Here is a 57,671-nt window from a genome sequence, read left to right on the forward strand (position 1 = left end):
CAGGAAGACGATGATGTAGCCCACACCCACCTGGCGCGCCAGCAGGATGTGTTCACGCGTCTGGGGCATCGGGCCGTCAGCGGCCGAGCACACCAGGATGGCGCCGTCCATCTGGGCGGCGCCGGTGATCATGTTCTTGACGTAGTCGGCGTGGCCGGGGCAGTCGACGTGTGCGTAGTGGCGGTTGGCCGTTTCGTACTCGACGTGCGCGGTGTTGATGGTGATGCCGCGTGCCTTTTCTTCGGGCGCCGCGTCGATCTGGTCGTAGGCCTTGGCTTCGCCGCCGAACTTGCTGGACAACACCGTGGCGATGGCCGCCGTCAGCGTGGTCTTGCCATGGTCGACGTGACCGATCGTGCCCACGTTCACGTGGGGCTTGGTGCGGGTGAACTTGCCTTTTGCCATTTTCTCGACTCCGAAAAAAATATCTGGATCAGTACGACTACATGGGGCTGCATGCTCGCTTCGCAACCCGGGGAAAAATGGTGCCCTTTGCGGGAATCGGACCCGCGACCTCTCCCTTACCAAGGGAGTGCTCTACCACTGAGCCAAAAGGGCCAAATCTTTCAAAAACCTGCGCTTTGCGCTTGAAGACCTTGCTGGAGCGGGAGACGGGAATCGAACCCGCGTCATTAGCTTGGAAGGCTAGGGTTCTACCATTGAACTACTCCCGCATCGAAGGCGCCACACGGCACCCCTGAAGCCCGGACCACCCTGAGGTCTGTCGTATTCAAGCGCTCTGCAAAATATCCTTTTTTCGCTGGTGGAGAGGGCTGGATTCGAACCAGCGTACTCGTAAGAGGGCAGATTTACAGTCTGCTGCCATTAACCACTCGGCCACCTCTCCGGCGAACCTCGGAATATAGCACGTTCCGAGGGGTTGGTCGCGTCTTCGGAGCGAGTTCTGTAATTTTTCACAGCACTGGCTCCTCGTCACGATGCGTCATATGCCGCAAAAATCGACCGCCCGAGAGCATAACCGCAGTTTGACCTCGGGTTTACCCTTGAGCACACTTTTTCAATTAGTCCTGGTTAAATCCAAGGCTTGCTCAAGGCGCTGAGGACTGCGCTTCTCGCCAAGCCCGTGCGCGCCCGAAATGCCCGCATCCGATGAACGGAATCGGCGGGCGCAGTGCGGAGAGCGGCGACGGGTGGTTAGCCACCAGCACCTGGTGCCGCGCGGTGTCGATGAGTGCACGCTTGCTTTGCGCGTGGGAGCCCCAGAGCATGAACATGGCTGGCCGCTCGCGCTGCGCGACGTGGCGGATGACCGCATCGGTCAGCACCTCCCAGCCCCGCCCGGAATGGCTGGCCGGCTGGCCCTCCTCCACCGTCAGGCAGGTGTTGAGTAGCAGCACGCCATGGGTCGCCCACTTCACCAGGCTGCCGCCTGGATCGGGAAAGGGCGGCGGCGGCGTGCCAAGGTCGCGTTGCAGTTCCTTGAAGATGTTTCGAAGGGACGGCGGCAAGGCCACGCCCGGAGCTACGGAAAAGGCCAGCCCCTCCGCCTGCCCGCGACCGTGATACGGGTCCTGGCCCAAGATGACGATGCGCACATCTTCTGGCGGCGTCAGTTGCAGGGCTCGCAGGGGCAGCGGCGGGAAGATCACGGCGCCTGCATCGAGGCGCTCTTGCAGGAACGCCAGCAGCCTGCGCCCTACTTCGCCCGCGAAAAACTCGTCGACCAGCGGCTGCCACCCGGGTGCCACCGGCCACTGCGCCGGGTCGGCGCTCGTCAACTGCGTCAGCGCGCTCATCTACTTGAACAGTTCTGCGAGCGCTTCGCCCGGTTCATCGGCGCGCATGAACGCCTCGCCGACCAGAAAAGCGTGAATGCCAGCCGCACGCAAGGCGGCCACGTCCTTGCGCGTCGAGATGCCCGATTCGGTGACCAGCAGGCGATCCGCCGGCACCTTGGGCAACAGCGAAATCGTGTTGTCGATCGACACCTCGAAGGTGCGCAGATTGCGGTTGTTCACGCCGATGAGCGGCGTCTTCAGCTTGAGGGAGCGCTCCAGTTCCGCCTCGTCATGCACCTCCACCAGCACGGCCATGCCGAGCGAGCGGGCAATCGCCTCGAAATCGAGCATCTGCGCGTCGTCCAGGCACGCGGCGATCAGCAGGATCGCGTCGGCGCCGATCGCCCGCGATTCATAGATCTGGTACGCATCGACCATGAAGTCCTTGCGCAGCACCGGCAGGTCGCAGGAGGCGCGGGCCTGTTTCAGGTAGTCGATGCCGCCCTGGAAGAACTGCTTGTCCGTCAGCACGGAAAGGCAGGCCGCGCTGATGGCTCCGTCGCCTTCGGCATAGCTTTGCGCGATGTCCGCGGGAATGAAGTCCTCGCGCAGCACGCCTTTGCTCGGGCTGGCCTTCTTGACCTCGGCGATCACGGCGGCCTGCCCTGCCGAAATCTTGTTGCGCAACGCGCCTTCGAAGTCGCGCGTGAGCACACGGCTTTCGGCGTCGAAGCGCATGGCTTCCAGCGAAATGCGCTTCTTGGCCGCCGCGACCTCTTCGTGCTTGACCGCAACGATCTTGTTCAGGATGTCCGACATGCTGCTCAGGCTCCTTTCTGCGCCGCCGTCGTGGCCTGCACGAACTCCGCCAGCTTGCGCTTGGCAGCGCCGGTGGAGATGGCGGTGCGTGCGCGATCGATGCCCGCGGCCATCGAGTCGACCACGTTGGCGGCGTACAGCGCGGCGCCCGCATTGAGCAGCACGATGTCGTGCGCGGGCCCGGTGTCTCCGTTGAGCACGCCCGTCAGCATCGCCTTCGATTGCTCGGGCGTTTCAACCCGCAGCGAGCGGTTGCTCGACATCGCGAAGCCGAAGTCTTCCGGATGCAATTCGTACTCACGGATCTCGCCGTTCCTCAGTTCACCGACCATCGTCGCCGCGCCGAGCGAGATCTCGTCCATGCCGTCGCGGCCGTAGACCACCAGTGCATGCTCCGCGCCCAAACGCTGCAATGCGCGCACCTGAATGCCGACCAGGTCCGCGTGGAACACACCCATCAGGATGTTCGGCGCGCCCGCCGGATTGGTCAGCGGTCCAAGGATGTTGAAGATCGTGCGCACGCCCAGTTCCTTGCGCACCGGCGCGACGTTCTTCATCGCGGGATGGTGGTTGGGCGCAAACATGAAGCCGATGCCGGTGTCGGCAATGCACTGCGCGATCTCCTCGGGCTTCAGGTTGATGTTCGCGCCCAGCGCTTCGAGCACGTCGGCGCTGCCGGACTTGCTGCTCACGCTGCGTCCGCCGTGCTTGCTGACCTTGGCGCCTGCCGCGGCCGCCACGAACATCGTGCAAGTCGAGATGTTGAAGGTGTGCGAACCATCGCCACCCGTGCCGACGATGTCCACGAGGTTCGTCGTATCGGCCACATTGACCTTGGTCGAAACCTCGCGCATGACCTGCGCCGCCGCCGTGATCTCGCCGATGGTTTCCTTCTTGACGCGCAAGCCGGTGATGAGCGCGGCCATCATGACGGGCGAGCATTCTCCGCTCATGATCATGCGCACGATGTGCAGCATCTCGTCGTGGAACACCTCGCGATGTTCGATGGTGCGCTGAAGCGCTTCCTGCGGGGTGATGGGCATGGTGTCTCCTTGCAAATATTGGATATTCAGCGCGCCGCCGGAGCGTCCGACAGCGCGAGCTTGATGCCGAAGCCGATGAACATGAGGCCTGCGATGCGATCGAGCCAGTGCAGCCCTTTTTGCACCGCGCTGCGTCGTGCCATCCACGCGCCGGCCAGCGCCCAGCCCGAGTTGACGGGAATGGCGTTGAGGTTGAACAGCACGCCCAGCAACACGAAGGCCAGCGTCTTGTTGTCGGCGTCCGGCGAGATGAACTGGGGCACAAAGGCCAGGAAGAACAGCGCGACCTTCGGGTTCAGCACATTGGTCCAGAAGCCGCCCATGAAGACCGCCTTCAGGCTACGGGATTCCGCGGCGGCCGCCATGGCCGCAAGATCGGCGGTGGGTGGCGTTTTCGACAACAGCATCCGGACGCCGAGGTAAAGCAGATAGGCCGCACCGATGAACTTGAGCACGGTGAACGCACTGGCCGACGTGGCCAGCAGCGTGCCCACGCCCAGCGCCGCCGCGCCGATGTGGACGAAGCAGCCGCCCGTGACGCCCAGCCCCGCGACGATGCCCGCGCGCGCACCGGAGCGAAGCGCATTCGTCACGATGTAGAACACGTCCGGCCCAGGCGTCAGGTTCAGCAGCCAGCCCGCCACGATGAAGATCAGGAGATGCGAGAGGTCCGGCATGCTCCGCGCTCTCAGTTTCGGAAGAAGGTGCGAATCGCGCCCACAGCGCGATCGACGCCGGCGGTGTCGACGTCCAGATGCGTGACGAAGCGCAAGCGGTAAAGCCCGGTGGCCAGGATGTTGCGCTCCTTCAGGTAGGCCAGCAGTTCGCCCGATCGCGACTTGGCGGCACCACTCAGGTCGACGAAGACGATGTTGCTTTGCGGTGCTTCGACCGACAGGCCTTCGATGTCGGCCAAGCCTTCTGCGAGACGGCGTGCGAGCGCGTGGTCATCCGTGAGGCGCGACACATGATGGTCCAGTGCGTAAGACGCCGCGGCCGCAAGCAAGCCAGCCTGACGCATGCCGCCGCCCGCCATCTTGCGGATGCGATGCGCCCGCGCAATGAATTCCCGCGAGCCCAGCAGTGCGGAACCCACCGGTGCGCCAAGGCCCTTGCTGAAGCACACCGACACGCTGTCGAAGCACTGCGCGATGCGGCGCGCCTCGGCATGGATATCGCCGCCGGTCTGTGCCGCTTGTGCCGTCGCCGCATTGAAGAGTCGCGCGCCATCCAGATGGCGCTGCAAGCCCTTGTCCCTGGCGAGCGCCGTTGCAGCCTGCACATAATCGAAGGGCAGCAGCTTGCCGCCCAGCGTGTTCTCAAGGGCGAGCAGGCGCGTGCGCGCGAAATGCGCGTCATCGGGCTTGATGGCGGCTTCGATGTCCTGCAGCGCCAGTGTTCCATCGGGTTGATGGTCCAGCGGTTGCGGCTGCACGCTGCCGAACACGGCCGCACCGCCGCCTTCCCAGCGGTAGCAATGCGCTTGCTGGCCGACGATGTATTCCTCGCCGCGCTGGCAGTGCGACAGGATTGCGCAAAGGTTGCTCTGCGTGCCGGTCGGCACGAAGAGGGCCGCTTCGAAGCCCAGCAAGGCGGCAATCTTCTCCTGGAACGTGTTGACGGTCGGGTCGGTGCCGAACACGTCATCGCCCAGTGGCGCGGCCATCATGGCGGCACGCATTTCCGCCGTGGGTTGCGTGACGGTGTCGCTGCGCAGGTCGATCACTGAAGTCATTGCAGGGTCTTTCAATCGATGAAGTTCTTGAGCATGGCATGGCCGTGCTCGGTAAGGATCGATTCCGGATGGAACTGCACGCCCTCGATGCGCACGTCGTGCGCAAAGCCTGTGTGCCGCACACCCATGATTTCGCCGTCGTCGGTCCAGGCGGTGATCGCCAGATCCTTCGGGCAAGTGGAACGCTCGATCGACAGCGAGTGGTAGCGGTTCACCGTGAATCGTTCGGGCAAGCCGGCGAACACACCTTCACGCGTGGTCGTGATCTCGCTCGTCTTGCCGTGCATGAGTTGTTGCGCGCGAATGATCTTGCCGCCGAAGGCCGCGCCGATGGACTGGTGGCCAAGGCACACACCGAGGATGGGCAACTTGCCCGCAAAGGTCGTGATGGCCGCGACTGAAACACCCGCTTCGGCAGGCGAACAGGGCCCCGGCGACACCACCAGCCGCGAAACGCCGGCCGCAATGCGCGCACCGATGTCTTCCAGTGTGATCTCGTCGTTGCGATGCACCTCGACATCGACACCCAACTCGCCGAAGTATTGGACGAGGTTGTAGGTGAACGAATCGTAGTTGTCGATCATCAGCAGCTTCATGGGGCCCCCACGCTTGTCTTTTCGAGTACTGCGCTGCCCCCCGAGGGGGCCTTCGCACCTTGGAGCGGTCCGGCGGTGCTCATTCGAGACCCTCCTCAACCAGTTCCGCCGCCCGCAGCATCGCACGCGCCTTGGCTTCCGTTTCCTTCCACTCCAGCTCCGGCACCGAGTCGGCGACCACGCCGGCCGCCGCCTGCACGTGGAGCATCTGGTCTTTCACAATGCCCGTGCGGATCGCAATGGCCACGTCCATGTCGCCGGCATAGCTGATATAGCCGCAGGCCCCGCCGTACAAGCCACGCTTGGTCGGTTCGAGCTGGTCGATGAGTTCCATCGCATGCACCTTCGGCGCGCCGGTGAGCGTGCCCGCCGGAAAGGTCGCCTTCAGCACGTCGATGGCCGTCATGCCGTCTTTCAGCGTGCCTTCCACGTTGCTCACGATGTGCATCACGTGGCTGTAGCGCTCGATGGCAAAAGCTTCCGTCACCTTCACGGTGCCGGTCTTGGCAATGCGGCCGATGTCATTGCGCGCCAGGTCGATGAGCATGACGTGTTCGGCGCGCTCCTTGGGGTCATTCACCAGTTCGTGCTCGGCCGCCTTGTCGAGCTCGACGGAGGCGCCGCGCGGGCGCGTGCCGGCCAGCGGTCGGATGGTGATCTGCTGCTCGCCGTCGGCCATCTTCTCCTGGCGCACAAGAATTTCCGGCGATGCACCGACCACATGGAAATCGCCCAGGTCGTAGTAGTACATGTAGGGCGAGGGGTTGAGCGACCGCAGTGCGCGGTACAGCGACAGCGGCGACTCCGTGTAGCGCTTGCTGATGCGCTGCCCCACCTGCACCTGCATGAAGTCGCCGGCCGCGATCAGCTCCTTGGCGCGCTCGACGGCCGCAAGGTAGTCGGCCTTGGCAAAGGAGCGCTGCGCGGGGTGCGCCTGCGTCGGCTTCACGATGGGCGCGCTCACCGAATACTTCAGCTGTTCGCGCAACGCGCGCACCCGGCGCTTGGCATTGGCATACGCCTCCGGCTGCGTCGGGTCGGCATACACGATGAGGTAGAGCTTGCCCGACAGGTTGTCGATGACGGCCAGTTCCTCGCACTGCAAAAGCAGGATGTCCGGGCAGCCCAGCGTGTCCGGCGGGCAGCTTTTCTCCAGCTTCTTTTCGATGTGGCGCACCGTGTCGTAGCCGAAGTAGCCCGCCAGTCCGCCGCAAAAGCGCGGCAAGCCCGGCCGCAGCGCGACCTTGAAGCGCTTTTGATATTCGGCCACGAAATCCAGCGGATTGCCCTTGGCGCTTTCGACGACCTTGCCGTCGGTGACGACCTCGGTCACGGCATCGGCGCCGAAGCCGCTGGCGCGCAGCAGGGTGCGAGCCGGCAGGCCAATGAAGCTGTAGCGCCCGAAGCGCTCGCCGCCCACGACGGATTCCAGCAGGAAGCTGTATTTGCCGCCGTCCCTGGAATTGGCCAGCTTGAGGTAGAGGGACAGGGGCGTTTCGAGGTCGGCAAAGGCCTCGGCCATCAACGGAATGCGGTTATAGCCTTGGGCGCTGAGGCTCTTGAATTCGAGTTCGGTGATCACGGGGTGGGTCTCCATTTGCCGGTCGACGCATCGGGGTCGCAGGCAGATCATTCACAAAAACTTGGCCGGTGTCGTGTGGGGGACAGGGCCACGGGCGCGCGGCGGGCGCCGCGCTGGTCAAACAGTCAGCGACGATGGCGTGCGCCAAGGCCAGGCTCCCCGGCCTTGACCTGTCTGCGTGACGTGATGAATGAACATGGAAAGCAGAGTTTATACGAGTGCCAGTGGACGTACAAAAAGATACATTCCTGCGTTCGTCCCGTTTTGTTGAGTGTTCGGGTCTCTCTTTTTTCCTCTGGAGTTTTTTCATGATTCGCGTTTCGCGCCTGTTCGCGCTCACCGCCCTGGTTACCGCACTCGGCGCATCAGCCGGCCAGATCGACCTGGCCGGCGTCAAGATCGACGATGCCCTCGATTTGAATGGCAGCAAGCTCCAGCTCAACGGCGCAGGCATCCGCTACAAGGCTGTGTTCAAGGTCTACACCGCCAGCCTTTATCTCGGCAAGAAGGCCGGCACCGCCGAAGAAGCACTGGCCGCCCCCGGTGCCAAGCGCATGGCCATCACGATGCTGCGCGACATCGACGCCAACGAACTGGGCAAGCTGTTTACCCGCGGCGTGGAAGACAACTCGCCCAAGAACGAGTTCTCCCAACTGATTCCCGGCCTCCTGCGCATGAGCCAGGTGTTTTCCGAGCAGAAGAACCTGAAGGCCGGCGACAGCTTCACCATCGACTGGGTGCCGGGCAAGGGCACGGTGATCGCCGTCAAGGGCGTCACGCAGGGTGAGCCGATCAAGGAACAAGCCTTCTTCAACGCCCTGATCCGCATCTGGCTCGGCCCGGCGCCGGCCGACTACAAGCTCAAGGACGCCTTGCTGGGCATCAGCGCCTGACGGCGTCAGGCCGCACGCATGCGCGCGGCGAGTTCGGCAATCGAGTCGACGAAGCCGTCGGCGTTGACCTCGCGCACCGGCTCGCCGTGGTTGTACCCGTAGGTCACCAGCACCACGGGACAGCCTGCGGCGCGCGCTGCCTGCGCGTCATTGCTGGAGTCCCCGATCATCAAGGTGCGTGACGGCTGCGTGCCGAGCGCCTCGCAGGTCTTGAGCAGGGGCAGCGGGTCGGGTTTCTTGCGCTCGAAGGTATCGCCGCCGAACGCGAATTCGAAGAAGCCGCTGAGTTCCTTCTCCGCCAGCAGCGGCTTGGCGAAGGCATTGGGCTTGTTGGTCAGGCAGGCAAGGCGCACGCCCTGCTCGCGCAACGCGCGCAGGCCTTCGATGACTCCGGGGTAAACCGTGGCGTGCTGCCCGTTGATGGCCAGGTAGTGACGCGTGTAGCTTTGCCAGGCGGCGTCGCTGAGCACCTCGTCGGCATCCTTGCCGCTCACGTGGCGCAGCACCGAGCGGATGAGGTGCTCGGAGCCCTTGCCCACCATGAGTTCGATGGCGTCGGCGCTGATGTGCGGCAGCGAAACGTCATCGAGCATCCGGTTCAGCGCGACCAGAAAATCGGCGATGGTGTCGATGGTCGTGCCGTCCAGATCGACGATGGCAGCGTCGATGTTTTTGAGGTCGAAGTTCAGTGTGTTCAAGGGTGGCGCCCGGAAGTGAGCGGAAATTATCCGGCAGACCTTCCATGCGCGCCCATTTCCCGATCGGCTTCCAGCGATCAGGTCGCCCCGTGCGCCTCTACGTACAGCGCGTAAAGCGAATGGCTGCTCGCCATGTAGAGCCGGTTGTTCTTCGGCCCGCCAAAGCACAGGTTGGCGCAGCGCTCGGGCAGCTTGATGAAGCCGATGGGCTTGCCTTGCGCGTTGAAGATCTTCACGCCGTCCATGTCCTCCGACCTCGCCAGCGGCAGGTAGGCCTTCATGCCGCCGGCCACGTCCGTGGGCTCGGTGGCCAGCGCGCCGCTCCAGCCCCAGCCGACCCACAGGTTGCCGTCGCGGTCCACGCGAAAGCCGTCCAGTGACGCAGGACCCATCGGATCGATGAACTTGGTCTTGTTCGACAGGCTCCCGTCGGCTCCCACGTCATAGCTCCAGATGCTGCGGTTGGGCGTGCCCTTCCACTCGACCACGTAGAGCTTTTTCTCGTCCGGCGAAAAGGCCAGCCCGTTGGGGTTCACGATGTCGGTGATCATCGCCGTGAGCTTGCCGTCGGTGCCGATGCGGTAGACGTTGGTCGTGGCCTGCTCGGGCGTGGCGCGCGAGCCTTCCCATTCGCCGCTGATGCCGAACAGCGGATCGGTGAACCAGATGCTGTCGTCGGACTTCACGACGATGTCGTTGGGCGCGTTCAGGCGCTTGCCTTCGAAGCTGTCGGCCAGCACGGTCTGGCGCCCGTCTTTTTCAGTGCGCACGATGCGCCGCGTCACGGAATGCTCGCAGCTCAGCAGCCGCCCTTGCCGGTCGCGCGTGTTGCCGTTGGCGTAGTTGACGTTCTCCTTGTGCACGCCGAACTTGCCCGTCTTCTCGTCGAACTTCATGAGGCGGTTGTTCGGGATGTCGCTGCACAGCAGGTAGCCGCCCTCGGGGAAGTACACCGGCCCCTCCGCCCATCGCATGCCGCTGCCGAGCTGCTCGAGCGTGCTGCTGTAGATGCGGTATTTGGCGAAGCCCGGATCGAGGATCAGCACCGCCGGGTCCGGGTAACGCTGGGTGGGCTTGTATTCGAAGGCCTGGGCGCCCGCCAGGCCGGAGAGTGCAGACAGGCCGCTGCCTGCTGCCATCTTCAGAAACCGACGCCGTTCTTTGCTCTTGCTCTGGGTCATTCGTGTCTCCTTCGTTGTGGTCGCGGAAAAGGCTTCGTCGATCAGGTTCCTTCCGGGGCTGGCGCAGGAGCCACCTCGTGCGCCGCCATCTGTTCAAGCGCTTTCACGAGCGCGGAATGGTCGAGCTGGTCCCAGCCGTGCGCGGCGCACGACGCCATCAGTTGCGCGGCAGAGGCCGTCTGCGGCAGCGCCACGCCCATCGACTTGGCGCCGGCCAGTGCCAGGCTCAAATCCTTCTGGTGCAGCGCGATCCGAAAGCCCGGGTTGAAGGTGCGCTTGATCATTCGTTCGCCATGCACTTCCAGGATGCGGCTCGATGCGAAGCCGCCCATCAGCGCCTGGCGCACCTTGGCCGGATCGGCGCCGGCCTTGCTGGCAAAGAGCAGCGCCTCGCCGACCGCGGCGATGTTGAGCGCGACGATGATCTGGTTGGCGACCTTGGTGGTCTGGCCATCGCCATTGCCGCCCACCAGCGTGATGTTCTTGCCCATGGCTTCCAGCAGCGGCTTGACCGTCGTGAAAGTGGCCTCTGAGCCGCCGCACATGATGGTCAGGCTCGCCGCCTTGGCGCCCACTTCGCCGCCCGACACCGGCGCGTCGAGGTACTCGCAGCCGAGCTCGTTGATCTTTTTGGCGAAGGCCTTGGTCTCGATGGGCGAGATGCTGCTCATGTCCATCACGATCTTGCCGGCCGACAGGCCTTCGGCCACGCCATCCTTGGCGAAGAGCACGCTCTGCACATCCGGCGTGTCGGGCACCATCAGCACGATGACGTCGGCCGCACGCGCCACGTCGGCATTGGTGGCGCAGGCCGTCGCCTTGGCGAGGGACTCGGGCAGCTTGCGGCGGGCGGGCACGAACATCTCGTGGCCGGCGTTCAGGAGGTTGAGCGCCATGGGCGCGCCCATGATGCCCAGGCCGATGAATCCAACTTTCATTTTGGGTGCTTCCTTGTGTTGATGAAACTCAATAGGTGGCCGTGCCGGATGCAGGGGCCGCGGGCGTCGTGCGCATCTTGGAGAGCACCTGCTGCGCGCCCGCTGCCATGAGCCGTGCGTCCGAACTCACCGTGACGAACTGGAAGCCCTTGGCGACGCGTGCCAATGCGCCTTCCGCCGTGCCGTTGTGGATGCCCGCCACCAGGCCGTGCGCCTTGGCGCGTTCGAGGATGTGGTCGATGGCCTGCTGCGCCTTGGGGTCGACGTCGTCGAACACCGGGCGGCATCCGAGCGACAGCGACAGGTCCGAAGGACCGATGTAGACCGCGTCGAGGCCTTCGACCGACATGATCGCGTCCAGGTTTTCCAGCGCCTGCGCGGTCTCGATCATCGCGAAGGTCACGATCTCGTCGTTGGCGTGCTGCGGGTAGTCGGCGCCGCCGTACAGCAGCGCGCGGATGGGGCCGAAGCTGCGCGTGCCGCGCGGCGCGTAATGGGTGTACGCCACCAGCTTCTGCGCGTCTTCGCGCGTGTTGATCATGGGGCAGATCAGGCCGTAGGCACCGGCGTCCAGCGCCTTCATGAGCGCGCTCGGTTCGAGCCACGGCACGCGCACGACGGGCACCGTGCCGGTCGTCGAGATCGCCTGCAGCATCGGGATCATCTGCTGATAGTCGACCACGCCGTGCTGCAGGTCGATGGTGAGCGAATCCCAGCCCTGGTGGGCCATGGTTTCGGCGGAGAAGCCATTGGGAATGGCGAGCCATCCGTTGACGGCGGCGCCGCCGGACTTCCAGATTTCACGCAGTCGATTGGGTCTCATGAAGTGCTTTCCTGAAGAAGAACATTGACGGAATCGGGTGTGACGACTTATCGATCGAAAGCGGGGCGCTTCGGATCGAACTTCCAGCCGGGCACCAGCGCCTGCATCGCCGTCGCATCATCGCGTGCGCCCAAGCCGTGCTGCTTGTAGAGTTGGTGCGCTTTTTCGATCTCGGCCATGTCGAGTTCGACGCCAAGGCCGGGCTTCTTGGGCACCTGCACATGGCCGTCCACGATCTGCAGCGGCTCCCTGGTCAGGCGCTGGCCATCCTGCCAGATCCAGTGCGTGTCGATGGCGGTGACGCGGCCGGGTGCAGCGGCGCCGACGTGCGTGAACATGGCCAGCGACACGTCGAAGTGGTTGTTCGAATGCGAACCCCAGGTCAGGCCCCAGTCGCGGCAGGTCTGCGCCACGCGCACCGAGCCGGCCATGGTCCAGAAATGCGGGTCGGCCAGCGGAATGTCGACCGATTGCAGCGAGAGCGCATGCACCATCTGGCGCCAGTCGGTGGCAACCATGTTGGTGGCCGTCGGCAGGCCGGTGGCGCGGCGGAACTCTGCCATCACCTCGCGGCCGGAGAAGCCCTCTTCGGCGCCGCACGGGTCTTCGGCATAGGCGACCACGCCGCGCATGTCGCGCATCAGGCGAATGGCGTCTTTCAGCAGCCAGCCGCCGTTGGGGTCGAGCGTGACGCGCGCTTGCGGAAAGCGCTCGTGCAGGGCGACGATGGCTTCGACTTCCTCGTCGCCGCGCAGCACGCCGCCCTTGAGCTTGAAGTCGTTGAAGCCGTACTTCTCGCGTGCGGCTTCGGCCAGGCGAACGATGGCCTGGGGCGTCATGGCCTTTTCGTGGCGCAGGCGGAACCAGTCGTTGCCGGCATCGGCGTCGGTGACATAAGGCAGGTCCGACTTCGACTTGTCGCCGACATAGAAAAGGTAACCGAGCATCTCGACCGATTCGCGCTGCTGGCCTTCGCCGAGCAGTGCGGCGACAGGCACGTTCAGGTGTTGGCCGAGCAGGTCGAGCAAGGCTGATTCGATGGCCGTCACGGCGTGGATCGTGGTGCGCAGGTCAAAGGTCTGCAGGCCACGCCCGCCGCTGTCGCGGTCGGCGAACTTCTTCTGCATCTCTTGCAGCAGGCGCTGGTGTGCGCCGAGGGGCTGGCCCACGACCAGCGGGGCGGCGTCTTCCAGCGTCTGGCGGATCTTCTCGCCACCGGGCACTTCGCCGACGCCGGTGTTGCCGGCGCTGTCGGTCAGGATGAGGATGTTGCGCGTGAAGAACGGGCCGTGCGCTCCACTCAGGTTCAGCAGCATGGAGTCGCGGCCGGCGACGGGGATCACGCGCAGAGCGGTGACGACGGGAGTGGAGGAGCTTGTCATGGCTTTGAATCCGGAAGAAGGTGGAATGGCGCGCTGTCGGGGGTCGGTCAATCTATCGTGATCTTTCCGGTCTCGATCACTTTCTTCCAGCGTGCCGACTCCTGCTGCTGGAACGTGGCGAACTGGGCCGGCGTGTTGGCCACGACTTCCAGCCCGATGGAGGTGAACTGTTGCTTGACGGCCGGGTCGTTGAGCGCCGCGACCATCGAATCATGGGCCTTGGCGCGGATATCCGCCGGCAAGCCCTTGGGCGCGACGATCGCCTGCCACGAATACACCTCCACGCCCTTCACGCCCGCCTCGGCCATGGTGGGCACGTCGGGCAGCACCGCGGAGCGCTTGTCGCCCGTGACGGCGAGCGCCTTCAACTTGCCACCCTTGATGTGCGAGAACACCGCGTTGACGTTCTGGAACGAGGCATCGACCTGGCCGCCGAGCAGGTCGGTGATGGCGGGCGCCCCGCCCTTGTAGGGCACGTGCAGGCCGGCCGCGCCGGTTTGCTGCCAGAAGAGTTCGGCCGTGAGGTGGTCGCTGGAGCCGTTGCCCGACGATGCAAAGGTCATCTTGCCGGGGTTCTTCTTTTCGAAGGCGATGACGTCGGCCACCGTCTTGTGCGGCGAGTTCGCGGGCACGACCAGCACGTTGGGTGCCTGCACGGCGACGGTGATGGTGTCGAAGTCCTTCAGCGCGTCGTATTGCATGCCCTTGATGAGGTGAGGTGCGATGACCAGCGGACCGAGCGAGGTCACGAGGAAGGTGGCGCCGTCGGGTGCGGAGCGCTTGACCTGCGTCGCGCCGATGGTGCCGGTGGCGCCGGCCTTGTTGTCGACCAGGAAGGGCTGGCCCAGCGTGCTGGTGAGCTTGGGGCCGATGGCGCGGGCGACCATGTCGGTCGACCCGCCTGCGGGAAAAGGCACGACGAAGGTCACGGCTTTGGTCGGCCAGGCTTGCGCGTGCACGACGGCACAGGCGCTCATGAGGCCCATGGCCACGGCGGTCAGAAGTTTTTTCATGTCGGTCTCCTTGGGGATTGGCGCCTGCTGGGCGCCGGAATTCGTGAAACTCAGGTGAGTCTGAATGAGATGACGGTAGCGCTACCGTCGATGGATTGAATGGTAGCGCTACCCAAAATGGCGTCAAGTGGCGGGTCCTCGGTAGTTACCCGAACACAATTCAACGGAATCCGGGATGCAAGCGGATCAACGCAGCACGACGCTTGTACGTCTTCCGCGGTGAATAGGGGCGCGTGCCGAGGCCGACGGTGTGCTCCACGCAGCGAAGTTTCGCTTCAGGCGCTTTCGCGCTCGACGATCGTGAAGCCCACATCGACCACCGGCGGCCCGCCCTCACGCCCCTCCGCCCGATCGATGATGAAGCGCGCGGCTTGCCGACCAATGGCGTCTCCGTCAATGCGCACCGTCGTCAGCGCAGGTTGCAGGTCGGCTGCAAACTCAAGGTCGCCAAAGCCCACGACCGCCAGCGCGTCCGGCACGGCAATCCCGCGCGTCCGGGCTTCGACCAAGACGCCCAGCGCCAGCAGGTCGGAGCTGCAGAACACCGCGTCGAATCCCTGTTGCATGGCCAGCAATTCCGCCAGCGCCTTGCGACCGTTCTTGAGCGTCGTTGGCGCTGGCACTTCGACGACGACAACCGGCGGCAGTCCACCCGCCTCCGCCGCCTGCTCGAAGGCTGCGCGCCGCCGCGCCGAGCGTTCATCGTCGCCCGCGATCACGGCCAGCCAGCCGCGACCCTTTGCGCGCAGGAATTCGACTACCGCGCGGCCGACGTCGGCATGCGAAAAGCCCACCAGCATGTCCAGCGGCGTGCGCGTCAGGTCCCAGGTCTCCACGACCGGAATGCCCGCGGCCAGCAGGCGCTTGCGCCCCGAGGCGGAATGCATGACCCCCGTCAGCACGATGCCGTCCGGCCGGCGGCCGATGATGGCTTCGAGCAGCGCGTCCTCGCGGGAATTGGCATAGCCGCTCTGGCCCAGCATCAACTGGTAGCCTTCCTCGGCGAGCGCTTCCGTCAGCGCCTTGATGGTCTGGATGAAGACCGGGCCGGTCACCGTCGGCACGACCGCCGCCACCAGCTTGCTTCGCCGCGATGCCAGCCCGCCGGCGAGCGTGTTGCGCACATAGCCCGTGCGCGCCACCGCGTCGCTGACGCGCTTGAGCACCTCGGGTGAGCCTTGCGGCGGTGTGCCCAGTGCGCGCGACGCGGTGATGGGCGCGACGCCCGCCAGCTTGGCCACGTCGTGGAGAGTCACCGCGCCGGTGCCGCGCCGCGATCGACGCCCGCCCGGGGCGCTTTCATCAGCAATCATGCGCCGCATTCTATGCAGGCGATAGCGCTACCGGAATGACGCTCGCCTTCGGGCTTGCCTGATTCGTGTCGTCTCCAAACCGCTGCCAGTGGCAAAACCTGCAGCCCGGCAAACCCGGCTCCGCGGTGCTCCGGGATTGGTTCAGGTTCACGCGTCCGTGCGATGCGCCTCCAGTTGCCGCCATTCCCGCGGCGTGCACCCGAAGCGCTCGCGAAAGGCCCGGCTGAAATGCGCCGCATCACTGAAACCACGGCCGTACGCAATCTCCGCCACCGGCCGCCCCGCCAGCCGCGGCGCCAGAAGGTCGCGGCTGCAGGCGTCCAGGCGGCGCTCCCAGATGTATTGCGAAGGCGTCAGCGGCTCGCTCTTGAACACCCGGTGGATGTGGCTGGCCGACACACCCAGTTCGGCCGCCAGGCTGCTCACCGACAAGGCCGGATCGCCCAGTTGCTGGTCGATGCAGCGCTTGATGCGCGCGAGGTGGTAGGCCGTCAGGTTGCTCAAGCTGCGTGCACGCGCGGCAGGCAGTGTCTGCAGGCCGGCCACGAGGATGCTTTGCACGCCGTTGGCCACTGCAAAGGCCGACGCAGGCTGCAGCGTGTCGATGTCTTCGCGCAGCGTGCGGATCATGTTGAGCAGCAGGTGGCCTGCGCCTTCGCGGCTCGACACGGTGGTGGCCGTCAGCTGGTCGGTGTCGCGCAGTTCGCTGCGCAGCCGCTCGCCGGGAATCTTGAGCACGATCTGCTCGAAGTCGCCATCGAAGACCAGTTCGTAGGGGCGCGTGGTGTCGTAGAGCACGAAATCGCCCACCGACGTCAGCGCATCGCGGCCATCCTGTCGCACGACGCCCTTGCCCCGCGACTGGAAGGCGACCAGGAAGTAGTCGTCCGACGAGCGCGCAATGTGCGCCGGCGTGCGCTTCACGTTCTGGGCACCCGAGGTGACGACCGACACATCCAGCCCCGGCAGGCAATGCCGGCGGATGTGACCCTGGAAGGTGCCGGGATCCTGCGGCCTGACCGCGTCGCAGCCCAGTTGCACGTACACGTTGCAGATCATGTCGGTCCAGTAGGCGAGACGTTGCCCGCGCGGGACCGCATCGGTGCTGAGGAGGTTGTCCATGGAAGAAGGCTCCGGTGGGTGCAACGCGACACGCTGGAACAAGAACGCCGCCAGTTTGGGACAAGGCGTTTGTGGCCGATCAACTTACGCTCGACGCAAGGCACATGCCAGCGCGCTAACCCGAAGCGCACGCCGGCGCGGCGCCCGCCTTTCCTGACTTCAAACCCGTGGAGATCGCAACATGCCCAGCAAAAGCCATCCGCAACTTCGTGTCGCCGCCGTGCAGGCCGCGCCGGTGTTCCTCGACCTGGACGCCACCATCGAAAAGACCATCGACCTGATGGCGCAGGCCGCCGCACAGGGCGTCAAGCTGATCGCGTTTCCGGAAACCTGGATCCCCGGCTACCCGTGGTGGATCTGGCTCGACTCGCCCGCGTGGGGCATGCAGTTCGTCCAGCGCTACAACGACAACTCGCTCATCGTTGGTTCGCCCGAATTCGATCGCCTGCGCGACGCCGCGCGCAAGCACAAGATCTGGCTGTCGACCGGCTACAGCGAGAAGGCGGGCGGCAGCCTCTACATCGCGCAGGCGCTCATCGACGACGAAGGCAAGGTCGTGCAGACGCGGCGCAAGCTCAAGCCCACGCACGTCGAGCGCACGGTGTTCGGCGAAGGCGACGGCGCGGACCTGACGGTGTGCGAAACCGCCATCGGCAACATCGGCTCGCTGTGCTGCTGGGAACATCTGCAGCCGCTGAGCAAGTACGCGATGTATTCGCAGAACGAGCAGATCCACTGCGCCGCCTGGCCGAGCTTTTCGCTGTACCGCGGCGCGGCCTATGCGCTGGGCGCGGAGGTCAACAACGCGGCCAGCCAGCTTTACGCGGCCGAAGGCCAGTGCTTCGTGATCGCGCCTTGCGCCACGGTGTCCGCGGCCATGAGCGACATGCTGTGCACCGATCCCGGCAAGCAGCAGATGCTGCTCAAGGGCGGCGGCTTTGCGCGCATCTATGGCCCGGACGGATCGCCACTGGGCACCAACCTGCCGGAAGACCAGGAAGGCCTGGTCATTGCCGACATCGACCTCGGCATGATCTCCCTGGCCAAGGCGGCGGGAGACCCCGGTGGGCACTACGCGCGCCCTGACGTCACACGGCTGCTGTTCAACAAGACACGCCGCGAGCCTGTGGTGTTCGCGAAAACGGTGGAGCCGGAATCGGGCGGGTTCGACGTCGTTGCGCCCAAGGAGTGACGCGCCTCATACGTGTCGAGTGATGCCGCCGTCCACCCGGATGTTCTGGCCGGTGATGTAGCCCGCGTCGTCCGAAAGCAGGAAAGCGGCTGTCTTCGCGATCTCCTGCGTGGTGCCGACGCGCTGCATCGGAATGGACTGCGCCGTTTCAGGCTTGTGGTCGAGGCTGTCGACATAGCCGGGCAGCAGCGCGTTCATGCGGATGTTGTTCGCTGCGTAGCGGTCGGCGTACAGCTTGGTGAACGCGCCCACCGCCGCACGATAGGCGCACGACACGGGAAACTTCGGCGAGGGCTCGAAGGCCGCAAAGGTCGTGATGTTGACGAAGGCGCCCTTGCCCTGCGCCAGCATGGTCGGCGTGACGAGCCGCGCCATGCGCACGACGGACAGCACCATCAGGTCGTTGCCCTTGAGCCAGTGGTCGTCCGTGAGATCGAGCAAATCGCCCTTGGGTGGATGCCCCGTGTGGTTGACCACGGCATCAATGCGACCGAAGGACTGCAAGGCGCCATCGACCAGGCGCTGCAGGTCCTGCGGGCTCTCGACCGAGCCGCTGATGCCGAAGCCGCCGAGTTCCCCGGCCAGGGCCTGCGCGCTGCCCGACGGCGACATCAGCGCCAGGCGATAGCCGCGGCCATGAAGTTCGCGCGCAATGGCAGCGCCCATGCCGCGGCCGGCGGCGGTGACGATGGCGACGGGCGCCGGTGCGTTGGGGGAATTGGAATCATGCATGCCGCGATTCTTGCGCACGGACATCGTCCGATCTACGTCTCTCCACGAGCATCCTTGCGACGCCGTTCATTGCGGTGCCGATATGGCCGGCGATGACACAGAAACTAACACGAACGACTGCTACGATGCCCCCGCGCTTCCATCAACTTTCAATTCGGAGTTCGTCGATGAAGTTACACAAGCAATCACTGATCGCCTTGTCCCTCTCGCTGGCCCTCGGCACTTGGGCAGGCATCGCCCAGGCGGCGGACCCTGCGCACAAGACCATCGATCTTTCGGACGCGCGAGGCGCTGCGTCGGTGGTGTCCGTCACGGGGGAAATCACGGCGGTGGACGTGGCCAACCGCATCGTGTCGATCAAGGGCCCCAAGGGCAACATCTCGGACATGCGGGTGGATCCCAAGGTCAAGAATCTTGAGCAGGTCAAGGTGGGCGACCTGGTGCGCCTGACCTATCGCGTGGGCATCGCGCTGGCGCTCATGAAGGGCGGCGACGGCATCCGCGAAAAGGTCGAAACCGAAGGCGCTGCCAAGGCCGAACGCGGCGCCAAGCCCGGCGGCGCGGTCGTCAAGCGCACCACCATCGTGGCCGACGTCGAAGGCGTCGATGCCAAGAAAAAGATCGTGACGCTCAAGGGCCCCAGCGGCCAGATCGTCGATGTGCGCGTGAACGACTCGCAGGTGCTGCGCGACACCAAGGTGGGTGACCAGGTGGTGGCCAGCATCACTGAATCGCTGGCCTTGCGCGTGTCGCCTGCGTCGGCGAAGTAAGGCATCAGCGCGTCGTTCGGCGCATCGCCCCGCAAAGAAAAAAGCCGTCGCAAACCGCGACGGCTTTTTGTTCATGTGCGCTCTACGCGCTGACGCGGCTTGCGCCGCGTGATGCGCTTACTTCGACACCGGCTCCGCAGGCAGCGGCTGTCCGCCCGGACCTGCCTTGAACGTCAGCGGCGCCACCGAGGCTTGCTGGCCGACGCCCGGCTTGCTCCAGTCGCACACGCCATCCGGGAACACCGCCTGCAGGCGCGCCAGATGGCCCGTCAGCAGACCGCCACCGGCGGCGTAGTCGTTCACGTCGATGGCCTTGAGCTGGCACTTCAGGATGTCCTCGGTGCGCGCACCACCGGCCACCTGGCGCGGCGACGAATGCACCGCGAGGTACTTGTCGGCATCGCACGCGGCCTGGTCCGTCACCTTGGTGGCTTGCGCCGGGTCGGTGCTCAGCAGGCAGTAGTCGCTCGACGCGGCAGGCTTGGCCGCCAGCACCTTCTGCTCCAGGGTCTTGCTCGACGTGTCGGCCTTGAGGGTCGTCAGCCACTGGTCCATCTGCGTGAAGGCATCCGTGGCCAGCGCGGTCGACGGCGCGAAGCCCGAGAGGCCAAAGCGCCACATCACCTGGTTGCCGTGGCCGCCCGCATCGCGATCCAGGCGGTCGCGAATCGAGAAGCTGCGCCACTGGTGGTGGATGCCGAACAGCGCCACGCCTTGCAGGTTGGCGGCAGGAATGCCCAAAGCGAGCAGCCCCGGCGGCAGGTCGATGACCGAGTCGTCATAGCCGCGCATGTCGATCACCGCCACCTTGGACAGCGACTTGCCGCTCAGCACGATGCCGGCGCGGTAGGCGATGTTCAGTGCATCTGCGTCGGCCACCGTGCGCGCCGTGCTCAGTTCGGTGTCGCGGTCGGTGCCGCCGATGATTTCGTTCAGGGTGACGAATTCCTCGGCCGTGATCTTGTTGGCCTGGAAGGCCTTCAGCCCGTATTGCACGCCCACGTTGTCGCGGGTGTCCTTGGCCCAAGCCTGGCCGGGCACCTTGCCCCAGATCGACTCGGCCCACGACCATGCGTTGCAGCGTGCGCCCGCGGGGTTGTTCGTCTTGTCATAGACCAGGGCGTTGGGCAACTCGCAGTTGTTGACCGTCGTCGGCAGGGTCGTGATGGCACCCGTGTCGTTGGCCGCAGGCGGCACCACGCGCTGGTTGTAGTTGCCCGGCTTGGCGTTGCTGCCGAAGGAGTTGTACCAGCCATGGCAAGCCGACTGGTCCAGGTGACCGTTGATGGCCGCCTTCTTGGCATTGACCTGCGCGGACGTCGCCCCCGACTGCAGCGCGAGCCACTGCGGCTTCTGGTACGCCTCCACCAGCAGCACGCAGTCCGCCACTTCCATCGTCACCGTTTCGGAGTCCGGATAGGTGCACGAGGTCGTGATGCCGTCCAGCAGCCCCGGGCCGATGCTCGAGACCATGTTCGACGCAATCGAGCCGCCCGAGCAGCCGCTGCCTTGCGTGAACTTGATGGGGCCGTAGGTGTCGCCGATGTGCTCCTTCATCATCATGGTGGTCTCGGTCATCACCACGCGATTGGAGTTTTGCAGCGAGTCCGTCATGCTGTTGACGGCCACCATGTAGCCCCTGGAAAGCGACCGGTCGTCCGTCCACGCGGTGGCCGGGCGCACCTGACGACGCGGCTGGCCGGTGCTGGCGCCAAAGAAGTAGATGAGCTTGCCGTTCCACTGCGCCTGCGGCTGCACCGGATTCCAGGCCGCGTTCGGGTTGAACAGCACCGCGATGTCATAGATGCCGCGGTTGATGGTGCCGCGCTCCACGCGAACGATGTAGGGCACCGTCACGCCGGCATCGGTCGTCGTGCTGGCCATGTCCGCCGGCGTGGTACCTGCCGTGTAGGGCTTGAAGCAGGGGTTGGCCGGCGGCGCAACCGTCGCAGGCGGCGACGCGCTGGTGTAGAGGGGCCGGTTGACCGGATCGGGCAGGCCGAAGGTGCAGCCCGCTGCCGTGCTCTTGTAGTAGAGCTTGAACTCGGTCGCGATGTTGCACTTGGCGTCCGTCGCGTTGGTCGTCAGGCCGCTGCCGGTGGTGGCTGGCGCCGTGGCGGTCGCGCCCACGGGGGTCGGCGTGGCGCAGAAGTAAGGCATCGGCTGTGCGCCGGTAAACACCGGGCCGCCGCGGTCGGCGTTGGTGATCGTCAGCCTGGCGGGTGATGCGGCAGTGGTCCAGGCGGTCACCACGTTGTCGCCGACGGCCAGGCCGTCGATGCGCCCGATGATGCGGCCATCGCTGCGCGTGGTCGAGAAGGCGGCGCTCACATCGCGCCCGCCGACGTCGACCTTCAGGCCAGCCGCGGTGGTGTTGGCGGGCAAGACCACCTCGACCAGCGCGTCACCGTCGCTGACGAGGTCGGCGCGGTTCGACAGGGTCTTGATCGACACCGCCGGCGAGGTGTGGTGATGGCCGCCGCCGCACGAGGCGAGGACGGCTGTCAGGCCGAACACGAATAGGCTCGCTGGCAAGCGGCGCCCATTCAAAGGGTGACCATTCATGCTTCTTGTCTCCTGTTATGTGTTGTCTCTTCCGGTGCAGGCCTTTGGCAGGCGCCCGCCAGCCGTATCACTCAAGTGACAGGTTCAGTTTATGGACGCAGCGCCCCAGCGCGATCGCGGGTATTCACGCAATGTCTTGTCACGCCTGTCACAGGCGCGACTCACCTTGGGCGGCGGCGCAGCAAAGCAAAAGGCCCGGCGAACCGGGCCTTTTCAAGCGGCGAAAGGGCTTGCTAACTCTGGGCCGACGCTTCAGTGAGCGACTGCGCCGCCACCACCGCCTCGGTGCGGTTGCGCACGTTCAGCGCGCGGAAGATCGCAGCCAGGTGGATCTTGACCGTGCCTTCGCTGATGCCCAGGCTGCGGCCGATGAGCTTGTTGGGCTTGCCCTGCGACAGCAGCTGCAGCACCTCGACCTGCCGCTCGGTCAGCACGTTGCGCAGGCTTTCCAGCGTGGCGCCCGATCCGCCGGACCGAGCCGACGACGCGGGGCGATCCGGTGCCACCCCGGCCACCACGCCGGGCGGCAGGGCCGACAGCATCATGGGCGGCACATACACGCCACCGGCCAGCACCAGCCGCACGGCCGACAGCATCACCTCGGGTGAATAGGCCTTGGGAATGAATCCCAACACGCCGCGCTCGAGCGCGCCGCGCATGAGCGCCGGATCTTCATAGCCGGAGAGCACGATGACCGGCACCGTCGGATGCCGGCGGCGCAGTTCGTCGATGTGCGCGTAGCCGTCGGCGCCGGGCATGTTGAGGTCGACCACGGCCAAGTCCACGTCGTCGGACACGGCCGTGAGCAATTCATCCACGCTCATCGCAATGAGGAAGTCGATGCCTTCGCCGAGCTCCGACAGCTTGGCCTTGACCGCCTCGGTGACGAGCCGGTGGTCGTCGGCGATCAGTATTTTCATGGCGTTCCCCAGCGTCGAAATGACTTCATGTATCCCCGCAAAGATAGCCCCGAACAGGGCGCGCAGCAAGAAACTTCGCCCCACGAACGACATAGACCCCACGCGGTATGGTGCGCGCAGGTCCGCGTTGAAAGAATGCCCCTCAGTTCAACGCGGTGGGGACCATGAGCGTGTGCCAACGTCACGGGTGCAAAGCCAAACCCATCGCTGGCCTCCAAGCATAGCGGCAGTCGGCCATGACTCGCCTGCTCGACTTCTTTTCGCCGCTGATTGTCTTCGGCCTGGAGCTTGACGCAGCCACCGCCGCGGGCCAGGTGCGCGCCCGCACCGCCGACAACCACAAGCAGGCCCTGGCCCTGATCGAGCAGGCACGCGCGGCCGCCGCCGCCGCGGGCTACGGCAGCAAGCCCATCGAATCCGCCAGCTTCGCGATGGTGGCGTGGTTGGACGAAGTGCTCGCGCGCCACAACGCGCTGCATGGCGACGACGATGCCGAACCGCTGCAGCAGCAGCTCTTCAATTCGCGCAACGCGCACAGCGAGTTCTTTCATCACCTCTCGGCCCTGCAGGCGCGCGACGACGAACTGCGCGAGGTCTACTGGCATGCGCTGGCCCTGGGCTTTGCCGGCCAGTACTACTTCGAGACGGGTGACCAAGGCGAGTTGGGCAAGCTCAAGGACCTGCATGGCCAGCAGTTGCAGAACACGCCGCTGTCCTTCTCGAACCTGGAGCGCGAGCGCATCACGCCGCAGCCCTACACCGTGGCCGACCCGCCCCTGCCCCGCGACCCGCTGCACCGCGAACGCACCATGCTGCGGCTGGGCGGCGCGCTGGCCGCGCTGGTGCCCGTGCTGTGCCTGGTGTGGCTGACGCTGGCCACGCCGCGCGACGCACCGTCACCGATGGCCCAGCGCATCGACCACCAGTTGCAAAGCTATGCCTGTGCGGACCTGACGACGCGCGTGAATTCGGAAGGCACGCTGCAAGTGCGCGGCTTCGTCTCGCGTCCCGAAGACATCGAGCGCGTGCGGCGGGAAGTGGCGGCGCTGCCAGGCGTGGGCGCGCCGCAATTCGACCTGGGCGTGCGCATCTGGCCGCATTGCGAAGTCGTCTCCATCCTCAAGCCCTACCAGGTCCGCAACCGCGACAAGCACTTCGGCCTTCGCGTGGCGGTGCCCAGCGCACGCGACGGTCAACTGCGCGAAGGCGACAAGGTCACGCTCCAGTTGACCAACGCCGACTTCGACGGCTACATCTGGGTGGACTACTACACCGCCGACGGTTCGGTGCTGCACTTCTTCGCCGGGCGCGGGCAGGCGCGGCTGGGTGCGCGCGAGCAGATCGAGCTGGGCACCGACACGCCCGCCAGCTGGCTGGTGGCACCGCCTTTCGGCACGGTGATGGTCACGGCCCTGGCCTCGCCCGCGCCCTTCGGCGACACGACCGACCGGCCACCCTTTGAACAAGCCTCCGCCTACCTGCTGCGCCTGCGCGAAATGCTCGGGAACAACCGCGCAGCCGATCGCGTCGCGGCCGACTACGTTTTCCTGCAGACGGTGTCACGATGACGGCGCTGCAATCGCCCATCCTCTGGCAAGTGACGCTGGCCTGCGTGCTGGCGTTCATGCTGTTCTGGTGGCTCACCACCGGCGCGCGGCATGCGTCGCGCCGGCGAGCGCTGCAGCAGCGCATCACGGCGCTGGGCTCGGACGTCGACGGCGCGCGCTTCTCGGGCGTCATTGAACTGCACGACGTCTTTGCCCACGCGCGGCACGCACTGCAGGGCCACGAGATGCGCCCCCAGGCGCGCCACGATTCGCTCTATCGCGTGCCGTGGATTCTCTTCCTGGGCGATTCGGCAAGCGGGGTGCCCCAGCTCCTGCGCACCAGCGGCGCACAGTCTCCCGGCGGCGACGTGCGCCGGAGCCTGTGGCGCTGGTGGATGCTCGAAGGCTTCGTGGCCATCGAGACCGACCCCGCGCTCATCGAAGACGCCACCGGCGACGACGTGCGCGCCGGCTGGTACGAGGCCCTGCTCGAACTGGTGGAAAAGCGCCAGGCCTTGCCCCTGGATGGCATGGCGCTGTGCGTGGACGCCAGCAGCCTGCTGGGCGGCGCACAGGCGGTGGCGCCGCTGGCCGCCCGCCTGCGCAAGCGCACCGACGAAGCCTCGCAGCTGTTGAGGCTTCGCCTGTTCACGCAAGTGGTGATCACGGGGCTGGACAAGTTTCCCGGCTACGCCAGGCTGCGACACGCGCTGCCGCCAGAAATGCTCGACCAGGCGATCGGCTTCCGTGTGCCGCCCGGCACCCTCGTCAACATTGATGATGTCTTGAGCCATATGTCGGAACGCATGCGGGCGCTGCGCATGACCTTGCTGCGCACGCAGGCCGATGCGGCGGGGCGGCTGGCGGTCCATCAGTTCATTGAACAGATGCTGGCGATCGAACCGGGTTTGAACGCGCTGGCGACTTCGCTGTTCGTGTCGGGCTCGAGTTCCGCGCATCGCCTGCGCGGACGTGGCCTCTACTTCGTGGCCGCGCCTGCCGATGCCGCGCAGGCGGCTTTTGCGACGGACATGTTCAGGCGCTTCCTGCCGGCCGAGCGGCCTTCAACGCCGCGAACCTGAGGCTCGCCCCAGCTACTTGGCCTCGATCTTGACTTCCCGCGCCCCAACGTTCGCCGCCAGGTTGTTGACCTTGCCCACCTCCAGCGGACGCAAGGCGCGCCAGCGTGCGCGCTCCAGGTCTCGGTAGGCGGCCAGCACGGCGATGTTCTTGGCATCGGGCTGCAGCGTGAACTCCAGCTTCTTGCTTTCACCGGGGCGCAGCAGCAGTTCCTCGCGCTGCACGAGTTCCGTGCCCAGCGTGGCCGTGTCCTTCTCGAAGAGCGAGAAGAAGTCGGCGCCCTCGAAGGGCCCCGGCGCCTTGAGCACATACACGCGCACCGTGATCGGCGACGCGCGGCCGCGCGAATCGGGGTTGGCGTCGGCACCGGCGTTGACGCTGAGCGCCACGTTGGTGATGACCGGCTTGGGCGGCGGCGGCGCGCCGCAGGAAGCGACCAGAAGCAACGCCGAGGCCGCGAGGCACAGCGCCGCTGAACGCCGATTCACCCGATTCAGGGCAGGAAATCGGCGCCCATAGGGCGAACGGCTTGTACCAGCGTCTCTCATGCTATTTCCTTCGTTGCATTGACCGGGTCCCGCGCATCTTTGATTATCACCAGCGAACTTGAACAGGCAACATGCTCACACCCGAACTCGTCGAAGCCCTTCAGGCGCCCATCAGCGAGACATCGCCTGCCGGGTCGAACCTGGAGTACGACCCTGCCTTCACCGCACTGGAGTCGGCGTCGCAGGGCAAGGCTGAGCAGCAGTTCGGCGATACGGTCATTGCGGCCGTCGAACCCGAATGGCGCGTGGTGAGTGAGCAGGCACAAGCGCTGCTCGGCCGTTCCAAGGATGCACGCGTGGCCGTGCTCGTGCTGCGCGCCTGCACGCGGCTGCAAGGCGTGGCGGGCTTCAGCATGGGCTTGCAACTGTTGACAGGCCTGCTCGACCGCTATTGGGATGCACTTCACCCCATGCTCGACGCCGACGACAACAACGACCCGACAGAGCGCCTGAACGCACTGGCGCCCCTTTCGGACGAAAGCACGGTGATGCGCGACCTGTATGAGGCCACCGTCGGCAATGCGCGCGGCGTGGGCATCATCCGCGTGCGCGACATCGCCATTGCGCACGGGGCGCTCGCCGCGGTGGGCTCGGAAAGCGGCTATTCGGCCGCGCAGATCGACGGTGCGCTCGAATCCATTCACGCGGAGTCGCCGCAGGCGATCCAGACGCTGGTCGGCTTGCCCGCACAGCTCACGCGCCTGCAGGCGCTGATCGTCGAGCGCACGGGCCGCGCCGACGCCGTCGACCTCGCGCCCCTGCGCGCCATCGGCAACATGCTCGGCAAGGTCAGCACGAGCGTCTCGGGCGCCGCAGCCGCACAGGGAGAAGCCGCCATGGACTCCGGCAATCCGGATGGCGAGGCGCCTGCATCGGGCAGCGCGCCGGCCTCCTCTGCACGCGGGGAAATCCGTACCCGCCAGGACGCCGTCCAGACACTGGACCGCGTCATCAAATACCTCGAACAGGCGGAGCCCGGCAACCCTGCGCCCCTTCTGATCGCGCGTGCCAAGAAGCTCATCGGCGTGAGCTTCCTCCAGATCATGGCCGACCTCGCGCCGAATGCACTCGACACCATCGAAACCGTGACCGGCAAGCAGACGGCCGAGTGATCCACCACCAACTTCGTCCCAAGGAGCATTCAAATGGCCCAGAGCAGTCAGAAGTTCATTGCCCGCAACCGGGCACCCCGCGTGCAGATCGAATATGACGTCGAGCTCTATGGCGCCGAGAAGAAGGTGCAGCTGCCCTTCGTGATGGGCGTGCTGGCCGACCTGTCGGGCAAGCCCGCGGATCCGAACGCGCCGGTGGTGCCGGTGAGCGACCGCAAGTTCCTGGAGATCGACGTCGACAACTTCGACTCGCGCATGAAGGCGATGAAGCCGCACGCGGCCTTCCAGGTCGACAACAAGCTCACGGGCGAAGGCTCACTGAAGGTGGACCTGACCTTCGAGAACATGGACGACTTCTCGCCCGCCGCGGTGGCGCGCAAGGTCGATGCATTGAACAAGCTGCTGGAAGCGCGCACGCAGCTGTCCAACCTCGTGACCTACATGGACGGCAAGGGCGGCGCCGAAGACCTGCTGGCCAAGGTGCTGGAAGACCCGGCCCTGCTCAAGACGCTCGCAGAGAGCAAGAAGCCTGACGACGCCGCGCCTGCGGCGTGAACGCCTGAAGCCCATCCCATCTGATATCAGGAGAACGCACCATGGCCGATGCAGTCGAGCAGCAGAGCGCACTGAAAGACGTTGCGTACGAAGGCAGCGACTTCTCGTCGCTTCTGCAAAAGGAATTCAAGCCGCGCAGCGATGAAGCCAAGAGCGCGGTGGAAGCGGCAGTGCTCACGCTGGCGCAGCAAGCGCTGGCCAACACGACCGTCATCGGCAAGGACGTGACCAAGTCGATCCAGGCCATGATCGCCGCGATCGACGCCAAGCTCACCGAGCAGGTCAACCTCATCATCCACAACGAGGACTTCCAGAAGCTCGAGAGTGCATGGCGCGGCCTGCACTACATGGTGAACAACACCGAGACGGACGAGAACCTCAAGATCCGCGTGATGGACATCTCCAAGAAGGAGCTGCACAAGACGCTCAAGAAGTTCAAGGGCACGGCGTGGGACCAGAGCCCGCTCTTCAAGAAGGTGTACGAGCAGGAATACGGCCAGTTCGGCGGCGAGCCCTTTGGTGCCATCGTGGGCGACTACCACTTCGACCAGAGCCCGCCCGATGTGGAGTTGCTGGGTGAAATGGCCAAGCTCGCTGCATCGGCGCATGCGCCCTTCATCACCGGTGCCAGTCCCAACCTCATGCAGATGGAATCGTGGACCGAGCTCGCGAATCCACGCGACCTGACCAAGATCTTCCTGACGCCCGAATACGCCGCGTGGCGCAGCCTCCGCGAATCGGACGACTCCAAGTACATCGGCCTGTGCATGCCGCGCTTCCTGGCGCGCACGCCCTACGGCGCCAAGACGAACCCCATCGAGGAGTTCGACTTCGAGGAAGACACGAGCGGTGCCAACCACAGCAGCTATTCGTGGGCCAACGCCGCCTATGCCATGGCGACCAACATCAACCGCTCGTACAAGCTGTACGGCTGGGGCTCGCGCATTCGCGGCATCGAGTCGGGTGGCGCGGTGGAGAACCTGCCGCTGCACACCTTTCCGAGCGACGACGGCGGCGTCGACCAGAAGTGCCCTTGCGAAATCGCCATCAGCGACCGGCGCGAAGCCGAGTTGTCGAAGGCGGGGCTGCTCTCGCTCATCCACCGCAAGAACTCCGACTTTGCGGCCTTCATCGGCGCGCAGTCGCTCAACAAGCCGGCGGAGTACGACGACCCTGACGCAACGGCCAATGCCAACCTGGCGGCGCGGCTGCCCTACCTCTTTGCGTGCAACCGCTTTGCGCACTACCTGAAGTGCATCGTGCGCGACAAGATCGGCAGCTTCAAGGAGCGCGCGGACATGGAGCGCTGGCTCAACAAGTGGATCATGAATTACGTCGATGGCGACCCGGCGAATTCATCGGAAGAAACCAAGGCGCGCAAGCCGCTTGCAGCAGCCGAGGTGGTCGTCGAGGAAGTGGAGGGAAATCCGGGTTACTACACCTCGAAATTCTTCCTTCGGCCGCACTACCAGCTCGAAGGCCTGACCGTGTCACTGCGGTTGGTGTCGAAGCTGCCGTCGGCCAAAGGCGGTGGCTAAAAAATTTTCCGAAAACTTTTTATTCGGAGCGTGTTACTCGTTTTCTAGATAGCTCCCGCGCATTGCCGCTGCGGCACAGTGCAAGGGAGCCAACCTCTCATCATCAAGTCACACATACCGAAAGGTGGGCATCATGGCCGTAGACATTTTCATCAAGATCAAGGGCGTTGACGGCGAGTCGGCCGACGACAAGCACAAGAAGGAAATCGACGTGCTGGCCTGGAGCTGGGGCGCCAGCCAGTCAGGCAACGCGCACATGGGCGGCGGCGCCGGCGCGGGCAAGGTCAACATCCAGGACCTGTCGTTCACCAAGTACATCGACTCGGCTTCGCACGCGCTGCTGCTGGCCTGCTGCAGCGGCGAGCACATCGGCGAAGCGACCCTCGTGGTGCGCAAGGCGGGCAAGGATCCGCTGGAGTACATCAAGCTGACCTTGAACGACCTGATCGTGTCTTCGGTGAGCACCGGCGGCAGCGGCGGCGAAGACCGCCTGACGGAAAACATCTCGCTGAACTTTGCCAAGTTCAAGTTCGAGTACGCGCCGCAAAAGGCCGACGGCACCGGCGACGCGGTGAAGACGGCCGGCTGGGACATTCCGGCGAACAAGAAGGTCTGAGCACGGCTCAGGCCAAAGGGAGGCGGCCGGTGGAAAACCATCGGCCCTGAATTCAAAAGATTGTTATCTGCGCAGGGCGCGGCGGCTTGGCAAGCCGTCGCGCCCTTCTCACGTCGGGCAGTTGCGCACGCCCTAATTCACGAATCTCCATCTGAATGGTCGGCCTTTCGCGGCCGCTTCCGCTGCTTCTGACAGACTCGCGCGTGGAAAAAACAACCACAGCGACAAAGTCGCGAATCAGAGGGAGTAGTCGTGAAACGAAGAACCATGGCGGCCTACGTCGCCGGATCGCTGTCGGGCCTCGCGCTCGAGCAAGCCACTGCCCAGACGGGCGTTTTTTCATTGGATGCCTCGGGAGATTTGCCCTCCGTCCTGCCGACCTGGAATGCCAGTCTTGGCAACGCGATTGCAGCCACCAAAACGGGGCCAACGATCGCGGCCCGGGCCCTTTCCATGGTGTACGAGGCAGCGTACAACGCATGGGCCAGCTACGACGCCACGGCACTCTTCACCCTGCCCGCGATGCGCAGGCGTCCGGGCACGGAATGGAACGTGGTCAACAAGTCCATCGCCGTGAGCCATGCGGTCTCGGCCGTGCTGGTCGACCTGTTCCCGGGCCAGAAGCTTGCGTTCGCCGAAACCCTTGCTGCGACGTCTCCGGCCAACCTCCTGGCCCGCCTGGATTGGCGCAACGCCGTCCTGGTCGGCCAACTCGCGGGCGCCGCCTTGCTGCAGGCCCGCCACGATGACGGCAGCAACCAGCTTGGCGACCGCGCGCCGGGCGCGTACTCGGACTACACCGGCTACTCGGCAGTCAACACGCCGGATTCGCTGGTCGATCCGATGCGGTGGACCCCGCTTCGCGTGCCGGATGGCAAGGGTGGCTTTGTCGTTCAGAAGTGCCTCACGCCGCAATGGGGGCTGGTGCGACCGTTCGCCCTGAGCCATGGCGGGGAACTGCGCCCGGCCATGGACCACGTGGCGCCCAGCGCCGCCGAGTTGGCGGAAATCGTCTCGCTGAGCGCCAATCTCACGGACGAGCAAAAGCTGCTGGCCGACTACTGGGCCGGCGGCCCCGGCACCGTGACGCCTCCGGGCATGTGGGCGGCCATCGCGGCGGAAGTGTCCCGGCAAGGCGGATACACCTTGGACCAAGACGTAAAGATGTTCTTCATGGTGGGCCAGGCGCTGCTCGATGCCAGCATTGCCGTGTGGGACGTGAAGCTGGCCTACGACTCCTGCCGGCCCTTCACGGCCGTGCGCACTGCCTACAAGGGGCAGATCATCCGTGCCTGGGGCGGTCCCGGTCGCGGCACGCAATCGATCCGAGGCGAAGACTGGTTCCCGTTCCAGCCGGCCTCGCAGCCGACGCCGGCCTTCCCGGAGTTCGTGTCTGGCCACAGCACGTTCAGCGGCGCCGCCGCCGCGGTGCTCAGGGCGATTCGCGGCAGCGACAGCATCGACCTGTACGCCCACATTCGCGCCCGCAGCTCGCTCATCGAGCCCGGCATGCCACTGCGCGCCATCTCGTACAAGTGGAGCTCCTTGTCGGAAACGGCGGCGTCGGCCGGCATGTCGCGGCGTTACGGTGGCATCCACTTCCGCCAGGGCGACATGCGGGGGCGCTCCCTGGGTGCGCGCATTGCCCAGCGCGTTTGGGCGAAGTCCAACGCGCTCTTCAACGGGCGCCGCGTGTAAGGAAAGCATCGGCAACGCTGCTGATACCTTCGCCAAAGGCGGTTACACGCCTCAACGTTTGAACGTTGACTTGCGCCAGGGGCGCCGCTAGCGTGCCAGCCTGCGTTCGAGAGCGGCATGCGTTTGACCTGCCCCTTGCGACGCATCGACAGCACGCGCGGCAGCCGCTCGGGTCAGGCACGACGACTGCACACCATGCATGGGTTCGCCATCCAACGAGGAGTGCACATGACTGAGCCGGCCACTGTTCCTTCCCTTGCCGCTGTTTCTTCTTCCGGCGCGCCGCCCTTGCCCGCCGTGCAACAGGTGCAGCAGGTTCCGCCCGTGATGCAGGCGGCGCCTGTAGCCAGCATGGCCCCCAGGGTCGGCGCGCTGGAGCCTGCAGAGTTCTATGGCCTCCTGCACGTCGTGGTGGCCGATGCAACGCTCAAGCCCGGTGAAAAGAGGATGCTCGTCTCGGCGCTTCGCAAGAGCACGCCGGTGAGCGATCGATGGACTTTTCGATGGGCCATCTGGATTCTGGGTTTCGTGGTGCTGCTGACGGTTGGCGCCCTCTGGTCGTTGAGCATGAGTGGCACCGGCAACATTCCCGATGGGCTGGTCGCCATCGGGTCTGCTGCGGCGGGTGGCCTGGCCGGGTTGCTGGCGCCGGGGCGGGGGAACGACCAGCCATAGAGTCTCGGGGTCGCTCGCACCCGGCGGCTAATCCGGCTCCCCCATCAACACGAACGCCGCCCAGAAGGCCGTCTTGGGGTAGGTCTTTCGCGTGGCCATCATCGCGTCGCGCAGCGCCTCGCTCTTGCCGGCGCCGGCTTGCAGGCGGCCGTAGAAGCTCACCATCAGATCGCGCGTGGGCTCGTCGGGAATGGCCCACAGCGACACGATCACGCTCGGGGCGCCCGCCGCGATCCATGCGCGCGACAAGCCGATGACGCCTTCGTCGTTGATGGCGCCGCGGCCCGAGTCGCAGGCGCTCATCACGACGAGTTCGGCATTCGTCGTGACCTCGGCGATTTCGTCGGCGGTGAGCATGCCGCTGTCGGCGCCGCTGGGTGCGAGCGCCAGCATGCCGGGGGTCTTGGACTCGTTGCTGGCGTCGCCGCCGAGCATCGTCATGCTGCGCACGTTGGGATTGCTTTTGCGCTGCGCCTGCTCGGTGAAGTCGTCCAGGAAACCGTGCGTGGCCAAGTGGATGTAGCGTGCATTGCGCGCATCGCGAATCACCTCGGCCTTGGTGGCGGCAGCGCCCGTGAGTGGTGGTGACTTGAGAAGCTCGCCAATGGCCTTCGCCTCTTCTTCTGCGCCCGGCAAGTCGGGAATGTCCAGCGCGGGCTGGCCCGGCACCGGCGTGTACTGCGGCATCACCGGGTTGCCCACGATGAGCGCCGGCCCGTTGGCGCGCGACGTGCGCTTGCGAATGCCTGTGAGCGCCAGCGTTTGCATCGACGGCGTGATGGAAACCGAATAGCGCGCAATCAAGGGCGCGCCCGACGCATCTTCCAGCGCCGCGAAGGGCACGAGGAACAGCGCGCCCTGCGGCATGAACAGCACACGCGCTCCGGCCTCGGCGGGCAACAGGTCCGCCACGGGATCGATCAGCACCTGATGGAGGCGCCGCAGCTCGTTGCTCGAACGCGTGACGCGCTGTGTGGGTGGTGGCGGTGGTGAAGGACGCGCAGCGACGACCGCGACCGGCCCGCGGCCCGCCACGCCGAACACCCGCCGCGCGTGCATGACGGTGTCTGTCAGCGCGTAGGTGTCGTCCGCGTTGTCGAGCACACCGGCGAAGGCGCGTTCGCGCATCGTGACACGCCCGTCCGGGCTCACGACCCACAGGCGGACGCCAGTCTCGCGATCGGGCATACGGCTGGGCAGCTTGTTGACGGTGGTGGTGATCGAATAGGCGACCACCGTGGCGCGCCGCTCGGCGGCCATGCGCCGCATGTCGGCGATGGTGGCGGGCTTGCTCGCGGCGACGGCTTGCGGGTTGTCGAACAGTTCCGTGCGCAGTTCGGCAGCCGATGGCGCATCGCGCCGCCGCGTCGCCGTGCTGGTGATTTGGTCCAGCGATGGCGCCGGCTTGTAGAACGCGCGATTGGCCAACACCTGCGCCAAGGCGCGTGCACGGCATTGCTCCGCGGCTTCGAGGGCGCGTTCCGGCGCGTTGGCTTGCGCGTTGACCTGTTCGAGCAGCGGGCAGGCAAAGCTGGGCAGGAAGGTCTCGCCGGTGGTCATGGCGCCGGCCGCCACATTGCGTTCCTGACCGGCCATGAGGGCACCCATGCCCAAGGTCTTCATCGACTCCGAGATCTGCGGGTATGCACCCATGATGCCCACCACTTCCTCGCGCTCGGCCACAGCGCCTTCCAGCAGCGTACGTGCTTCGTCGAGGCGACCGGCGCGCTGCAGGGCGAGCGCAAGATAAGGCGGCACGATGCTGCGCTCCATGCCGGCGCCTTCGCCCTGGCTCTGCGCGATCGTGTTGGCTTGACGCAGGCTTTCGATCGCCGCATTCACATCGTTGGCCTGCAGCTGCGCCAGCCCCTTGAGCACCAGCAACTCGGACTGCACCCGAAGATGGGTGTAGGCGGCCATCGAGTCTTCCTGATCGCGCTGCGCGCGCTCCATCATGGCCTGGATGTCGACGCCTCCGCCGCCAAAGAGCGCAAAGCCCGGCTTGGTGGGCGGCTGCAGCACCTGCGGCTTGGGCACCGACGGTGGCGCGACCTTGCCGATGATGGCGAACGCTTGATCGAACGCGGCGCGTGCGTCATCGGTGCGGCCTGCGGCGAGCAGGCTCTTGCCCATTTCGGCCAGCAGGCGCATGCGCACGTCGTCGCTGGGCGCAGTCGACAAGCCCTCCCGGAATGCGTCGGCGGAGCGATCGAAGCGGCCCTTGTCGAAGCGCAGAAGCCCTTCCTGCAACGCCTGCATCCAGGGCGGGTCGGTGCTCGTCGAATCGGTGCATCGGAGCTCTCGTTCCCGCGCGATCACGACGGGCAAGGGGCCAAGCCAGAAGCCGCCGCCGTCGACGCCAGTCGCCTGGCGTAGCGCCTGGTTCATGTTGCGGCACATCTCTTGCGTCGAACTGCGCATGCGCGCTTGCGCGGAAGGAGCAGGCGTGGCCGCTGCCGGCACTGTCGACGATGGCGACACTTGCTGCGCCGGTGCGTCCGGTGCGGCGCAACCCGCGCTTTGCATCAGCGCGTCGACGTTGGCATTGGGGACCGCCTTCGCCAGCGCCGCGATCTGCGCGCACTGGTCCGCCATGCCCGGAAAGGTGATGCCCTGCGGTGGCCGCATTTGCGCCCATGCCGTGGCACCGATCACGACAAGGCATGCGGGCAGGAGCAGAAGGAACGCACGGGCTTTCATGGCGTCATGGCCCGACGCAGGCCGGGCCGCTTCAGGTCATCAACTGGGTGATCTCGTCGTTTTCGTGCGCCCACAGCGTGAGTGCCGTGTAGTTGTCGTATCCCGGCTTGCCGTTGGCCTTGACCTGCGCGTCCAACTGCTCGACCCATTGGCTCGGGTTGCGCGAGGCCTTCAGCGATTGCAACAGACGCTCGTCACCCAGCGGCTCCCAGATGCCGTCGGAACACAGCAAGATGACGTCGCCGGCTTCCATCGACATGGGCTCGGACACGACGATGTCGGGTGCCGACTCGATGGAGCCCAGCGCCGACAGCAGCATGTTGCGCTGCGGGTGTACCCGCGCGGCTTCTTCGTCGAGCATGCCGCCTGCCACCATCTGCTGCACCAGGCTGTGGTCGACGGTGCGCGCCACCAAAGCGCCGTCGCGGTAGAGGTAGGCGCGGCTGTCGCCGCAATGCACGAGTGCGATCTTGTGGTCGTGCAGGTCGATGGCCGCCATCACGACCGTGGAGCGCATGGCCGACAGCTTGCCGCCTTCGGCCTGGCGCGCCACCACGTCGAGGTTGGCACGCTCGACCACGCGGCGCAGCAGTTCGGCTTCGAGCCCGGGGTTCTCGGCGAAGCTGCCGAGCACGCTGGTGCGCACCACCGCCGCGGCCACGTCGCCGCCACCATGGCCACCCGCGCCATCGGCCACGACGCAAGCGACGAAGCGCTCGTCGTTCCAGTGGCCGTAGGCGTCCTCGTTGTAGCTTCGGCCGCCCTGTTTCGACAGGGCCACGATTTCAAGCTCGATGTCCACCCTCGGCTCCTGTCTCGTTGTTTTCATTGTTGCTGTTGTCGTCGGCTTTTTCTATGGCTGGATGCGATTGTTTTTTCTTTATCTGCCGCCTGATTTCAGGCGCGACATCTGTTCGTTGTAGGCTTTCACAAAGGCCTTCTCGTAGAGGATGTTGAAGTCGTCCTCGACCTCCGCGGCGATGCCGCCGTAGAGCGCGACGAACTGGTCCCACAGCCTGGCCTTGCGATTGGCCGCGAAGAGCGCGTCGAGCTTGGATTTGGCGGCGATCTTGTTCTCGAGCTCGGCCGGCGTGAAGCGCGACAGCACGTGCGCCAGCGCCGCCTTCATGCCGGCCATGACGCCGAACTGGTGCGCGCGCAGGTCGTCCCAGGCGTCGCGCATCGCTTCTTCGGGGCCCATGAAGCCGCGCATGCCGGGGCCCAGCAGATGGGGCAGCGCAACCTCAGCTGTGGGCGAGAGCTTGAGCGGGTTGTTGGCAGAAGCCTCGATGCGCGTGAGGTCGGCGTGCATGCCCTGCTTCACGTCGCGGCGGGCTTGCAACAGCTGCAAGGTTCCGTCGGTGGCGCCGCGCAGCAGGACGCCGATGCGCTCCATGAGTTCGGGCGTGAGCTCGGTGGGCATTTGCTGCGTGGTGCCGAGGCCGCGGAGGAAGGCGGTGAGCAGGGCGTCGTCGGAGGCGGCTGGGGCGCGTTGTCGTACTGAGGGTGCGACAGCGGGTGATGGTGCGGCAATGGGCGCGGCGGCACGCGGTGGTGGTGGCGGTGCGACGGGTGGTGGCGGTGCGGCTGCGCGTGATGCCGCGGCGGGCGGTGTGGCGGGCAGCAGGTCGGCGAAGGGATCGTCGTCGGGTGCGTTGCTTTGTCGTGGCGCTGCAATGGGTTGGCCGCTCATGTCGTCGAAGCGTGCGCCTTGCGCGGGCGGCCGATCGATGCCGAGGTCGTCGAGGAGGCCGCCACCGCTTCGTCCTCCTCCAGGCGGCGGCGACGAAACCACCTTGGGCGGCGTGAAGCCGAAGTGCTCGATGGGCAGATGGTCATCGCGCGTCGGTGTCGAGGGCTTGCGGCGGCCCTGCACCGCTTCGAATGGGTTGTCGATCAGCGCGTCGCCGGGCTCGGGCGGCCGGGTGGGCAAGGACGACTCGGGGATCGGGTCGCTGCCGTGGCCGCCCGCGCCACCGATGCCGCCGAACAGGTTGTCGATGCCGATGGCCGGGCTGTTGGGGCGCAGGCCCAGATCGGCGAAGCCTGCAGGAATGCCGGCGCCGCCTGCGGAGGACTCACCGGGGCCGAGCAGGTCGGCAAAGGGATCATCGGCGGACGCTGGCGAAGAGGCGGGTATCATGGGCGCGCCGAGGCCCATGGGGTCGGGAAACAGCGAGGGCTCGACGGGCGTTTGCTTGCGCGCGGCGCCGGCGGGCGCAGCGGCGGCGGCTGGTTGCAATGAAGAGGCGGAAGATCCCAGCCCTGCGAGCAGGTCGGCGAAGGGATCGTCGGACGAGGGCGGCGGCGAAGCGCTTGCGACAGCGGCCACGGAAGCGCGCACCGTTGCGCGCATGGGCGACGGAGGCATCGCGGACTTGGAGGCTTGCACCGAGAGTTCGAAACTGCCGACCTGCAAGCGGTCGCCCGGCCCCAGCACCGCTTCGCGCCCGGTGCCCAGCGCCAGCCCGTTGTGATGCAACGGATTGCTGCCCCGATCGATGATGACGTAGCGACCGTCACGGCACTCCACCTGCGCATGCACACGCGACACCGTGCGGTCGTCGAGCACCAGCGTGTTCGTGGCGGAGCGGCCGATGGTGCCGCCGTTGGGGCCGAACTCGGCCGACACCGGCTGCGCAACCGGCGCGCCCTGAAGACTGATCACCTTCAGTTGAATCACGGTTCGGGCCTCCTTCGCAGAGTCATCATTTCATGCGCCGCCCCCTCCTGTGCCGTTCCACCAGAGCCAGCCCGATACGGCTCCGAAGATGACGGCGATGGTGAGCCAGGTGCGGCTTGCTGGTTGGAGTTTGAATTGTTCGCGGGACAGGCGCCAGAGGGCTGCCAGCAGAAACACCACGGCGAGGGTTGAAAGGATGTATTTGGCGGCCATGAGGGGTCACGCTTGCATGGCGTCGAGCCAGCGCTTTTGGCGCCAGGCGGGTGCTGCGGTGTTGAACAGAGGCGTCCCCGGCTTGAGCAGGCAAAGGTAGGTTGCCGCCGCCTTGCGCTGACGTTGGAAGCCGTTCCTCAACACTGAAAGGCAATGCGAGGCCGAAGGCGGCTTGCCCATGAAGTACTGGACGCCTGGCGTGAACTGGTGGCCATTGGCGGTCCACCAGTCACCGATCTTTCGGGCATCGGGCCACGGAAGGCCGTCGTCCTCATCCATGTCGACGTCTTCGTCAGCGGCATCGTCCGTTGGGCCGAGTTCGCTGCCCTCGGGCGGTTTGCGCTCGAGGTCGAGCAAAGCGAGGTCGAGGCCGGTAACAAGGCTGAACGCCTCGCCCGCAAGGCGAGTGAGCTTCAGGTCTTGCATCTGCTCGATGAGCCACGGAACGTAATGCGAATCGCCGGCGACGCCAATGCCGCGGATCAGGACGCGGGCCGAGGCTTTGTCCTGCGCAAGCGTCCTGAGCAGCGACCGGGCTTCCTTGCCGGATAGGACCTTGAGAACCAGTGCCGCCGCGACAGCGCGGTGATGCCCGTTCGCCTGAACGAACTCGACGAGCGCTTGTACCGCTGCCTGCCGATCACCGAGCAGCAAGGCGGCCGTTGCCGCCTCGAGCCGGCATCGTGCATCGTCGTGGCGCACATAGTCGACGCATGCAGTCGCCAAGTCGACGCGGCCCAACCGCCCGGCTGCAGCCAGCGCGTGGAGGGGGTTTTGCCCATCGGCCAGCGCAGTCGCCAACGCGCCCCCCGGATCGGCCTTGTGCATCGCGCACACGGTCAGACCAACATCGCGGGAAAACACCCGCGGCGAATTCAGAAGCGCCAGCGCGATGTCACCCAACGAGGCGGCCTGCTGCCAACCGAATGCGGACACCAGGCCGGAACGGGCATGCGGCACGGTTTCGGCCAGCGCAAGCAATTTGCCGAGAAACGCGGGGTCGCGATGCTCGATGGCGGCGATGCCGTTGACAAACAGAGCGCCCCGGTTCGGCGTAGCGAGTTCTGACCGGCAAATATCAAGCGCAAACTCACCCGCAACTGCCAGCCCGTCGAGGTTCGCCGCCAGTCGATCGTCGAGTCGACGCAACCGGTGTAATTGGACGTGAGGTGCGCGCACGAGCACCGCGCGCGTCGAACGAAGGACGCACACATCCTCCAGATGCTGACGAACGACGGCGGCAATGGGGGGACGAAGGCTTGTGGACATCGGGACGATTTCCCCCTAGGCTTGGGGCGGAGGTGCAATGCGCGCCCACGCCTGGCCGTCGAACCTGAGCAAATCCGAATGGCCGATCGACCACATGGACTTTTGGCCCTTGGCGAGATAGCCGAAGGAGCGCGCGTCCGCAGGCAGCCCCGCTACGTCTTCCAGGATGTCGCCGTTGAGCATCATCAAGCGGGTTGTCGTGCTCATGTAGACCGTCCCGTCGAATTCGACCACCGACCAGATCGTCTCGCCAACGTGGTCCTGCGGCAGGTGCGTCCAGCTGAACTCCCGGCCGCGAAGCACCGTTCCCGCGCCGCCGCAGATGACGAAGTCGCCTTTTGCTGTGCCGGCAATCTGCTCGAGCTTCACGTTGGTCGGCGAATCGACAGCGCGCCATCTGCCGCCCGCGCGCACCCAGATCTCGCCGCCGAATCCGACCGCGTACACCTCGTGTTCGTCAGCACCGCACATGCTTTTGATGCCAGCGACATCGCGCGTGCGGATTCCCTCATCCACGCGTTGCCACCTCGCGTCGTCCAGTCGCCGGTAGACCTGGCGACACATGCCGTAGGCATAGACGGCGGAGCCGATGAGCGACAGGCCCAGGATCCACTGCAAGTTGCTCGGGCCGTCAGGCGAGGCGTCGATGAGTTCAGAGCGGCTGCCCTGCCCATCGACGATCTGCACAAGCCCGTCTCCCGCGACGACGAGCAGCTCTTTTTGCCTTGCGTCGAAGATCAGCTGGCATCCCGCTCCGAGGCTGGACATGCAGGACCAGTCTTGTCCCGACCTGAAGCAGATCAAGTCGCGATCGATGCCCTCAGCCTCGAGAGCTGGATGGCGCGCCAATACGGCGGCGAGTTCGTCGGAGACAAGCCAACCGGGGCCGAATGTCAGGGAACTTCGCTCTTGCGTGCGATCCATCTGAGTCGCCTCCTAAACCGAGAATCCCGGCGGGAAGGGAAGCCGCTGCGTCAACGGGGTGGGGTTCAGATGGGGTCGCATCTCCTGTTCGGTCGCGCCACGCGCGGGCTCCGTATTGGGCGGGATCCGCTCCGGCGGATTCAAGGGCCGTTCAGAATCCGTGCCGTAGAAGTTGTCGAGTTGCGCCTTGATGCACTCGTCGTCACACATCGGTTGCCCCGCTGCATCCACGAAGACCATCTGGTGCGCCATGACGCCACCCGACTTTGCGGCGCCCATGTCCCAGGACGTATTGGCGCGGGCGCCTCCAGGCATGAAGGATTGCTCGTAATTTCCCTGGATGACGTGCAGTTCGCCATGCTCCGCGCGCCACTTGTCACCGGTCGCGCACACACACGGCGCGTCTTCGTCCGACCGGATCGCGGGATTGGCGGCCTTGAGTGCCTCGACTGACTCCTTGGTGTTGGCCGCCGAACGCAGACTCTTGTACCAGGGGAAGGCAGGGTTGTCCTTGATCCAGTGGTCTTCCACCAGGTGGTGAGGCTGGCTGTAGTGCGGCGAACTCTGGTCGCAGCACAGATTGGGCGAGAACGGCGCCATCCGACACTTTCGGGCGCGACGACAAGCCTCCGCGCTCGGGGTCGATTCGCACAGCGCGCGCTTGCTTGCCGCCACGTTCACCGAACCGTCGGCTTTCTTGACTTCCTTGCCCTCGCAGGCAGCGCTTTCTTCCTTGAAGTGCTTGTTGCACGGGTGCTCCGGGTCTGCGAGCGCAGTCTCGTCGATATAGGGCCAAGGGGAGGTGTTGGAGGGGAAGGAGCCATGGTTGTGCGTCGTCATGTCCAGGTTCCGCACGACGTTTTCGCCTTCGACCTTGACGTCCATCGACCACATGGTGAAGTAGACCTTGCCCATGTTCTTGCTGGTCATGACGCCTTTCTTCGGAGCGCATCCTGCCTCGTCTCCCACGCTCTTCTTGAAGTAGCTCTTGTTCTTGAGCATCACCTCCTGCCCCGAGATCTGCACGCTCGTGGAGCCGTCGCTGGCGTCCGACGCCATGCCGGTGTTGGGATAGGGAACCGGCACGCCTGGTGGAGTCGCGGGTGTTTGGGGCGGGGTGAAACACATGTCGGGAAAGGCGCAGGTCGCCTTGCCCGACGCCTGCTTGCACGACACTTCCATGTGATTCGCGTACACCTGATTGCTCATGTTCTCTCCGTGTATTGCAGGCACAGCGCCGCGCGGTGGCCGGAGTCGTTGGAGAGGTGCACGAGAATGTTCGGGCCACGCGCGTAGCGCTTCTCGCACGCAAAGATGGCTTCGGCCATGATGGCGGCCCCCACAGCAGCACCAGTCTCTCCGGTGCACTCGGCGGGATGCCAAATGTCGAACTCCGCCTTGCGTTGGCGCAGCGTGCGCGAAAGGGCCAACGCCGCCTCCTTGAAGTAGTACTGCTCGCCCGAGATGTCCGTGATGCGAAAGTCGCAGTCGTGCATCAGGGAACCGGCATCGGCCAGCGCCGCCTTGATGGCCTGCGCGAGCCCCTCGCCGCGAAGAGGCTCCTTGCTGTCAATGGGGGCCGGCTCGTGGCCAAAGCCGATGCCGCGACATTGAAGGCCGCCAGGATGCGCTTGCGCCGTGTCAATCAGGAGCGCCCCGGCTGCCTCGCCGGGCATGAATCCGTTGGAGTTGTCGTCCGACAGGAGCCGATCGCGTTGTTCATACTGGCTGAGCGTTGACCAGGACAACAGGCTGTCCACCGCAGCCACCAGCACTCGTGGAGCATTGGACGCCCGCTTGAGTTCGCGTGCCCGGGCGAGCGCGATGGCCACCCCCACGCGCCCCTGCGCAACGATGCAGGATCCCCGCGCGAAGTCCGTACCCAGTTCTTCCTGGATGCGCAACAGAAGTTCTTCATCCAATCCTGATGTTCGCCCGGGACGATCTGATTCAGCCACGCACAGGATCAGTGGAATCCTCTCCCACTGCCCTTGCGGCACACCTTCGAGTGCTTCGGCGATGGCCATCGCAGCCATCTTGGCGAGCTTCACGATGCCACGCCAGGGCTGGGCCAGCAACACCTGATGCGCCATGATCCATTCGCCGCGCGCATTCATGAAATGTGTCCGGGTCGGGTTTGTAAGTTTTGCGCGAAACGCGGCGCAGCTCGCTGCAGCACTCAAGCCGACGGACGTGACCAAGCCGGCGTGCAGAATGGTCAGCGCGTCTCGGCTCATGGCTGCGCCGCCTTCCGCGAAGGCATGGCGACCATGACCACGGGGATCGGAAACGGGGCTTGCTCGCGTTGCTGCCACCACTCTTTTCCCTTCTTTCCGACCAGAACCTGCGCGATCTCAAACATGTTCTTCGACAGGGGGCGCGCCACGCGCCACGTGAGGCTGAAGCGTTGCTCGTCCGGCTCGATGAGCACGGTATCCAGTGTCGCGGTGTAGTCCTCGCGCTTGCCATGCTTCGGAAAGATATGCACAGGCGCGCGAAGATCTGGAATCGTGAAGCGCGTCAAGCCTTCAGGTGTCAGATTCGCAAGCACGACGTCGGTCGCGCGTCCCTCAAAAAAGTCCAACGGCAGCTGTTGATCCATCGGCGCCGCCTGATAGTACGTTTCGTCGAAATCCGGCGGCAAGAAGGGAAAGTGCTCTTCCAGCCATTCCTCGTCGTACGTTCCCGCGAAGTCCAAACGCGGATGCCAGCCTCGCCCGATCGGCCCGAACGCCATGGGCCGGTAGTTGCCCGCCGGATCGCACACGTTGCAGCCCACTTCTTCAGTCGCCGGCAAGGGTGCGCCGTCGACCCATTCGACCTTGATGTGCTTGTGAAAGCCCCTCCCGACCGGATTCGCCATGAACGCGGCGTGCTGCGACGGATCGTCGTGAAGCAGATCGGTCCCTCCAAAAGCCACGTCGTAAGAGATGGGTTGCTTCAGGAAGGCGGCGGGCGGCGATGCCCTCACAGAGCCGACGCCGCACTCCCAATAGCGCGGACCTGCCACGGCGAGCGACTTGCTCCAGTGGCCGATTCGCAGCCCCGCTTCGACGCGCGTCGTGGGGCGGCCATTCGGCGCATGGGCGCTGCCCAGGAGCAAGACGTCGCAGCGCGGCTTGCGCGGCGCGAAGTCCACCTCATAGACAGGCGCCGAAAATCCTGGCTCGCCGGTAAAGCTGTCTGCCATGACCAGCGGCATCTGCGCATCGTGGAGCGCAAAGTGCCCCGCGGGCTCGTCGGCCCGCGGAAAGCGGAAGGTGCCTTTGATGACCACGACAAGCAGTTCCCTGCCACTCGGCTCCAACCCCAAGGTGTATCCCGCGACCATGCGGGTGGCATTGACCAATTGCATCGGCGGTTTCAGTTCAACTGCACGGAGCCGCCCTTGATGCGATTGACGCCCGTGGATCGACTCGACACATAGCTGCCCTGGATCAGCACTTTTCCTGCCTTCGTCAACGTCACACTCGCCTTGCCACAACGAAGCACCAGTTCGCTCTTCGCACTGACGATCATCCGATCGCCGTTCACGTCCACCTCAACCTGTGCAGGTACCTCCCTGAGCGGCCAACCTTCGGCCTGGCGCAGCACGCCCATCACGACGGGTCGCATCGCATCACCGTCTTCAAACATCAGCACCACGGATTGGCCGATATGCGCGCCATGCAAGTCAATCACTGCGCGCGCGCGCACGGCCGCCGTTCCATGCTGGCCGGCAAACAGCACAAGCGGCGTGCACCCTTCGTCGGCAATGGCAATCAATTCGCCCACAACGACCGAAGGCAGGTTCTCGCGGCGGTGCAAGGCAGACGGCCCTGCCAGCAGCTGCTGCAGTTGCGGATCGGGTGCCTGCCGCAGCGCTTCGCTGACTCCGGACAACATCTCTTCGATCGCCTGGCGTTTGCTCATGGTGTTTCGCCCTTCAGTTCTGAAGAATCTTCGAACCCTTCATCACGATGTCGCTGCTGGCCTTCTGGTTGATCTTTCCGGAGGCGTCGATCGTGATGTCCTTGCCCTTGATGGTGATGGTGCCGTCCTTCTTCATCGTGATGCTGGCATCGCCTGTCACGATGGAGATGGAATCCGCAGCGCTGATCTTGAGGTTCTTCCCCACGGTGAGCGCATCGTCCTTGCCAATGCTGGTGGTTCGCCCACCGGTGACGTTGCGCGTCTCGTCCTTGCTGACGGTGGTCGACAGATTGCCGCCAGCGCTGATGGTGCGGTCGGTTGCAACGGTGGTGCTTTGATTCGCGCCAACACTCGTCGTCTGATCCGCGCCAACGCTCACCGTCTGCGCCGCACCCACCGTCACCGCCTGCGCAGCGCCGACAGTGATTTCCTGAGCCGCCCCAACCGTGATGGTCTCGTTGGCGCCCACCGTGTGCGTCCGCTGAACAGCCACCGTCGCCGTCTCGTTGGCGCCGACCGTAATCGTCCGATTCGACCCAATCGTGATCGACTCATTCGACCCCACCTTCTCCGTCCGATTCACCCCGATCGTGATGTCCTCATTCACGTCAACCTTCTCCGTCCGGTTCTTGTGAATCGTGATCGTCTCATCCTTGTCCACCGTCTCCGTCCGCGCCCCATGCACCGTGATGGTCTCGTTGTTGTCCACCGTCTCCGTGCGGTCGTGCTTGATGTGCGAGGTCTCGTCGTGGTCGATGGTCTTGGTGCGATCGTGGCCCACCCAGTGCGTCTCGTCGTTCTCGACCTCGATGTCCTGGTTCTTCTCCGCATGCAGGTACACCTGCTCGCTGCCCTTCTTGTCCTCGAACCGGAACTCATTGCAGTTCGCCGCGCTCCCCCCCGGCGTCGAGCGTGTGCGAAAGCCACTCTGCGTATGCGCAGCAAATGGCTTCGGCTGGTCGTCGTTGTACACACGCCCGATGATGATCGGCCGGTTCGGATCGCCGTTCAAGAAGTCGACGATCACCTCCTGCCCAATGCGGGGGATGAAGTAGCCGCCCCAACCCTTGCCCGCCCAGGGCTGCGACACGCGCACCCAGCAAGTGGACTTCTCGTCGCTCTTGTCATACCGGTCCCAGTGAAAGTGCACCTTCACGCGACCAAAGTCATCCGCATGGATCTCTTCACCCGCAGGCCCCACGACGATGGCGCTTTGCGGCCCCGGCATGGTCACGCGCGGCGTCACGCGCGGTGGGCGGAAGGGCGTGTCGGCCGGCAATGCGGTCAGCAGAAAGGCGCTGTTGCCGCGCATCGGCGCGATCAGGTCCGGAGTGCCGCGCACGATGTCGTGCAGGGCTTCCAGCCAATCCGCGTTGATGGGGTCTTCATCCATCAACTCCAGCAACACGCGCCCGTTGCGCTGCACGTTGCCTTCGTTCTGGCCCATGCTTTCATAGCCCGGATGCGTCACGACAAAGCTGCACGCGGCGCACAGGTAGTCGGTGTCCGGATCGCCCATCGGATGACCATGAAAGGTGAAGTTCATCCCCGCGGCGACATCGGGCCAATGCGTCGTGGCCCAGTTCACGCGCCGGCGCGCCGCCAGTTCTTCCATGCGCACCTTGGCCGCATCTTCCGTGTCATCGGCGCGCAGGTAGCCGCCCGGATACTCAAACGCCTCCAGGTCCGACAACTCATGCATGTCCGGGTCGCCCTTGTCCGCGCTGAGCTTCTTCTTGACCGCCTTGAAGTCGCTGTCGAGCGACGCAAACTTGCCGGTGCCCAGCCGCCGTGAATCGATCCAGTGATCGATCTCGTTGTAGCGCGCTTCGGTCGATCCAAACGTGACGTAGTTGAGCGTCGAGGTGACGGGCAGCTTCTTGTGTGCCACGTCGCTCGCATCGGCCAGGTACATGGTGCCGGGCGCATCGTGCGCGTCGAACCAGTAATAAACGCCTTCGTCCTCCAGCACGCGCGAGAGGTAATTGAAGTCGCTTTCCTGGTGCTGCACGCTGTAGCGCAGCGGCGTGTGCGTGCCGATCACCTTGTCGGACTTGATCTTCTTGAAGCGCTTGATGGCGCTGTCTTCGAACACGGCGTCCAGGATGTCCAGCACCGCCTTGTCCTGGATGATGCGCGAGTTGCTGCGCTTGGTTAGCAGCCAGAACCACGAGCGCAGCGTGAAGCGGTATTCGAAGTAACGGCCCACGCTGCCCCTTCGCATGAAGCGCACCGCGTGGCCCTGGCAATGCCGCTCGTGCTTGGCGCCGTCCGCATCCAGGAATTCGATGACCACGTCGAAGGCGCGGCCCAGGATGTCCTTGGGGTCGATCTTGTCGTTGGTGGACAGCACCGACAGTTCATAGGTCGAAGGCCGCGACAGCGATTCATGGCCGACCAGCGTCCAGAACTTCAGATCGTCGTTGACCGGCGAATCGCTCTTGATGATGAACTGAAGCTCAGCCATGCGCGTGCTTTCCAGGCGGGATTGCTACCAAGACGATTGAGGCGGCGGTGCTTTGCATCATTTCCTCCTCGTCAGGCCGAGGCCCCTTGTGCAACCGGCGCGCGCGCCGATACCACATAGCCGTCAACGGGCTTGCCGCCTTCCATGCGCAGGTGCACGGCTTGGGCATCGTGAACGTCGAGCCCGGCATCCGCAAGCACGCTGCGCAAGTAGCCCTCGCGGTGGCTGTAGCGACCGTGCGGGTTCAGGTGGAAGTCTTCATGCGCGGGCTGGCCCTCTTCATGCACGATGGATTCCACGGTGAAGACCAGCCACGCGCCCGGTCGCATGGCCCGCGCCGCCGCGCGCGTCACCGCGCGCAGGTCGCCGAAGTAGCACAGGGTGTCGGCGGAGATGATGAGGTCGTAGCTTTGCGCCTGCTCGCCTTCGATGAAGGCGGTGAGTTCGGCCTTGGCCAGACCGTCATAGACCTGCCGTGGCTCGGCCTTGGCCAGCATGCGCGCTGACAGGTCCACACCCAGCAGGCGCTTGGCATAGGGCGCCAGAAACGGTCCGCACAGGCCGGTGCCGCAACCGGCGTCGAGCACGCTCAGGTCTTTGCGGGGCTCGCCGATGAGGCTCGCCACGGTCTGCGCGATGAGTTCCGGCGCACGGTAATGCAGGATGGCCAGCTTGGCGTCGAAGCTGTCGGCAAAGCCGTCGAACACGGTCTCGACATAGTCGTCGGCAGCGCGCTCGGGCACGCCCTTGCCGGAGCAAGCCGCCAGGTGGTGACGCGCCTCGGGGCTGTTCGGTTCGTCCTTGAGCCAGTCGCTGTAGACCTGCGCCGCCTCGTCGAAGCGCTTGAGCGTGTAGTAGGCCATGCCCAACGCCTGGCGTGCGCGACCATGGCGCGGCTTGAGCACCAGGGCTTCACAGAATGCGCGCAGCGCCTCGTCTCCGCGGCCCATGCTGTTGAGCAGGCTGCCGAGGTTGGTGAAGGTGTCGACGTTCTTCGCATCGAGCTCCAGGGCGCGCCGGTATGCCGCCTCCGATTCCTCGAGGCGGTTCTGCTCGCGCCGCAGCACGCCCAGGTTGTTCAGCACATCCGCGCGGTCCGGTCCGAGCCTGGCTGCTTCCTCGTACGACTGCGCCGCCTCGTCGATGCGGCCCATGGCGAGCAGCACGTTGCCCAGGTTGTTGTGCCAGTCGGGCACCGTGGGCGCCAGGGCAAGCGACTTCTGGATGAAGCCGAGCGCCTGCTCGCTGCGTCCGCGCTGGTGGGTCAGGACGCCCATGAAGTGCAGCGCATCCGCGTTGCCCGGCGCAGCGGCGAGGATGCGCTTGTAGAGCGTTTCGGCATCGTCGAGGTTGCCCGCGCGGTGCAGCTTCACGGCCAGCGCAAGGGCTTGCGGAAGGCCCAGTTGCGCAGGCGGTGGCGGGGTGTAGCGGTGGGCGGTGCGTGGCATGTTTTTGGTCTCCCTCTTGCGTGGCCTCAGCGCTTGGGCCGCGTCCAGTCGGGCTTGTCGACGGCAGCCGACCTCACCATTTGCCTGGTGCACAGGCCGTCCTCGAACTCCTTCTTTTTGGATCCGTTGAAGCTGCACGTCATGGTGTGCCTTCTTTCAGAACGCGTAGCGGAAGTCGTTGTTCTCGACCGAAACCTGCACCCGCTCGATGGGCTTGCCTTCCATCATCCGGTTCAGGAACTCGCGGCTGATGTCCGGCAGCATGGTGTTGGTGAGGATCGCGTCGATCATCCGGCCGCCGGATTCGCTTTCCGTGCAGCGGCTCACCACCAGCTTGACCACGTCCTCGCCGTACTCGAAGGGGATCTGGTAGCGCGCCTCGACGCGCTTCTTGATGCGGCCGAGTTGCAGCTTGACGATCTGGCCGAGCATCTCGTCGCTGAGCGGGTAGTAGGGGATGGTGACCAGGCGACCGAGCAAGGCCGGCGGAAAGATCTTGAGCAAAGGCTCGCGCAAGGCCTTGGCCATGCCATCGGGGTCCGGCATCAGCTCCGGGTCCTTGCACATGGTCGCGATCAACTCCGTGCCGGCGTTGGTCGTGAGAATGATCAACGTGTTCTTGAAGTCGATGCTGCGGCCTTCGCCGTCTTCCATGAAGCCCTTGTCGAAGACCTGGAAGAAGAGTTCGTGCACATCGGGGTGGGCTTTCTCGACCTCGTCGAGCAGCACCACGCTGTAGGGGCGGCGGCGCACGGCTTCGGTGAGCACGCCGCCTTCGCCGTAGCCGACATAGCCGGGCGGCGCGCCCTTGAGCGAGCTGACGGTGTGCGCCTCCTGGTACTCGCTCATGTTGATGACGATCATGTTCTGCTCGCCGCCATAGAGCGCTTCGGCCAGTGCAATCGCCGTCTCGGTCTTGCCGACGCCGGAGGTGCCGGCGAGCATGAATACACCGATGGGTTTGCTGGGGTTGTCGAGGCCGGCGCGCGAGGTCTGGATGCGCTTGGCGATCATCTCCATCGCGTGGTCCTGGCCGATGACGCGCTGGCCGAGCAGTTGCGGCAGCTTGAGCACCGTGTCGATCTCGTTGCGCTGCATGCGGCCGACGGGGATGCCGGTCCAGTCGGCGACTACGGATGAGACGGCTTGTGCGTCGACTGAGGGGAGGATGAGGGGTGTCTCGCCTTGCACGGCGGCGATTTTTGACTGGAGCTCGTGCAGTTCCGCCAACAACGCTTCGCGGTTTTCGGTATTGCCCCCTCCCCCTCCGGGGGAGGGTTGGGGTGGGGGCACGTCGGCGGTGGATGCGGCACTGGCTTTCGAAGGTGCGGTGCCCCCACCCCCGCCCTCCCCCGGAGGGGGAGGGAGTGAAGAGTCCACCGGCTTGTTGCCGGCGCGCAGCTTGCCGCGCAGGTCCAGCAGCTTGTCGACCAGTTCCTTCTCTTCCTTCCACCGCACATTGAGCTTCTCCAGCTCCGCCTTCGCTTCCACCAGCAAGCCCTGCGCCGTTGCCGACCGCTTGCTCACATCGATGCCGATCGCCTCCTCCCGGCCGATGATTTCGCTTTCCACCGTCAGCGCCTCGATGCGCCGCGTGCAGTCTTCCACCTCGGGTGGCATCGCGTGTTGTGACACGGCGACACGCGCACACGCCGTGTCCAGCAGGCTCACCGCCTTGTCCGGCAGCTGCCGCGCCGGAATGTAGCGGTGCGACAGCTTCACGGCCGCTTCGATCGCCTCGTCGAGCAGCTGCACGCGGTGGTGCTTCTCCAGCACACTTGCCACGCCGCGCAGCATCAGGATGGCCTTGACCTCGTCGGGCTCCGGCACCTGCACCACCTGGAAGCGCCGCGTCAGCGCCGGGTCTTTCTCGATGTATTTCTTGTACTCGGCCCACGTCGTCGCACCGATGGTACGCAGGTTGCCGCGCGCCAATGCAGGCTTCAGCAAGTTGGCCGCATCGCCCGTGCCCGCCGCGCCGCCCGCACCCACCAGCGTATGGATCTCGTCGATGAACAGGATGATCGGCGTGGGTGATGCCTGCACCTCGTCGATCACCTGGCGCAGCCGCTGCTCGAACTCGCCCTTCATGCTGGCGCCGGCTTGCAGCAGGCCGATGTCGAGCGTGAGCAGCTTCACGTCTTTCAGCTGCGGTGGAACATCGCCGCGCGCCAGGCGCTGGGCGAAGCCTTCCACCACCGCAGTCTTGCCGACGCCCGCCTCGCCCGTGAGCAAAGGGTTGTTCTGGCGGCGGCGCATGAGGATGTCGACGATCTGGCGGATTTCCTCGTCCCGCCCGGTCACCGGATCCATCTCTCCCTTCTTCGCCTTCTCCGTGAGGTCGACAGCAAACTTCTTGAGCGCATCGCCCTTGCCCATCGCGGCCGGGGCCATGGCGCCAGTGTCTTCGCCGGGGGCGCCGCTGCCCATGCCGGTGCCATCCTGCGCGCGCATCTTCGATTCGGGCGAGGGGTCGCAGATCTTCACGAAGTTGTCAGCCAGGTCCTCGACCTTGACCTTCTCGAACTGCTTCGAAAGACCCATCAGCGGATTGCGCAGGCTCGGCGTCTTGAGCATGCCCACGAGCAGGTAGCCGGTGCGCACCTGCGCCTCGCCGAACTGCAGCGTGGCATAGGTCCAGGCGCGCTCGATGGCGTTCTCGATGTGCGGCGAAAAATCGCTGATGGAAGTCGCCCCGCGCGGCAGGCGGTCGAGCGCGGCTGTCATGTCCTTGGCGATAACGGAGACGTCCAGCTGGTAGTGCTGCATCACGCGATGCAGGTCCGAGTCCTGCACCTGCAGCAATTGCGCGAACCAGTGCTCCAGCTCCACATACGGGTTGCCACGCATCTTGCAGAACACGGTGGCGCCCTCGATGGCCTTGTAGGCCAGCGAATTGAGTTTGCCGAACAAGGCGGTGCGGCTGATTTCACTCATGGTGTGCTCTCCCCATTGCGTTCGTTGCGTCGTGTGTGCCTGTTACTACTGAAGCTGCATCCCGCGCGAAGGCGGCGCATCGCCGTCGATGCGCACGTCGGCCGCGTCACGGATGCGCGCCTGCTCGCCCATCCATGCCACCCAGCCCAGCCGCGGTTCGTTGCCCTTGTGCCGCCCCAGGCGCATGGCGGGCACCTCTTCTTTCTTGAGGATCAGTTCAGCGTCCCAATACAGCTCGTCGCCGAGCAACTGTTGCATCCAGCGTTGCAGCTCGACGCGCGCGTTGCCGATCGGCAGAAAGCTTTTGTAGCGCTGCAGCGTGAGCGGCCCGACGTGCAGCCGCACGCGGTGCTGGCGGTCCCAGGTGCGACGTCCCAGCATGGCGCCCATGCCCATGGCACACGATGCATCGCGGCGGCCGAGCCGCGTCAGCTCTTCGGTGGGCAAGCGCATCCAGTGGCCGACCCACGGCTCCAGCCTGAAGGGCACGCCGAAGTACTGGCACAGCACGGCCTCGACGCTTTCCGCGTTGTGGACGCGCCGCGTGAGCCAGCCGGAAAAATGCAGCCGGGCATCGTCAGGAATTTCATCGCGCTGCTGCCGCGTCGCGGTGCCGATGCCCACGAGCGCACCCACGCGGCGGCGAAAGGCGTCTTCCTCCGGCCGGTCCAGCCCGACGGCGGGGCGCGACTGCGCCCATGCGCGATAGAAGTGCAGCGCAAAGCGGTGCGAGAACACATCGAGGAACGCCAGCCACGTCGGGTCGCCATGGTTCTTGGTGCGCTCGCGAATGAAATCGCTCATGTGCACCGGCAATGGCCCGTTCGGCCCGAGGTAGCCAAAGAATTCCTGCCGGATGCGCGGCGGCGAGTGCTCGGTCGCGGGCTCGAAGCGGGTCAGGCTCGCGGGTGCAAAGGACAGCGATGGCTCCTGCCCCACGCGCACCGGCTCGGCGCTTGGCAGCAGCGCATGGCCCCAGCGCGGCGTGTGTGTGCTCATCGCCTCCAGGCGACGCATCACGGCGAAGAAGTCAAATGCCCACGGCTGGTCAGAGATCGAATGCAGATGCTGGCCCACGCTGCCCTGGCGCGGCGCCGGCGCAGCCTCGGCCCGCGCCTTGTCCGCGAGCAGTTCATGCACTAGAGGATCTGGCGAGTCCCGCACATCGGCCTCCATCGCATGATCTCGCCGCGGCCCTGCACCGCGAGCACCGTTTCCACGAAATGATTGACCTCCACATGCCGCGCAAGGAAGCGGTTCATCACGGCGCCGAACAGGAATGCACTGTGGCCGTGGAAGGCATTGCGGTCGACTTCCAGCGTCACTTCCAGTCCCCGGCCGAATGCGATGGGGCCGGCCAGCGGCAAGCGGCGCGCAATCGGCTTGCACTTGACCGACAGCAGCCCGCGCACCTGCGCCTGCCGCACGTCATCGGCATGCACCGCATACAGCATGAGCATTTCACGCAAGGCCGCCGCGCCCTGCTGCGGCGTGCTGTCCGACAGCGACAGATAGTTGAGCGCCAGATGGTCGACCACGCGCCAGCCCAGCCCCTGGCTGATGACCGGCGACACCGGCCGCGACGGCCCGCGCACCATGCGCACGCGCTGCACCGGAAAGGAGTCGACGCAATCGAAATCGTTGTCGCGGCCCAGCGGCATCAACAGCGGCAGGTCGCGGTTGGTGACCATCGCCGTCACCGCCAGCTGGCGCATCGTGTTGGGATAAGGCGCCTGCTGCGGATCGACGATCTGCATGTACACCTCGGAGCCGATGTGGCTGCTGCGATGGCCTTCGGTGCGCTGCCTCACCGACTGCATGCGCGGTTCACGCGTGGTGGTGTAGTAGGCCGGGTGTGCATGGCGGCTGCCGTGGAAGGCCGCGTAGAAGGGCAGGAATTTCTGCTCCACCGCATCGTCCACGCCGGGGCTGCCGTGGCCCACCACCTCCGTGACCGTGTGTACTTCGAAGTCTTGCGGACGCGTGCGGTCAGGCACCAGGTGGAACTGGCTCACGCCTTCGTTCACCGCCACGCGGTCCAGGCGCTTGCTGAAGAGGTTGACGGCGGGCACGCAGTGCAGTTGCACGCTGTCCTTGGTCAGCAATTTTTCAAGGTCGCCATCGCCGCGCGAGAACAGCACGATGATTTCCACGTACGGGACCGGCATCGTGGCAAGCACGCGCTTCAAGCCGCTGATGCGCGCAAACTGGAAGCGCTGCGGAAAGGCGAAGTACTCCTGCACCAGCCGATGGCCCGAGAAGCCCGTGGCGGTGACGGGCAGCAGTGCCTCGTCTTCCTCGAAGCCGACGGCACTCACGGCACTGCCGGGCAGGCTTTGCAACGCGCGGCTCGCGGTGCCGGTGGTCTGGCCCTTGTCGCCCAATGGTTGCACCAGCACGCCCAGCGGCTTGCCCAGCAGGCACTCGTGCAGGCGCCACGCCACGTCTTCGCCGCCGCCCAGGTGCATCACCAGTTCGTCGATGGGAATCTGGTTGAAGTTGAGGCCGGCGGTGGCGTGCAGCGCAATACGCAAGCCGCCGCGGATCTCGCGCGAATCGGGGTGCTGGTTCAGCGGCAGGTCGGGCGCGTAGGTGAAGTACTGGATGCGCTCCACTTCGATGGGCCACACCCGCAGCGCCCGCGAGGTGCGGAACTCGCAATGCGTGTTCTGCCCCACGGCCTGCCGTGCGCGCAGGCCGCTGCCGCGCGGCAGGGCCGGGCCGGTGGCCAGTCCGGCATCGTCGGGGTCGGCCAGCATCGACACCACCACCATCGAAGGCGTGGGCGCCATGAACTGCGGATAGACGATGTCCAGCAGGTGCCCCGTGAAGCGCGGGTATTCGGCGTCGAGCTTGAGGCCCACGCGGGCGGACAGGAAGGCCGTGGCTTCGATCAGTCGCTCGACATAGGGGTCGGCCACTTCCTGTCCATCGACCGGGATGCTCAGGCGCCGCGCAATCTTCGGAAAGGCCAGCGCGAACTCGGCGGAGCTTTCGCGGAAGTAGCGAAGTTCCTGTTCGTACAGGCCGAGCAGCCGCGGGTCCATGTTGTTCCCTTACGGCGATTCTTCGATTTCGATCCGGCCTTCCTCCAAGTCGATGCGGCTTCGCATCAGGAACTCCAAAGGCACGGGTTGCGCCCACAGCATGCCGCGAATCTGCAGGCCGATGCGGTTGTGGGATTCCAGTGCCGAGCCTTCCATGACGAGTTCCACTTCGAGTGTTCGGGGCAGGATGCGAGGCTCGAACTGCAGGATCGCGTTCTTCAAAGCCTGTTCCATGCTGACACGCTGAACCGATGACGTGAACTGTCCAGACAGCATAGGCAATCCGTAATTGAGCACCGAGCGTGCCGCGTTCGGGTAGCGCTTGTCGTCGTACGGCAGCCCGTAGCTCGTCGCGTTGAAGAGCCACGTCAGGTCGCGCAGCACGGCTTGGCGCAGCGCCTGCTTGGTGAGCGTTCGCTTGTCGTCGCTCTCGCGCTTTTCGGTGGGCGCGTTGTCGATCAGGCGATCGAGCAGCGAAGGCTGCAGACGCTCCTGCGCGATGAGCTCAGCCATGGGCATCGCCCGCTGGCTGCTGCGCCGCGTCCTGCGGCGCTTCGTCGGCGTCGCCGCTGTCGGCAAAGAGGATCTCGCGCACGTCCATCAAGGCATGGTCGCCCGCGTCGCTGCTCCACATGCGCTGGCCGACGCCCGCCCACACTTCAGGATGCAGCTCGCGCCACTCGGTCTTGCGTGCCAGCTGCAGCGCGCCGTCTTCGCTTTTCTCGGAGCCTTCATAGCGCGTCGGCACCAGCGCGAGTGCTTGGCCGCCGTTCTCGAACTGCAGGTGCGCGGGCAGCCACACGAAGTCGCGCAGGTCTTCGGGTTCGTCGAACTTGATCTCCGACAAACGCGCAAAGGGCACCCAGTAATAGCGGCCGTTGATGTACGCCTCCAGGACAGGGCCAAGGCGCATATCCGCATCGGCGAGCCATTCGAAGGGCTGGCCGTCGATGGTGCCGGCGCTGGCCGGTGCGGCATCGAAAGCGCGCTGGCGCAGGTCTTCGGCCATCTGCGCCTCGCCCATGCCGTGGCGCAGCAGCGATTCGATGAGCAGGGCCAGCCACTCGTCGGGCTGGCCGAAGATCATCGGCGTGCGCTTGCCGGCAAAGACGTCGGCGCGCACGCCTTCGCACTTGATGGCCTCGCCGTAGACCTGCTTCATCGGCACGGCCAGCGCATCGAGTTCCGCGGCCACGCCGAGCTGGTTGAGCGCGCGGTCCCATTTGCCGACCACGCACAACAGTTGCGCCATGAAGACGCGCAGCTTGCTGTCGCCCGGCTTGGCCTTGATCTCTTCGGTGAGCGCCTTGAGCGCACCGGCCGGGTCGCCGGCCTGGAGGAGTTCTGCGGAGCGTGTCATGACTTGCCTTTCATGCCTCGGAGAAGACGCAACTGCGCACCGCACCGCGTTGGCCGGTGTTCTTCTGCGGCGCCGACTTGATCTCGATCTTGCGGTAGTTGAAGTAGATGATTTCGCAAGGCTTCTTGGGTTTGCCGCCCGTCAGGATGCAGTGCGTGCGCACACGCACGCCTTCCATGACGAACTCCAGCGAAGGCTGCTGGTCCTTGGAGCTGTCGCCGCCCGCCTTGAAGACCGACAGCGTCACCTTGGCCTCGCTGTCCTGGTTCTTCAGCATGCTCGAGATCGATGCCGTGGCCGCGTCGCATTCGCGCACGACGATCATCGTGGACGAACGCACCTTGCCCTTGCTCGCGCCGGGCGGCGTGATGACCTCCGCCAGGTAGCTGTAGCCGGCGATGTCCATGCGCTGCTTGCCGTCTTCATAGGTGCGATCGGACTCGCCTTCCACCACGGCGCCCTTGTTCTCGATCAGCATCACGAAGTCGTTTCCGGACTCGCCCGACATGTGGTCCAGCAATCGCAGGGCCTCGTCGGGGTCCAGGGTTCCATCCAGTGTCCAGCTCATGTGCGTTCTCCCTCTATGAAAAAAAGTGGGTTAGCGGTCGGATGTCCAGCCCACCAGCGCGCTGTAGACCTGCCGCTGCCGGTCAGGCTGCAACTGGCCGCGAACGCGCAGGTCGGGCATGGTGTCGGGGGCGTTGGCGCCAAACAGGCGCGGTGCGCTGAAGGGCGAAGCCGGCGTGGCGACGACCAGCACGCGGCCCCCGCGCGACGCGCCGAGCCAGGGCAGTTCAAAGCGCTTGGCAGACGGCGCGTCGCGCGTGCCGCGCTCGAAGCGGTTGGTCTCGCTGATGGCTTGCGGAAACACCTGGCGGATGACGCCGGTGGCATCGACGCCGACGATCACGAGGTCCAGCGACTGGCCGCTGGTGTTGCGCACCATGAGCATGGCGCGCTCGCCGTCGTTCATCGGCGGCTGGGGCGCGGCGGCGGCCTGCAGGGCGGGCATGCTGCGCACGAGCTTGTCGCCGTTCCACACTTCAATCGTGGCTTCGAAGCCATCGAGTCGTCCGTCCTGCGCCAGCGTGTTCAGGCGCGCCAGCCATTTCAGCTCGGCCAGCGACACGAGTTGCCGTCGCAGTTCGGCGGCGTCCGTGGTCATCAGCGGAGTCTTCGACGCATCGCCCAGCAGCGCTGCCAGCGTGGGCGACAGCACCTCGATGCCTTGCGCCGTCCAGCGCACGTCCGCATCGCTGCCGGCGCGCACTGCACGAATGGCGGCGGGATACGCTAGGCTCAGCCCACGCGGCAGGTTGCGATCGGTCTGCACGCGCAGCACCACCGAGGGCGGATCGCTGAGCGGCGACACGGCCCAAACGGTGGCGTCGGCCAGGTCCGCCAAGGCAGCCGGCACCTGCACGCGCGCACTCGCCAGGTCGACGGCGTCCAGCCGCGCATTGCCGCTGCGCACATTGCCATCGGCCAGCGTGGCGGACACGCGCACGTCCTGCTGCGGCTCCAGCCCGTCGAGCTGACCCACGGTGAGCGCAAGGCTCGCGCCCGTGCGCCGCGCCGGCCACGCAGGGCGCGTGGACAGCGGCGCCGGCGCGTTGGCGAACAGCGGCGCATCCAGGTTGCCCTCGGCCACTGGCGAGGGCAATTCACGCTGCGGAAAGCGCGCCTCCAGCTCCGCGATGACGGGCGGATAGAGCGACACCACGTCGTTGTACAGATCGCGAAAGGTCGCCGGCCTGCGCGACAGCGACTCGGTCACCGCCCAGGTGAGCAGCCCCTGCGGACGCGCCGTGCGGTCGTTGCGCGGCAGGCGCAGTTCGGGCGTGACCTGATGGCTCTCCGATGCGAAGAAGGCCACGTAGCGCGCACGCGGCACCGGCGCCACCGGCGGCGCGGCCATCTCGACCGGCGCGGGTGCGGCGCCGATGCTGCTGCGCGCCAGTTCATCGACCTTCACGCCGCGAAAGCGCACTTCGTCGTCGGCGGGGCCGGGGTCGGCCTGCATGCGGCCGGGCACGCCGCGCGTCATCGATGCTGCAGAGCAGGTGTCGAACAGGGCCCACACGAACACGTCGCGCGCCAGGAAGGCCTGGATCCAGCCATCGAAATCGACGTCGCGCATGCCACCCGAAAGCGCTTGGCCCGCGGCAGCGCCCATGCGTGCATCGCGCGCCAGGAAGTTCTCGGCCAGCCCGTCTGGCTCCTGGTAGCGCTTGGCGTTGTCGCGCAGGCGCGTGCCGTGGCCGGAAAAGTAAAGCACCACGAAGT

General features: G+C 65.5%; 50 protein-coding genes and 3 tRNA genes (1 of these 53 running past the window's edge). 11 read left to right on the forward strand and 42 right to left on the reverse strand.

The window, feature by feature from the left end:
* The 11 genes from QTI66_RS34285 to trpE form a co-directional block, all read right to left on the reverse strand.
* The coding region (locus QTI66_RS34285; RefSeq protein ID WP_286564844.1) for a GTP-binding protein at positions 1–405 on the reverse strand (405 nt) is incomplete at its 3' end.
* Positions 406–483: 78 nt separating this feature from the next.
* Positions 484–558, reverse strand: a tRNA-Thr gene (locus QTI66_RS34290).
* 42 nt (positions 559–600) lie between these two features.
* Positions 601–674: transfer RNA gene (locus QTI66_RS34295), tRNA-Gly, on the reverse strand.
* 87 nt (positions 675–761) lie between these two features.
* Positions 762–847, reverse strand: a tRNA-Tyr gene (locus QTI66_RS34300).
* A gap of 202 nt (positions 848–1,049) precedes the next feature.
* Positions 1,050–1,757, reverse strand: coding sequence for a uracil-DNA glycosylase (locus tag QTI66_RS34305; RefSeq protein WP_286564845.1), 708 nt, complete (start codon positions 1,755–1,757; stop codon positions 1,050–1,052).
* Positions 1,758–2,558, reverse strand: a complete 801-nt coding sequence (gene trpC, locus QTI66_RS34310) for an indole-3-glycerol phosphate synthase TrpC (protein ID WP_286564846.1) — start codon at positions 2,556–2,558, stop codon at positions 1,758–1,760.
* Between the two features lie 5 nt (positions 2,559–2,563).
* Positions 2,564–3,601, reverse strand: a complete 1,038-nt coding sequence (gene trpD / locus QTI66_RS34315; protein ID WP_286564847.1) for an anthranilate phosphoribosyltransferase — start codon at positions 3,599–3,601, stop codon at positions 2,564–2,566.
* A 26-nt stretch (positions 3,602–3,627) separates the two neighbouring features.
* The gene (locus QTI66_RS34320; RefSeq protein WP_286564848.1) at positions 3,628–4,278 is read right to left on the reverse strand and encodes a LysE family translocator; all 651 of its coding nucleotides are present in this window, start codon (positions 4,276–4,278) and stop codon (positions 3,628–3,630) included.
* An 11-nt stretch (positions 4,279–4,289) separates the two neighbouring features.
* Positions 4,290–5,336 (reverse strand): low-specificity L-threonine aldolase, encoded by a 1,047-nt coding sequence (ltaE, locus tag QTI66_RS34325; RefSeq protein ID WP_286564849.1) that lies wholly within the window; start codon positions 5,334–5,336, stop codon positions 4,290–4,292.
* A gap of 11 nt (positions 5,337–5,347) precedes the next feature.
* A complete protein-coding gene (locus QTI66_RS34330; RefSeq protein ID WP_286564850.1) occupies positions 5,348–5,932 on the reverse strand; it encodes an anthranilate synthase component II in 585 nt (194 codons plus the stop codon).
* Positions 5,933–6,011: 79 nt separating this feature from the next.
* Complete coding sequence (gene trpE / locus QTI66_RS34335) at positions 6,012–7,514, reverse strand: anthranilate synthase component I (protein ID WP_286564851.1); 1,503 nt, start codon at positions 7,512–7,514, stop codon at positions 6,012–6,014.
* A 308-nt stretch (positions 7,515–7,822) separates the two neighbouring features.
* Here trpE and QTI66_RS34340 point away from each other — a divergent pair, with 308 nt between their 5' ends.
* Positions 7,823–8,407: a chalcone isomerase family protein gene (locus tag QTI66_RS34340; protein ID WP_286564852.1), complete on the forward strand. Its 585-nt coding sequence runs from the start codon at positions 7,823–7,825 to the stop codon at positions 8,405–8,407.
* Between the two features lie 5 nt (positions 8,408–8,412).
* Here QTI66_RS34340 and QTI66_RS34345 read toward each other — a convergent pair whose 3' ends face one another.
* The 8 genes from QTI66_RS34345 to QTI66_RS34380 all read right to left on the reverse strand — a co-directional run bounded on the left by QTI66_RS34345 (position 8,413) and on the right by QTI66_RS34380 (position 16,877).
* Positions 8,413–9,105 (reverse strand): phosphoglycolate phosphatase, encoded by a 693-nt coding sequence (locus QTI66_RS34345; RefSeq protein ID WP_286564853.1) that lies wholly within the window; start codon positions 9,103–9,105, stop codon positions 8,413–8,415.
* Between the two features lie 77 nt (positions 9,106–9,182).
* Positions 9,183–10,286: an SMP-30/gluconolactonase/LRE family protein gene (locus QTI66_RS34350; RefSeq protein WP_286564854.1), complete on the reverse strand. Its 1,104-nt coding sequence runs from the start codon at positions 10,284–10,286 to the stop codon at positions 9,183–9,185.
* A gap of 41 nt (positions 10,287–10,327) precedes the next feature.
* Positions 10,328–11,224 (reverse strand): 2-hydroxy-3-oxopropionate reductase, encoded by an 897-nt coding sequence (locus QTI66_RS34355; protein ID WP_353506264.1) that lies wholly within the window; start codon positions 11,222–11,224, stop codon positions 10,328–10,330.
* 28 nt (positions 11,225–11,252) lie between these two features.
* Positions 11,253–12,047: an HpcH/HpaI aldolase family protein gene (locus QTI66_RS34360; RefSeq protein WP_286564855.1), complete on the reverse strand. Its 795-nt coding sequence runs from the start codon at positions 12,045–12,047 to the stop codon at positions 11,253–11,255.
* 47 nt (positions 12,048–12,094) lie between these two features.
* Positions 12,095–13,429 carry a glucarate dehydratase gene (gene gudD, locus QTI66_RS34365; RefSeq protein WP_286564856.1) on the reverse strand — a complete coding sequence of 445 codons (1,335 nt, stop codon included), beginning with the start codon at positions 13,427–13,429 and terminating at the stop codon, positions 12,095–12,097.
* A gap of 47 nt (positions 13,430–13,476) precedes the next feature.
* On the reverse strand, positions 13,477–14,442 hold the full coding sequence (locus tag QTI66_RS34370) for a Bug family tripartite tricarboxylate transporter substrate binding protein (RefSeq protein ID WP_286564857.1): 966 nt from the start codon (positions 14,440–14,442) through the stop codon (positions 13,477–13,479).
* Positions 14,443–14,717: 275 nt separating this feature from the next.
* On the reverse strand, positions 14,718–15,755 hold the full coding sequence (locus tag QTI66_RS34375; RefSeq protein ID WP_286564858.1) for a LacI family DNA-binding transcriptional regulator: 1,038 nt from the start codon (positions 15,753–15,755) through the stop codon (positions 14,718–14,720).
* Between the two features lie 147 nt (positions 15,756–15,902).
* A complete protein-coding gene (locus QTI66_RS34380; RefSeq protein WP_286564859.1) occupies positions 15,903–16,877 on the reverse strand; it encodes an AraC-like ligand-binding domain-containing protein in 975 nt (324 codons plus the stop codon).
* Positions 16,878–17,058: 181 nt separating this feature from the next.
* On the opposite strand from QTI66_RS34380, the gene QTI66_RS34385 reads away from it, so the two are divergent.
* Positions 17,059–18,069, forward strand: a complete 1,011-nt coding sequence (locus tag QTI66_RS34385; RefSeq protein WP_286564860.1) for a carbon-nitrogen hydrolase family protein — start codon at positions 17,059–17,061, stop codon at positions 18,067–18,069.
* Between the two features lie 6 nt (positions 18,070–18,075).
* Here the strand turns inward: QTI66_RS34385 and QTI66_RS34390 are convergent, their stop codons facing one another.
* The gene (locus tag QTI66_RS34390; protein ID WP_286564861.1) at positions 18,076–18,801 is read right to left on the reverse strand and encodes an SDR family oxidoreductase; all 726 of its coding nucleotides are present in this window, start codon (positions 18,799–18,801) and stop codon (positions 18,076–18,078) included.
* 167 nt (positions 18,802–18,968) lie between these two features.
* Here QTI66_RS34390 and QTI66_RS34395 point away from each other — a divergent pair, with 167 nt between their 5' ends.
* Positions 18,969–19,571, forward strand: coding sequence for a hypothetical protein (locus QTI66_RS34395; RefSeq protein WP_286564862.1), 603 nt, complete (start codon positions 18,969–18,971; stop codon positions 19,569–19,571).
* Between the two features lie 117 nt (positions 19,572–19,688).
* Here the strand turns inward: QTI66_RS34395 and QTI66_RS34400 are convergent, their stop codons facing one another.
* Both QTI66_RS34400 and QTI66_RS34405 read right to left on the reverse strand, forming a co-directional pair.
* On the reverse strand, positions 19,689–22,136 hold the full coding sequence (locus tag QTI66_RS34400) for a DUF6351 family protein (RefSeq protein WP_286564863.1): 2,448 nt from the start codon (positions 22,134–22,136) through the stop codon (positions 19,689–19,691).
* 233 nt (positions 22,137–22,369) lie between these two features.
* Positions 22,370–23,056, reverse strand: a complete 687-nt coding sequence (locus tag QTI66_RS34405) for a response regulator (RefSeq protein WP_286564864.1) — start codon at positions 23,054–23,056, stop codon at positions 22,370–22,372.
* A gap of 236 nt (positions 23,057–23,292) precedes the next feature.
* Here QTI66_RS34405 and QTI66_RS34410 point away from each other — a divergent pair, with 236 nt between their 5' ends.
* Positions 23,293–24,624, forward strand: a complete 1,332-nt coding sequence (locus tag QTI66_RS34410) for a DotU family type IV/VI secretion system protein (RefSeq protein WP_286564865.1) — start codon at positions 23,293–23,295, stop codon at positions 24,622–24,624.
* On the forward strand, positions 24,621–25,685 hold the full coding sequence (locus QTI66_RS34415) for a type VI secretion protein IcmF/TssM N-terminal domain-containing protein (RefSeq protein WP_286564866.1): 1,065 nt from the start codon (positions 24,621–24,623) through the stop codon (positions 25,683–25,685). Before QTI66_RS34410 ends, QTI66_RS34415 begins: the two co-directional genes overlap by 4 nt.
* Before the next feature lie 12 nt (positions 25,686–25,697).
* Here QTI66_RS34415 and tssJ read toward each other — a convergent pair whose 3' ends face one another.
* Complete coding sequence (gene tssJ, locus QTI66_RS34420) at positions 25,698–26,231, reverse strand: type VI secretion system lipoprotein TssJ (protein WP_286564867.1); 534 nt, start codon at positions 26,229–26,231, stop codon at positions 25,698–25,700.
* Positions 26,232–26,302: 71 nt separating this feature from the next.
* On the opposite strand from tssJ, the gene tssA reads away from it, so the two are divergent.
* From tssA to QTI66_RS34450, 6 genes are all read left to right on the forward strand, one after another.
* Positions 26,303–27,343 carry a type VI secretion system protein TssA gene (gene tssA / locus QTI66_RS34425; RefSeq protein ID WP_286564868.1) on the forward strand — a complete coding sequence of 347 codons (1,041 nt, stop codon included), beginning with the start codon at positions 26,303–26,305 and terminating at the stop codon, positions 27,341–27,343.
* Between the two features lie 33 nt (positions 27,344–27,376).
* Positions 27,377–27,898 carry a type VI secretion system contractile sheath small subunit gene (tssB, locus tag QTI66_RS34430; RefSeq protein ID WP_286564869.1) on the forward strand — a complete coding sequence of 174 codons (522 nt, stop codon included), beginning with the start codon at positions 27,377–27,379 and terminating at the stop codon, positions 27,896–27,898.
* Between the two features lie 41 nt (positions 27,899–27,939).
* Complete coding sequence (gene tssC / locus QTI66_RS34435) at positions 27,940–29,436, forward strand: type VI secretion system contractile sheath large subunit (protein WP_286564870.1); 1,497 nt, start codon at positions 27,940–27,942, stop codon at positions 29,434–29,436.
* A gap of 133 nt (positions 29,437–29,569) precedes the next feature.
* Positions 29,570–30,052, forward strand: coding sequence for an Hcp family type VI secretion system effector (locus QTI66_RS34440; protein WP_286564871.1), 483 nt, complete (start codon positions 29,570–29,572; stop codon positions 30,050–30,052).
* Between the two features lie 252 nt (positions 30,053–30,304).
* A complete protein-coding gene (locus QTI66_RS34445; RefSeq protein WP_286564872.1) occupies positions 30,305–31,750 on the forward strand; it encodes a vanadium-dependent haloperoxidase in 1,446 nt (481 codons plus the stop codon).
* Positions 31,751–31,978: 228 nt separating this feature from the next.
* Complete coding sequence (locus QTI66_RS34450; protein WP_286564873.1) at positions 31,979–32,425, forward strand: hypothetical protein; 447 nt, start codon at positions 31,979–31,981, stop codon at positions 32,423–32,425.
* Positions 32,426–32,452: 27 nt separating this feature from the next.
* Here the strand turns inward: QTI66_RS34450 and QTI66_RS34455 are convergent, their stop codons facing one another.
* From QTI66_RS34455 to QTI66_RS34545, 19 genes are all read right to left on the reverse strand, one after another.
* Complete coding sequence (locus QTI66_RS34455; protein WP_286564874.1) at positions 32,453–35,125, reverse strand: CHAT domain-containing protein; 2,673 nt, start codon at positions 35,123–35,125, stop codon at positions 32,453–32,455.
* 31 nt (positions 35,126–35,156) lie between these two features.
* Positions 35,157–35,927: a PP2C family protein-serine/threonine phosphatase gene (locus QTI66_RS34460; protein ID WP_286564875.1), complete on the reverse strand. Its 771-nt coding sequence runs from the start codon at positions 35,925–35,927 to the stop codon at positions 35,157–35,159.
* Positions 35,928–36,005: 78 nt separating this feature from the next.
* Positions 36,006–37,808 carry a type VI secretion system-associated FHA domain protein TagH gene (gene tagH, locus QTI66_RS34465; protein ID WP_286564876.1) on the reverse strand — a complete coding sequence of 601 codons (1,803 nt, stop codon included), beginning with the start codon at positions 37,806–37,808 and terminating at the stop codon, positions 36,006–36,008.
* Between the two features lie 30 nt (positions 37,809–37,838).
* Positions 37,839–38,021: a hypothetical protein gene (locus QTI66_RS34470; protein ID WP_286564877.1), complete on the reverse strand. Its 183-nt coding sequence runs from the start codon at positions 38,019–38,021 to the stop codon at positions 37,839–37,841.
* Positions 38,022–38,027: 6 nt separating this feature from the next.
* A complete protein-coding gene (locus QTI66_RS34475) occupies positions 38,028–39,290 on the reverse strand; it encodes a TIGR02270 family protein (RefSeq protein WP_286564878.1) in 1,263 nt (420 codons plus the stop codon).
* 15 nt (positions 39,291–39,305) lie between these two features.
* Positions 39,306–40,058 (reverse strand): hypothetical protein, encoded by a 753-nt coding sequence (locus QTI66_RS34480; protein ID WP_286564879.1) that lies wholly within the window; start codon positions 40,056–40,058, stop codon positions 39,306–39,308.
* Positions 40,059–40,226: 168 nt separating this feature from the next.
* Complete coding sequence (locus QTI66_RS34485) at positions 40,227–41,423, reverse strand: PAAR-like domain-containing protein (protein WP_286564880.1); 1,197 nt, start codon at positions 41,421–41,423, stop codon at positions 40,227–40,229.
* Complete coding sequence (locus QTI66_RS34490) at positions 41,420–42,451, reverse strand: hypothetical protein (RefSeq protein ID WP_286564881.1); 1,032 nt, start codon at positions 42,449–42,451, stop codon at positions 41,420–41,422. Before QTI66_RS34490 ends, QTI66_RS34485 begins: the two co-directional genes overlap by 4 nt.
* Positions 42,448–43,569, reverse strand: coding sequence for a DUF2169 family type VI secretion system accessory protein (locus QTI66_RS34495; protein WP_286564882.1), 1,122 nt, complete (start codon positions 43,567–43,569; stop codon positions 42,448–42,450). Before QTI66_RS34495 ends, QTI66_RS34490 begins: the two co-directional genes overlap by 4 nt.
* 8 nt (positions 43,570–43,577) lie before the next feature.
* Positions 43,578–44,126 (reverse strand): DUF6484 domain-containing protein, encoded by a 549-nt coding sequence (locus QTI66_RS34500; protein WP_286564883.1) that lies wholly within the window; start codon positions 44,124–44,126, stop codon positions 43,578–43,580.
* A 13-nt stretch (positions 44,127–44,139) separates the two neighbouring features.
* The gene (locus tag QTI66_RS34505) at positions 44,140–46,593 is read right to left on the reverse strand and encodes a type VI secretion system Vgr family protein (protein ID WP_286564884.1); all 2,454 of its coding nucleotides are present in this window, start codon (positions 46,591–46,593) and stop codon (positions 44,140–44,142) included.
* 71 nt (positions 46,594–46,664) lie between these two features.
* The gene (locus QTI66_RS34510) at positions 46,665–48,041 is read right to left on the reverse strand and encodes a tetratricopeptide repeat protein (protein ID WP_286564885.1); all 1,377 of its coding nucleotides are present in this window, start codon (positions 48,039–48,041) and stop codon (positions 46,665–46,667) included.
* A gap of 156 nt (positions 48,042–48,197) precedes the next feature.
* The gene (gene tssH / locus QTI66_RS34515; protein ID WP_286564886.1) at positions 48,198–50,978 is read right to left on the reverse strand and encodes a type VI secretion system ATPase TssH; all 2,781 of its coding nucleotides are present in this window, start codon (positions 50,976–50,978) and stop codon (positions 48,198–48,200) included.
* A 45-nt stretch (positions 50,979–51,023) separates the two neighbouring features.
* Positions 51,024–52,118: a type VI secretion system baseplate subunit TssG gene (gene tssG / locus QTI66_RS34520; RefSeq protein ID WP_286564887.1), complete on the reverse strand. Its 1,095-nt coding sequence runs from the start codon at positions 52,116–52,118 to the stop codon at positions 51,024–51,026.
* Positions 52,118–54,025, reverse strand: a complete 1,908-nt coding sequence (tssF, locus tag QTI66_RS34525; RefSeq protein WP_286564888.1) for a type VI secretion system baseplate subunit TssF — start codon at positions 54,023–54,025, stop codon at positions 52,118–52,120. The genes tssG and tssF overlap by 1 nt, the downstream gene beginning before the upstream one ends.
* Before the next feature lie 9 nt (positions 54,026–54,034).
* Positions 54,035–54,538: a type VI secretion system baseplate subunit TssE gene (tssE, locus tag QTI66_RS34530; RefSeq protein ID WP_286564889.1), complete on the reverse strand. Its 504-nt coding sequence runs from the start codon at positions 54,536–54,538 to the stop codon at positions 54,035–54,037.
* The gene (locus QTI66_RS34535; protein WP_286564890.1) at positions 54,531–55,385 is read right to left on the reverse strand and encodes a type VI secretion system accessory protein TagJ; all 855 of its coding nucleotides are present in this window, start codon (positions 55,383–55,385) and stop codon (positions 54,531–54,533) included. Before QTI66_RS34535 ends, tssE begins: the two co-directional genes overlap by 8 nt.
* Before the next feature lie 10 nt (positions 55,386–55,395).
* On the reverse strand, positions 55,396–55,953 hold the full coding sequence (locus QTI66_RS34540) for a type VI secretion system tube protein Hcp (protein ID WP_286564891.1): 558 nt from the start codon (positions 55,951–55,953) through the stop codon (positions 55,396–55,398).
* A gap of 30 nt (positions 55,954–55,983) precedes the next feature.
* Positions 55,984–57,671, reverse strand: partial view of a caspase family protein gene (locus tag QTI66_RS34545; protein WP_286564892.1) — the 3' portion only. It continues 298 nt past the right edge of the window; 1,688 of the gene's 1,986 nt are visible here — the last part of the coding sequence; its start codon lies off the right edge, out of view; it ends in the stop codon at positions 55,984–55,986.

Origin of the sequence: Variovorax brevis (genome assembly GCF_030317105.1) — a bacterium.
GTDB lineage: Bacteria > Pseudomonadota > Gammaproteobacteria > Burkholderiales > Burkholderiaceae_C > Variovorax > Variovorax brevis.

Coding starts and splice junctions, on each gene's coding strand:
- QTI66_RS34305 (WP_286564845.1), bottom strand. CDS start 1,757: ATGAGCGCGCTGACGCAGTTGACGAGCGCCGACCCGGCGCAGTGGCCG.
- trpC (WP_286564846.1), bottom strand. CDS start 2,558: ATGTCGGACATCCTGAACAAGATCGTTGCGGTCAAGCACGAAGAGGTC.
- trpD (WP_286564847.1), bottom strand. CDS start 3,601: ATGCCCATCACCCCGCAGGAAGCGCTTCAGCGCACCATCGAACATCGC.
- QTI66_RS34320 (WP_286564848.1), bottom strand. CDS start 4,278: ATGCCGGACCTCTCGCATCTCCTGATCTTCATCGTGGCGGGCTGGCTG.
- ltaE (WP_286564849.1), bottom strand. CDS start 5,336: ATGACTTCAGTGATCGACCTGCGCAGCGACACCGTCACGCAACCCACG.
- QTI66_RS34330 (WP_286564850.1), bottom strand. CDS start 5,932: ATGAAGCTGCTGATGATCGACAACTACGATTCGTTCACCTACAACCTC.
- QTI66_RS34340 (WP_286564852.1), top strand. CDS start 7,823: ATGATTCGCGTTTCGCGCCTGTTCGCGCTCACCGCCCTGGTTACCGCA.
- QTI66_RS34350 (WP_286564854.1), bottom strand. CDS start 10,286: ATGACCCAGAGCAAGAGCAAAGAACGGCGTCGGTTTCTGAAGATGGCA.
- QTI66_RS34355 (WP_353506264.1), bottom strand. CDS start 11,224: ATGAAAGTTGGATTCATCGGCCTGGGCATCATGGGCGCGCCCATGGCG.
- QTI66_RS34360 (WP_286564855.1), bottom strand. CDS start 12,047: ATGAGACCCAATCGACTGCGTGAAATCTGGAAGTCCGGCGGCGCCGCC.
- gudD (WP_286564856.1), bottom strand. CDS start 13,429: ATGACAAGCTCCTCCACTCCCGTCGTCACCGCTCTGCGCGTGATCCCC.
- QTI66_RS34370 (WP_286564857.1), bottom strand. CDS start 14,442: ATGAAAAAACTTCTGACCGCCGTGGCCATGGGCCTCATGAGCGCCTGT.
- QTI66_RS34375 (WP_286564858.1), bottom strand. CDS start 15,755: ATGATTGCTGATGAAAGCGCCCCGGGCGGGCGTCGATCGCGGCGCGGC.
- QTI66_RS34380 (WP_286564859.1), bottom strand. CDS start 16,877: ATGGACAACCTCCTCAGCACCGATGCGGTCCCGCGCGGGCAACGTCTC.
- QTI66_RS34385 (WP_286564860.1), top strand. CDS start 17,059: ATGCCCAGCAAAAGCCATCCGCAACTTCGTGTCGCCGCCGTGCAGGCC.
- QTI66_RS34390 (WP_286564861.1), bottom strand. CDS start 18,801: ATGCATGATTCCAATTCCCCCAACGCACCGGCGCCCGTCGCCATCGTC.
- QTI66_RS34395 (WP_286564862.1), top strand. CDS start 18,969: ATGAAGTTACACAAGCAATCACTGATCGCCTTGTCCCTCTCGCTGGCC.
- QTI66_RS34400 (WP_286564863.1), bottom strand. CDS start 22,136: ATGAATGGTCACCCTTTGAATGGGCGCCGCTTGCCAGCGAGCCTATTC.
- QTI66_RS34405 (WP_286564864.1), bottom strand. CDS start 23,056: ATGAAAATACTGATCGCCGACGACCACCGGCTCGTCACCGAGGCGGTC.
- QTI66_RS34410 (WP_286564865.1), top strand. CDS start 23,293: ATGACTCGCCTGCTCGACTTCTTTTCGCCGCTGATTGTCTTCGGCCTG.
- QTI66_RS34415 (WP_286564866.1), top strand. CDS start 24,621: ATGACGGCGCTGCAATCGCCCATCCTCTGGCAAGTGACGCTGGCCTGC.
- tssJ (WP_286564867.1), bottom strand. CDS start 26,231: ATGAGAGACGCTGGTACAAGCCGTTCGCCCTATGGGCGCCGATTTCCT.
- tssA (WP_286564868.1), top strand. CDS start 26,303: ATGCTCACACCCGAACTCGTCGAAGCCCTTCAGGCGCCCATCAGCGAG.
- tssB (WP_286564869.1), top strand. CDS start 27,377: ATGGCCCAGAGCAGTCAGAAGTTCATTGCCCGCAACCGGGCACCCCGC.
- tssC (WP_286564870.1), top strand. CDS start 27,940: ATGGCCGATGCAGTCGAGCAGCAGAGCGCACTGAAAGACGTTGCGTAC.
- QTI66_RS34440 (WP_286564871.1), top strand. CDS start 29,570: ATGGCCGTAGACATTTTCATCAAGATCAAGGGCGTTGACGGCGAGTCG.
- QTI66_RS34450 (WP_286564873.1), top strand. CDS start 31,979: ATGACTGAGCCGGCCACTGTTCCTTCCCTTGCCGCTGTTTCTTCTTCC.
- QTI66_RS34455 (WP_286564874.1), bottom strand. CDS start 35,125: ATGAAAGCCCGTGCGTTCCTTCTGCTCCTGCCCGCATGCCTTGTCGTG.
- QTI66_RS34470 (WP_286564877.1), bottom strand. CDS start 38,021: ATGGCCGCCAAATACATCCTTTCAACCCTCGCCGTGGTGTTTCTGCTG.
- QTI66_RS34475 (WP_286564878.1), bottom strand. CDS start 39,290: ATGTCCACAAGCCTTCGTCCCCCCATTGCCGCCGTCGTTCGTCAGCAT.
- QTI66_RS34480 (WP_286564879.1), bottom strand. CDS start 40,058: ATGTCCAGCCTCGGAGCGGGATGCCAGCTGATCTTCGACGCAAGGCAA.
- QTI66_RS34485 (WP_286564880.1), bottom strand. CDS start 41,423: ATGAGCAATCAGGTGTACGCGAATCACATGGAAGTGTCGTGCAAGCAG.
- QTI66_RS34490 (WP_286564881.1), bottom strand. CDS start 42,451: ATGAGCCGAGACGCGCTGACCATTCTGCACGCCGGCTTGGTCACGTCC.
- QTI66_RS34495 (WP_286564882.1), bottom strand. CDS start 43,569: ATGCAATTGGTCAATGCCACCCGCATGGTCGCGGGATACACCTTGGGG.
- QTI66_RS34500 (WP_286564883.1), bottom strand. CDS start 44,126: ATGAGCAAACGCCAGGCGATCGAAGAGATGTTGTCCGGAGTCAGCGAA.
- QTI66_RS34505 (WP_286564884.1), bottom strand. CDS start 46,593: ATGGCTGAGCTTCAGTTCATCATCAAGAGCGATTCGCCGGTCAACGAC.
- QTI66_RS34510 (WP_286564885.1), bottom strand. CDS start 48,041: ATGCCACGCACCGCCCACCGCTACACCCCGCCACCGCCTGCGCAACTG.
- tssH (WP_286564886.1), bottom strand. CDS start 50,978: ATGAGTGAAATCAGCCGCACCGCCTTGTTCGGCAAACTCAATTCGCTG.
- tssF (WP_286564888.1), bottom strand. CDS start 54,025: ATGGACCCGCGGCTGCTCGGCCTGTACGAACAGGAACTTCGCTACTTC.
- tssE (WP_286564889.1), bottom strand. CDS start 54,538: ATGGCTGAGCTCATCGCGCAGGAGCGTCTGCAGCCTTCGCTGCTCGAT.
- QTI66_RS34535 (WP_286564890.1), bottom strand. CDS start 55,385: ATGACACGCTCCGCAGAACTCCTCCAGGCCGGCGACCCGGCCGGTGCG.
- QTI66_RS34540 (WP_286564891.1), bottom strand. CDS start 55,953: ATGAGCTGGACACTGGATGGAACCCTGGACCCCGACGAGGCCCTGCGA.